Below are 45,187 nucleotides of genomic sequence, written 5' to 3'. Positions count from 1 at the left end.
GCCACGGTGGAACGCGTCACCGCTTCGGGCGAAGTGCGGGAACGCGTCCTCGGCGGAACCCTCGCCCGGCTACTGGAACTCTGATGCCGGTCTCTTCGTCGGCGCGCAGGCCCGCCGCGCGCCCGGTGCTCGGCGATCCGGCCGCGCCGAGTACCGTGACGGTGCTGCGGTCACCCGGCCGGAATGTCGTGCGCATGCCGACGGTCGCCTCCGGGCCGCACGTTGCGGCGGCCCGCGACCGGCAATATCGAACGGAGCATTTGTCATGAAGCTTGCTGTCATCCCGGGCGACGGGATCGGGCCCGAGGTCATCGCCGAGGCGCTCAAGGTGCTCGACGCGGTCGTGCCCGGCGTCGAGAAGACCGAGTACGACCTCGGTGCACGCCGCTACCACGCGACCGGCGAGATCCTCCCGGATTCGGTGCTGCCCGAACTGAAGCAGCACGACGCGATCCTGCTCGGCGCGATCGGCGATCCGTCGGTGCCCAGTGGCGTGCTCGAACGCGGCCTGTTGCTGCGCACCCGGTTCGCGCTGGACCACCACGTGAACCTGCGGCCGTCCAAGCTGTTCCCGGGCGTGACCAGCCCGCTGGCAGGCAACCCCGACATCGACTTCGTCGTCGTGCGCGAGGGCACCGAGGGCCCGTACACCGGCACCGGCGGCGCGATCCGCGTCGGCACCCCGCACGAGGTGGCGACCGAGGTCAGCACCAACACTCGCTTCGGCATCGAGCGCGTGGTGCGCTACGCCTTCGCCAAGGCGCAGGCCCGGCGCAAGCAGCTGACGCTGGTGCACAAGAACAACGTGCTCACCTTCGCCGGCTCGCTGTGGCAGCGCACGGTGGACGAGGTCGCGGCCGAGTTCCCCGATGTCACAACGGCTTACCAGCACATCGACGCCGCGACCATCCACATGGTCAACGACCCGGGCCGGTTCGACGTGATCGTCACCGACAACCTCTTCGGCGACATCATCACCGACCTGGCCGCCGCCGTGAGCGGTGGCATCGGCCTCGCCGCCAGCGGCAACATCGACGCGTCCGGCACGAACCCGAGCATGTTCGAGCCGGTGCACGGCAGCGCCCCCGACATCGCGGGCCAGTCCAAGGCCGACCCGACCGCGGCCATCCTCTCGGTCGCCCTGCTGCTCAACCACCTCGGCGCCGCCGAGGAGGCCGCGCGCATCGAGTCGGCGGTCGCGAAGGACCTCGAGTCTCGCTCCGGCACGGCGTCGACCGTGGAAATCGGCGACCGCATCGCGGCCACTCTCTGACCGTCGCACAGGCAGGTCCCGCTGCCACACTCCGGCAGCGGGACCTTTCGCGTTCAGCCGTCCGCCCCGCCAGCGCCTGTTCGGACTCGCGCGCCGGCCTGGTCGACCGATCTCCGAGGCAGTAGGGGACATTGCCGAGCGGCCCGCCTACTGCACGACCTCGGCGCGACGTGGCTTGTTGATATGCGCCGACCGACGGCGGCGCGGATCACGCGAGGTACTGGCGACTACATTCGCTGCTCGGGGTGCGGCCCCCACCGCGAGGCTCGGCTTGCCTCGCGCCCGACCGGCGCCGCCTACCGAGTTCCGGTGATCGGCGAGGACGAGACCCGTCCTGGATCGACCGTGCGGTGCGGCCTTGTCCAGAGGCGGGTGATGGCAGCGGAACCCGGGTGTACCCGCCTACCGCCAGACTCCGACGCGGCGCGCTCGACCAGCGCTGTGTCACCGAATTCAGGTGACACAGCGCCATCGAGTCGAGATCGTCCGGGCGATCTGCACGCGGAGTACGGCCCTGTGCCGCGACCCGGCAATCCTTCGACGCGCGAACCTAGGCTGGGTCGCGGGGAACCAGCGGGACCGCCGCGACGGCCGAGACCGCGGCCAAGAGGAAAGCGGCGGGGAAGCCGCTCGCGGTGATCAGGGCGCCGAACACGGGCGGAACCGCGGCCATCGCGAGGTTCTGCCCCGTGTTCTGGATGCCGAGGCCCCGGCCGCTCCAGTACGGACCCGCGATCTCGGCGACCGCGGTGAAGGCCAAGCCGTTGTCGGAGACGGTGATCACGGACGCGGCGATCAGCAGCGGAATGGCGGCCCACCACCAGTGGATCGACGCGGTCAGGGCCAGCGCGGTCATCGACAGCACGGCGGCGACGGCCACCGTGCGCAGCGGGCCCATCCGGCTGCCGACCCGATCCGACCACGCGCCCGCACCGATGCGGCCCAGCGCGCCGAGGATCTGCGTAACGGTCACCAGCGCACCCGCCGCTGCCAACGACCAGCCGACATCCCGGTGCAACCACAGCAGCGCGAACGTCCACACGGTGCCCTGCGGGACGACGAGCAGAACCGAGACCAGATGGATGCGCCACAGCATGGCGTTGTCGCGATAGGGATTGGCACGCAACGCCGGATCGGCGGCGGCGCGATCGGGACGCGGGGGGTCCACGATGCCGGCCAGACAACCCATGGCCGCCACACCCGCCATGAGCGCGGGAACGAGAATGGCCGCGGGTACACCGTGGGCGGAGGCGACGGCCGGAATCGCCAGCGCGCCGACACCGACGCCCAGCGGCTGCGCGGTCTGCCGGATGCCCATCGCCAGCCCGCGCCGCTGCGGCGGGAACCAGCCGACGATCACCCGGCCGCTCGCGCCGTTCGTGCTGGCCGCCCCGACGCCCCCGAGAAACAGCAGCGCGCCGAGGGCGATGTCGTTCGTCGTCGCCGCGGCGGCGCAGCCCGCCGCCAGCATCAGCAGCGGACCACCGACCAGCACCTTGCGTTCGCCGATCCGGTCCACCAGATAACCCCACGCGATCAGGGTGCACACCAGCCCGACGGTGGGCATGGCCACCAGCAGGCCCGCCGTCGCCAGCGGCAAGCCGCGGTCGGTCAGCGCGGGCAGCAGGAACGGGACGCCGTGGATGAAGACCGCGCTGGAGGCCTGGGCGAACACGCCGAGACCGAGCATGGACCAGCGCCGAACCTCGTCGATCTGCGTTACGGTCGCCATCGGCCTCACCTCGGAATCTCATTATTTGGGATACAATTCCCATTTTATGAACTCGCTGCTCACGGTACACCCGGCGGCTGCTCGATTCGACGGTTGCGGCTGTCGGGCTGCTCACAGCGCGCGCCGCCGCCGGATCCGGGCGGATTCCGTACCACCCGGTCGGGCGCGTTCGAGCAGGTGACGGTGGGTCGATAGACTCCGGGCATGCGTCTAGGTCGAGTTGCCAGTCCCGATGGAGTCGCTTTCGTCAGCATCGAAGGCGACGGAAGCGACAGCGTGGCCAAGGAGATCGCGGAACACCCGTTCGGCACACCGACGTTCACCGGCCGCAGCTGGCCGCTGGCCGACGTGCGGCTGCTCGCGCCGATCCTGGCCAGCAAGGTGGTCTGCGTCGGCAAGAACTACGCCGCCCACGCCGCCGAGATGGGTGGTCCCGCGCCCGCCGACCCGGTGATCTTCCTCAAGCCGAACACCGCGATCGTGGGGCCGAACGCCCCGATCATCCTGCCGCCCAGCTCATCTCAGGTCGACTACGAAGGGGAGCTGGCGATCGTCGTCGGCCGCCCCTGCAAGGACGTGCCCGCCGGCCGCGCGCTGGACGTGGTGCTGGGTTACACCGCCGCCAACGATGTGACCGCTCGCGACCAGCAGCGCCACGACGGACAGTGGACCAGGGCCAAGGGCTACGACACGTTCTGCCCGCTCGGTCCGTGGATCGAAACCTCCCTGGACCCTTCGGATCTGGAGCTCGTCACCGAGCTCGACGGTGAAGTGCGTCAGCGCAGCCGCACTTCGCTTCTGCTGCACGACATTCCGAAGCTCATCGAGTGGATCACCACCGTGATGACACTGCTGCCCGGTGACGTCATCCTCACCGGCACCCCCGAGGGCGTCGGCCCGATGCGGGAGGGCCAGCAGGTGTCGGTGACCGTCGAGGGCATCGGAACCCTCACCAATCCCGTTGCCGCCAAACGCTGATCGAAAGAGAGCCATGACTGAAGTACGGGTCCGATTCTGCCCGTCACCGACCGGAACGCCGCACGTCGGCCTGATCCGGACGGCGCTGTTCAACTGGGCCTACGCCCGCCACCTCGGTGGCGCATTCGTCTTTCGAATCGAAGACACCGATGCCGTACGGGATTCCGAGGAATCCTACCGGGCGATTATCGACGCGCTGCGCTGGCTCGGCCTCACCTGGGACGAGGGGCCGGAGGTCGGCGGCCCTTACGCGCCATATCGCCAGTCGCAACGAAAAGAACTGTACCAGGACGTTGTTCGGCGTTTGCTGGAGGCCGGTGAGGCGTACGAATCGTTCTCCACGCCGGAGGAAGTCGAGGCCCGTCATCGCGCCGCGGGACGCGATCCGAAGCTCGGTTACGACAACTACGATCGCGACCTGACGCCGGAGCGGATCGAGGCGTACCGGGCCGAGGGGCGCCCCGCCGTCGTCCGGCTGCGGATGCCCGAAGAAGACCTGTCCTGGAACGATCTGGTGCGCGGGGAGACCACCTTCAAGGCGGGCAGCGTCCCGGACTTCGCGCTCACCCGCGGCAACGGCCAGCCGCTGTACACGCTGGTCAACCCCGTCGACGACGCGCTGATGCGGATCACCCACGTACTGCGCGGCGAGGACCTGCTCTCCTCCACTCCCCGCCAGCTCGCGCTGTACGCCGCGCTGCGCCGGATCGGGGTCGCCGATTTCACTCCCGAGTTCGGCCATCTGCCGTTCGTGATGGGTCAGGGCAACAAGAAGTTGTCCAAGCGTGATCCGGAGTCGAATCTGTTCGCCCATCGCGACCGCGGGTTCATCCCCGAGGGTTTGCTGAATTATCTCGCGCTACTCGGCTGGGGCCTGTCCGAGGACCGCGACGTGTTCTCCATGGCGGAGATGGTCGAGGCCTTCGACATTTCGAAAGTGAATTCGAATCCGGCCCGATTCGACCAGAAGAAGGCGGACGCCCTCAACGCCGAGCACATCCGATTGCTGGCTCCGGGTGATTTTGCCCACCGGCTGCGGGAGTATCTCACCGGACACGGCCATATCGGCGCCGAAATCGATGAAAAGGTGTTCGCCGCGGCGGCGGAACTCGTGCAGACCAGGATTGTCGTCTTGTCCGACGCTTGGGACCTTCTGCGTTTCTTGTTCGGACCCGCGGAGGAGTTCGCGATCGACCCGGCCGCGGGGGCCAAGAATCTCGGTCCCGACGCGGCTCCGGTATTGCAGGCCGCTATTGCCGCCGTGGAGCCGTTGACCGAGTGGACCACCGAAGCGATCGAAGCGGCACTGAAAAAGGCGCTGATCGATGATCTCGGGCTGAAACCGCGCAAAGCCTTCGCTCCGGTGCGGGTCGCGATCACCGGATCGCATATCAGCCCGCCGCTGTACGAATCCCTGGAACTGCTCGGCCGCGACCTCACCTTGGACCGGCTGCGCGCGGCGCTGGACTGGAAGGAGACCGCCCAGACCGGCTCCGAAGGCTGAAAATATGGCTTTGACCAGGCGATTTGTAGTTAACCCGTAGCCGTTTGGTACTCTTCTTCTCGGCCCGGAACACGGTCTCGAGTCACCCAGACGCGAGGCTGAACGACCTGGTCATTGGGGTATGGTGTAATTGGCAACACAGCTGATTCTGGTTCAGCCATTCTAGGTTCGAGTCCTGGTACCCCAGCGGAGTGTGTTGTAAGACTTCGGTTCGCGGCCGAAATCCCTCAGCACCTGGCGATTTGGTCGCCGGGCCTCGGCCAGATAAACTAGCCGAGCCTCCTGATCGAAAGATCAACCACGGCGCTCCTCGCGACAGCGAGAAGCAGTCCTGGCCCCGTCGTCTAGCGGCCTAGGACGCCGCCCTCTCAAGGCGGTAGCGCGGGTTCGAATCCCGTCGGGGCTACACGAGGGAAAGGCCCATGCTCATGGAGCATGGGCCTTTCTCGTTTCCCAGTGTCTTGTGGGGGCAACCTCCACACCCCCGCCCGGAGGGCTTCGCCCCCGGACCCCCGGCGCGGGCTTCGCCCCGTCTGGATGGTCGTGGTCCGGTGGTGTGGTCGGTGGCGGATCCGGGTCTTGCCGGGTGGTGGATCTCTTCGGAAGCTCGGCCTGTCTTTGGTGGTACCTCGCCTGAACTACTGACTGTGCCGTATCTCACTCTCGGCCGATCGGGTTCGCGCTGAACTCCGTCGGCGCTGTCCGGCTCCGTATGAAGGGGCCACGATCCAGGTATTCGGCGGGTACCAGCTAGGTCCCGTCCCACCGTGGGAGCCCCGCCGAGTCATCGAAGGCAGCGCGGCATCCCATGCGACGTGCTCATGTGGACCGATTCGCATGCTGCGGCAGTCGGCCCGAGTCTCGATCCGGCGATGACCCGGATCGCACGGCAGAGAGCGTCGGAGCCGCCTGTGCGGACGGTCAGGATCGCCCACCGGCAGGATCGGGCAGTGCGGCGGTGGCGCCGAATTGCCCGTGCCAGGTCTTCCAGGTGCGGGACTGTTCGAGCCGTCCCGGTGAGTCCGGCAGTCCAGCCGAGCCGTTCGCGGGAGATGGGGGCAAATGAGCGGCCCGGCTGCGCCGGTGGCAGCGGACGGACGCAAATCTGCCGCCGGGTCGCGCCGGTCGCGGAGGACGGGCGCAAATCGGCCGCCGGGCCGCGCCGGTCGCGGGGGACGGACGCAAATTGGCCGCCGGGCCGTGCCGGTCGCGGGGGCGAGCGGCAAAAGAAAGGCCCTCCAGCGATCTTGCTGGAGGGCTTTCGCCGACTGTGCGGACTATCCGCTCTTGCGCCGGAATTCCCGCTTGTGGCCGACCGCGGAGTGCGCCGAGGACGCCTTCGACCGTCCGTCGAGGTGGTCGGCCGTGCGGGCGTTCTGCTGGTTCTTGCGCTCCAGTGCTTCCCGGAACTTGCGCTTCACCTCGTCGGCGCCGTTGGACTTACCCGAATCCGCCATCGCTGCTCCTCGTCGTCGCGGCCGCGCGCCGCGTCCTCGCGGGCGGCGGTGCCCGGCCGATTGCTGTCGAACACCCGACGCTAGCCCGTGCGAGGCGGTTGTGTCAGTTGGATTTCGCGCGCGTCGCGCGGCCCGATCGCGTTCGGGCCGGTCAGTCGAGTGCCTGCGCGGTGCTGCCGCCCAGCGGCATCGCCGGAAGGCCGAGCTTGCGATGATCCCAGCTGCGCGTGCGCTCCGGCACGACGCGTACGGCGACCCGCTTGTTCAGCATGGCTTCGACCATGGGGCGCAATTCCTCGTCATAGGGGCCGGTGTAGCGCTCCCATACGCTCACGCCGACGGCGAAGAGTTTCTCGGCGTCATCGATGATCTCGGCGCGGCCCTCGATCGACACGCCCCGGAGTTGGTCGTAGGTGTCGCCCGCCTCGACCATGCAGGTGACCCGAGGATCGCGGCGCAGGTTCACCGCCTTCTGCGATTTGGCCTTGGTCTCGAACCAGATCTCGCCGTCGATGAGCGCGTACCACATCGCGGTCAGGTGCGGCGTGCCCTTCGGTCCGATGGTCGCCAGCGTCGCGATCCGGCTGCGCTGCAGGAACTCGGTGATCTCGGTGTCGGACATCACGATCTGTGCCCGTTGATTGACTCCCATGGGGCAACTCTAGAGAGTCCGGACTGAAACAGGTTACAGGCGCTTGTGCAGCGCCTCGGCCGCGGCGACCAGATCCGCCGCCCACCGCGCGCCCGGCCTGCGGCCCATCCGATCGATCGGTCCCGACACCGACACGGCCGCGACCACGGCGCCGCCCGCGTCGCGCACCGGCGCGGAGACGCTGGCCACGCCTGCCGCACGCTCGGCCGCGCTCTGCGCCCACCCGCGCTTGCGCACCTCGGCCAGCGCGCGTTCGCCGAACACCGCGTCGGCCAGGATGGTGCGCTGTAGTTCCGGGTCGGCCCACGCCAGCAGTACTTTGGCCGCCGACCCCGCGGTGAGCGGCAGCCGCGCCCCGATCGGCACGGTGTCGCGCAGTCCCACGGGAGGTTCCAGCGCCGCGACGCAGACGCGGGCGTTGCCGTCGCGGCAGTACAGCTGGACGCTCTCGCCGGTGATCTCGCGCAGCCGGGGGAGGATGGCCGACGCGGCCTCGAGCAGTGGATCGTTCGCGCTGGTCGCGAGCTCGGCGAGGGCAGGGCCCGGCCGCCAGGTGCCGTTGCTGTCGCGCGCGAGCAGGCGATGCACTTCCAAGCCGACGGCGAGACGGTGTGCGGTGGCGCGGGGCAGACCGGTGCGCGCGCACAGCTCGTTGAGACCCGAGGGATGCTCGGCTACGGCGTACAGGACCGCCACTGCTTTGTCGAGGACGCCGATGCCGCTATGCTGTCTCATAGAACGATACTAGCGTCTCGGATGTTGAGAAATCCACCTCCACGGATCCTTCCTCTCGGCGTTCGGACCAGGCGCAGCTATCCCAACTTGTGCAACCGTCGCCGCGTCGGAGTCCAGATCGCGGAACGGCTGCTTCGTCCGAAAGGTGATCGACAATGGCCGAACCGCGCACGCTGGCCGAGAAGGTATGGGACCAGCACGTCGTCGCTCGCGGGGAGGGCGAGGGTGCCTCGCGCGAACCGGACCTGATCTACATCGACCTGCATCTCGTCCACGAGGTGACCAGCCCGCAGGCCTTCGACGGACTGCGTGCAGCGGGCAGGCCGGTGCGACGGCCCGATCTCACGATCGCGACCGAGGACCACAACGTTCCGACGATCGATATCGACAAGCCGATCGCCGACCCGATTTCGCGCACCCAGGTGGAGACGCTGCGGCGCAACTGCGCGGAATTCGGTGTGCGGCTGCACCCGATGGGCGACCTGGACCAGGGCATCGTGCACGTGGTCGGGCCGCAGCTTGGCCTGACCCAGCCGGGCACGACCGTGGTCTGCGGCGACAGCCACACCTCGACGCACGGCGCGTTCGGGGCGCTGGCGATGGGCATCGGCACCTCCGAGGTGGAGCATGTGCTTGCCACCCAGACCCTCTCGCTGCGTCCGTTCAAGACGATGGCGATCACGGTGGACGGCGTCATGCCGCCCGGCGTGACGAGCAAGGACCTGATCCTGGCCGTCATCGCGAAGATCGGCACCGGCGGCGGCCAGGGCTACGTCCTGGAGTACCGCGGCGAGGCCATCCGGGCCATGTCGATGGAGGCCCGAATGACGATCTGCAACATGTCCATCGAAGCGGGCGCGCGGGCAGGCATGATCGCGCCGGACGAGACCACCTACGAATTCCTCAAAGGACGGCCGCACGCGCCGCAGGGAGCCGATTGGGACGCCGCGGTGGCCGCCTGGGAGGCGCTGAAGACCGACGAGGGCGCTGTTTTCGACGCCGAGGTGCACATCGACGCCTCCGAGCTGACTCCGTTCGTCACCTGGGGCACCAACCCGGGTCAAGGCGCCCCGCTGGGTGAGGCGGTGCCCGACCCCGCCGCCATTGCCGACGAGGTGGCTCGCGAGTCCGCGGAGAAAGCTCTGCGTTACATGGACTTGGAGCCGGGTACTCCGCTTCGACAAGTGCCGATCGACACCGTATTCGTCGGCTCGTGCACCAACGGACGCATTGAAGATTTGCGTGCGGTGGCCGGGATTTTGAAGGGACGTCATGTCGCCGATGGCGTGCGAATGCTGGTTGTACCGGGCTCGATGCGGGTTCGCGCACAGGCGGAAAAAGAAGGACTCGGGGAGATTTTCACTGCGGCGGGCGCCGAATGGCGGCAAGCCGGCTGCTCAATGTGCCTGGGAATGAATCCGGACCAGCTCGAGCCCGGCCAGCGTTGCGCGTCCACCTCGAACCGCAACTTCGAGGGCAGGCAGGGCAAAGGCGGCCGTACGCACCTCGTTTCTCCCCTCGTAGCGGCCGCGACGGCGGTCCGTGGAACTCTGTCATCGCCTGCGGATCTGGACTGACCGGCCCCGATTCCCTCAATCAAACCCAGGAGATTCGTTATGGAAGCCTTCACTGTGCACAAGGGCATCGGGGTGCCGCTGCGCCGCTCCAATGTCGATACCGATCAGATCATCCCGGCGGTCTACCTCAAGCGGGTGACGCGGACCGGATTCGAGGACGGGTTGTTCGCCGCATGGCGCACCGATCCCGACTTCATTCTGAACATCGCGCCTTACAACAGGGGTAGTGTCTTGGTGGCGGGTCCGGATTTCGGTACGGGATCGTCGCGTGAGCACGCCGTTTGGGCGCTGTCGGACTACGGCTTTCGGGTGGTCATCTCATCCCGGTTCGCCGACATCTTCCGCGGCAATGCGGGCAAGGGCGGTCTGGTCGCCGCTCAGATGTCACAGAACGATGTCGAAATGCTCTGGAAGTTGCTCGAGGAACAGCCCGGCTTGGAATTGGTTGTGGACCTCGAGGCGCGCACGGTGACGGCCGGAACCGTCGTGTTGCCGTTCGATATTGATGACTACACCAGGTGGCGTCTGCTGGAAGGATTGGATGACATCGGCCTGACGCTGCGCCGGGAGGACGCGATCGCCCGGTTCGAAAAGGCAAGGCCAACATGGAAACCCACTACCCTGCCAGCACATATTTCGCAGACGTAATCACCCCCGCCGGTTAGCTGGACACCCTAAGTTGCGGTAGCTGGACGTGTGCTAAACCACATGAATTTTGGCGTGGCACATAGACTCTTGCCCAAAGTGGGTTTACCGTGGTACCTAGTCGGTCCGACGACGGGCCATTAGTCTGCGGAGGATTCAATGAACAAGGCGGAACTGATCGACGTTCTGACCGAAAAGTTGGGTACGGACAGGCGCACGGCCACCGCGGCAGTCGAGCATGTGGTCGACACCATCGTGCGCGCGGTGCACAAGGGTCAGAGCGTCACTATCACCGGATTCGGTGTGTTCGAACAGCGTAAGCGTGCGGCTCGCGTCGCACGGAACCCGCGTACCGGCGAAACGGTGAAGGTCAAGCCCACTTCGGTGCCCGCGTTCCGTCCCGGCGCTCAGTTCAAGGCGGTGATCGCGGGTAAGCAGAAACTGGCCGCGACCGGGCCCGCCGTCAAGCGCGGGGTGAATGCGCCGGTGTCGGCGAAGAAGGCGGCGGCGAAGAAGACGGCGGCCAAGAAGACCGCCGCCAAGAAGTCGACGCCGACCAAGGCGCCCGCCAAGACGACGGCCCGCAAGGCCGCCGCCAAGGCTCCGGCGAAGACCACCGCGCGCAAGACGACCGCTACGAAGACCGCTGCGAAGAAGGCGCCCGCGAAGAAGACCGCGGTCGCGAAGAAGGCTCCGGCCAAGAAGACGGCCACCAAGGCCACGGCGGCCAAGAAGACCACCACCGCTGCCGCCAAGAAGACCACCGCGAAGAAGACCGCGGCCAAGAAGGCCTCGACTCGCGGAACCCGCTGATCTCGAGCCACCGCCGGATCGGCGCTGAATGCGTGGCCCCACGACTGGGCCCATTCGCCTCAACGTCGAGACGGCCCCGGGAGACACCCGGGGCCGTTTTCGGCTGTCCGCCTACCGAGACCTCACGGCCGTGGCCGCCACTCGGCGCCCGCCGACCCGCGCGGTGACGCGGGACCTGCCGGTCTAATCCGACCGCACCACGTAGGCTGACAGCGATCGATCCAGATGGTCGGCGGCCACCAAGCGATGGCCGACGAACGACAGCACCCACACACTGCCCTTGCGATTGCGCGCCGACGGCAGCGCGATTCCATCGCGTTCGGCCAGCCATCCCAGCAGATCGGGGATCACCTTGCCCTGACTGCAGACGACACGAACGGCTTTGTCCGACACCAGGGCTCGAAAACGTTTCCGGGCGGCGTCCGGGTTTTCGGCGTACCCGGTCTCGGAAAGCAATGGCTCCTTGATGATTTCGACACCGAGTTTCTCCGCCAACGGCGCCACGGACTGCACGCAACGCAGTGGTGGAGCCGAATAGACCTCAGATGCGCCGAACGCCAAGAGGTTCGGCGTGAGCGCCTGTGCCTGCGCCTCGCCCTCGCGGTCGAGTGGACGCTGCTCGTCGGGACCGTTGAAGCGGTCCCTGCGGCCTGCTTTGGCATGCCGCACCAACAGCAGAGTGTCGGTGCGCGCGGGCAGTCGGGTGAAGGCGCGCACCACCTGCCGGTCCATCGGATACGACAGCTGGTCCATCACCCGATCCAGCGGATGCCAGCTGAGCACGTCCACCTCGGAGTTGACGGTGAACTCCCCGCCCACCTGTTCGGCGGCCCAATAGTCGACCCGCTTCAGCTTGCGGTGGCCGGGGATCGGGTAGGTCACGTGGCCGAGGTAGCGGCCGAGCCTGCTCTCCAGCCCGGTTTCCTCCCGGACTTCGCGGACCGCGGCCAGCACCGGGGTTTCGCCCGGATCGAGTTTGCCCTTCGGCAGCGACCAGTCCTCGTACTTGGGGCGGTGGACGAGCGCGATCTCGATCGCACCCGAGGACGACTCGCGCCACAGCACCGCTCCGGCGGCGTGGATATTGGCGGTGACGCGGGGATCCCAGATCGGGCCCCCCTCCTGTTCGAACCCCATTTTGGCGTTCACTGCTGATCTGGCCTCCGCAGCCGCATCAAGAATTCCTGATGGTCTCTGATCTTGTCCCCGTCGCCGGAGACGCCCGGCGACGCTTGCCACGTGCCGTCCGGCTGCAGCACCCAGCAGCGCGTGGTCGGCGACAGAGCCGAGTCGAAGACCACGCCGAGTTGTTCGGTCAACCGCGGATCCTTCACCTGCGCCATCACCTCGACCCGGCGATCGAGGTTGCGGTGCATCATGTCGGCGCTACCGATCCAGTACTCGTCCTGCGCCTGGAAGTGCAGGATGCGGGAATGCTCCAGGAACCGGCCGAGGATCGAGCGGACCTCGATGTTCTCGCTCATTCCTGGCACACCGGGGCGCAGGCCGCAGATGCTGCGCACCACGATCTGTACCGGCACGCCCGCCTGGGAGGCCCGGTACAGCGCGTCGATGACCTCCTCGTCGACGATGGCGTTGGCCTTCAGCCGGATTCGGGCGTCCTTACCCTGCCCCGCCAGATCGGTCTCGCGCTGGATGCGCTCGATGATGCCGGAGCGCACGCTGTGCGGGGCGACGAGCAGATTGCGGTAGTTCTCTTTCCGCGAGTAACCGGTCAGCGAATTGAACAGGTCGGTCAGGTCGGCGCCGATTTCGGGTGCGGCGGTGAGCAATCCGACGTCCTCGTAGAGGCGCGCGGTCTTCGGGTTGTAATTGCCGGTGCCGATGTGGCAGTAGCGCCGGATGGTGGCGCCCTCGCGGCGCACCACCAGGCAGGTCTTGCAGTGGGTCTTCAGGCCGATGAGGCCGTACACCACGTGCACGCCGGCCTGTTCCAGCGCGCGGGCCCATTTGATGTTGGCCTGCTCGTCGAAGCGCGCCTTGATCTCGACCAGGGCGACCACCTGCTTGCCCGCCTCGGCGGCGTCGATCAGCGCGTTGACGATCGGGGAGTCACCGGAGGTGCGGTAGAGCGTCTGCTTGATGGCGAGCACCTGCGGGTCGGCGGCAGCCTGTTCGATGAACCGCTGCACGCTGGTGGAGAACGAGTCGTACGGATGGTGGACCAGCACGTCACCCTCGCGCAGCGCGGCGAAGACGTTGCGCGGCGTCTCGCGCTCGCCGAACGCGGGCGGGGTCGCGGGAACGTACGGCGGGTCCTTCAGATTCGGCCGGTCGACGCCGTACACCTGCCACAGGCAGGACAGGTCGAGCAGGCCGGGCACCTGGATGACGTCGCCGGGGTCGACGTCCAACTCGCGTAGGAGCAGATCGAGCATGTGCTCGGTCATGTCGTCGGACACCTCTAGTCGCACCGGCGAACCGAACCGCCGCCGGGCCAGTTCCCGCTCCAGCGCCTGGAGCAGGTCCTCGTCGCGATCCTCGTCGACTTCGAAGTCCGCGTTGCGGGTGATCCGGAACGAGTGGTGCTCGACCACGTCCATGCCGGGGAACAGCAGATCCAGGTGCGCGGCGATGAGCGCTTCCATCGGCAGGAAAGCGGCGATCGGGGAGCCGGATTCGGTGCGGCGCACGCGGACGAACCGGTCGACATTGTCAGGGACCTTGACGCGAGCGAAGTGCTCGCCGCCGGTCGCGGAATCCTTCACCGTCACCGCGAGGTTGAGGCTCAGCCCGCTGATGTAGGGGAAGGGATGCGCCGGGTCGACCGCGAGCGGGGTGAGGACCGGGAAGACCTGATCCTGGAAGTAACCCGAAAGGCGCCCGCGTTCGTCCTCGTCCAGGTCGCTCCAGTCGATGATCGCGATGCCCTCGGCGGTCAGCGCGGGCAGCACGCTGTCGAGGAAGACGCGGGCATGCCGCACCGCGATCTCCTGGGTGCGCGCGGCGATCAGTTCCAACTGCTCGCCGGGGGAGCGGCCGTCGGCCGAGCGCACCAGCAGGCCGGTCTCGGCGCGGCGTTTCAGCCCGGCCACCCGCACCATGTAGAACTCGTCGAGATTGGACGCGAAGATCGCCAGGAACTTCGCACGCTCCAGCAACGGCAGCGACTCGTCCTCGGCGAGGGCGAGCACGCGGGCGTTGAAGTCCAGCCAGCTCAATTCGCGATTGAGGTAGCGATCGCGTGGCAACCGCGCCGCCGACGAGTCGGCGGACAGGGGTGTCGCCGCCGGGGGTGGCGTGGGAAGCAACGGCTGCTGCTTGACGGTTTCCGTATCGCTCACGCCACCGATCATCCCCTACCGGAGAGGTCGTGTGCATCCCGCGACCGTGATCGTCATGTGTCTCACGCCACCATGGCGACCGGCTAGCACACGTGTGGAACGTGTTCGTGAACGCCGCCCGGCCAGCCGATGTCGTGCAGGACAGCACGCGTCGCGTTTCCGGCCCCGAGTGCCACCGCGCGGTCCAGGTCGGCGGGGGTGTCGACGTCCAAGCGCAGGCCCGGCCAGTCCCCGGTGAGATCGACCGCGCCCGCGTCGATATGGCTGCGGGCCGACCCGGGGCCGAAACGGGGATCGAGCGCGGCGACCGGGTCGCGAACCACGAGCGCGGCGGTGCCGCTGCCCTCGTGATCGATCACGATCGAGCGCAACCCGCGCGGGGCGGCGGCGAGCATGTCCGACAGTTCTTCCGGGCGCAACGCGGGCAGATCCGCCTGCAAAGCGAGCAGATCGATCGGGCCGTGCGCGCCGCGCAGCGCGGCGGCGGTGGCGGCGAGCGCGGTGTTGAGCCCGTCGGCGTGCGGCGGACGCGGTTCCGGATGGACTTCCGCGCCCAACGTGCGGGCCAGGTCCGCGACGGCGGGGTCGGGCGTGACCACGGTGACCGATACGACCTCGCCGACCGCCGCGGTGGCGGTCACGGTGTCGGCGAGCATGGCCAACACCAGCCGGGCCCGGTGCTCCGGGCGCAGCCGGTCGGCCAGTCGGCTCTTGGCCTGATCGAGGCTCTTGACCGCGATCACGGCATGCACGGCGTGCGGGCGCATGCGAGCAATCCTTCCATGGCATATTGAGCTGATGACGAGGGCGGCAGTGCTGGGCGCGGGATCGTGGGGCACCGCGTTCGCGAAGGTGTTGGCGGAAGCGGGAACCGAGGTCACGATCTGGGCCCGGCGGCCCGAGGTCGCCGCGACGCTGGCCTCCGAACATCGCAATCCCGATTACCTGTCGGATATTCCGCTGCCACCGGTCGCGGCCACCCACGACCCGGCGGTGGCGCTGGACGGAGCGGACATCGTCGTGCTGGCGGTGCCGTCGCAGTCGCTGCGGGCCAACCTCGCGGAGTGGAAGGGGTTGATCCCGGGCGACGCCACGCTGCTGAGTCTGGCGAAAGGCATCGAGACCGGGACGCTGCTGCGGATGAGCCAGGTGATCGAGGAGGTCACCGGGGCCGATCCGAGCCGGATCGCGGTGCTGTCCGGACCGAACCTGGCGCGCGAGATCGCGGTGGGCCAGCCTGCCGCGACCGTGGTCGCCTGCTCGGACAACGATCGCGCGGTGGCGGTGCAGCACGCCTGCGCGACCGGATACTTCCGTCCCTACACCAACACCGACGTGGTCGGCTGCGAGATCGGTGGCGCGTGCAAGAACGTCATCGCGCTCGCCTGCGGCATCGCGTCGGGAATGGGGCTCGGCGACAACTCGATCGCCAGCCTGATCACCCGGGGTCTCGCCGAGATCATCCGGCTCGGGGTGGCCCTCGGCGCGGAGCCGGTGACGCTCGCGGGTCTGGCCGGCGTCGGAGACCTGGTCGCCACCTGTACCTCCCCGTTGTCGCGCAACCGGTCGTTCGGGCACGTGCTCGGCGCGGGCGGATCCATGGAGGCCGCCCAGTCGGCCACTCATGGCCAGGTCGCCGAGGGTGTGAAGTCCTGCACATCGGTGCGCGCGCTGGCCGAGCGGCACGGCGTCGAGATGCCGCTGACCACCGCGGTGCATCAGGTCTGTCACGAAGGGCTCTCCGTGCGCGAAGCCGTCGGCAACCTGCTCGGGCGGCGGATGAAGCCCGAGTGAGCCCGCTCCGCCCCGGGCGGGAGTGTCCGGGACGGTCAGCGGTGGGGGTGCGTATCGAAACGGGTACGGTTCGGGGCATGACGAACCGGATCAGGGTGGCTGTGGTGTTCGGCGGGCGCAGTAACGAGCACGCCGTGTCCTGCGTATCGGCCGGTAGCGTGCTTCGTCACCTGGATCAGGAGAAGTACGAGGTCGTGCCGATCGGCATCACTACGGAAGGCCGCTGGGTGCTCGGCGGTTCGGAGGTGGCCGCGCTCGGCATCCACGATCGCGCACTGCCGTCGGTGGACGCCACCGGCACGGCATTGACCCTGGCCGCGGACCCGAGCCGCCCCGGGGCGCTGATCGCGCTCGACGATCCCAGCGCGGCGCTCGGCTCGGTCGATGTGGTGTTCCCGATCCTGCACGGACCGTTCGGCGAGGACGGCACCTTGCAAGGGATGCTGGAACTCGCCGGAATTCCCTACGTCGGCCCCGGCGTGCTGGCCAGCGCCGCGGGCATGGACAAGGAATTCACCAAGAAACTGCTCGCGGCGGAGGGGCTGCCGATCGGCACGCAGGTGGTGTTGCGGCCCGGCGCCGAGACGGTCACCGAGGAAGACCGGCTGCGCCTGGGCCTGCCCGTGTTCGTCAAACCGGCCCGCGGCGGCTCGTCGATCGGCATCACCCGAGTCACCGACTGGAACGAGCTGGACGCGGCCATCGCCGCGGCGCGCGCGCACGATCCGAAGATGATCGTCGAAGCGGGCATCGTCGGGCGCGAGGTGGAGTGCGGGGTCCTGGAATACCCGGACGGCCGGGTCGCGGCGAGCGTGGTGGCGGAGATCCGGATGCCGGAGACCGGCGTCACCGTCGACGGACCCGCCTTCTATGACTTCGATACGAAGTACCTCGACGACGTCTGCGAATTCGACGTTCCCGCGAAACTGGACGACGAGGTGTCCGACCAGATCCGGGAATTGGCCGTGCGCGCCTTCCGGGCTCTCGACTGCCAGGGACTGGCGCGGGTCGATTTCTTCGTCACCGAGCAGGGGCCGGTGATCAACGAGATCAACACGATGCCGGGATTCACCGCCATCTCCATGTATCCGCGCATGTGGGAGGCCACCGGCATCGACTATGCCGCACTCGTCTCCACGCTGATCGAGACCGCGCTCGTTCGCGGTACCGGGTTGCGTTAGGGCCTGCCGTCGTCGGGTGCGCCCCAGGTGATCGGCGCGCGACTACTCGGAGTCAGTTGGGCAGCGGTCCCGGGTCGATCGGCTGGGCCGGGAGGTTGGCGGTGATGGTGTCGGAGACTTCTTGCAGCGGTGTCGGACCGGAGCCGTCGGGGACGGTGAGGGCGACGTAGGTCCCACGGTCGACGGCGAACCACGTGCTCGCCTTGGCGGCCTGGTCACGGACCTCGAACCACTGCACGCCGTTCACGATCTGCAGCGGCGAGGCGCGGTTGAATTCCAGCGGTCGATCCAGCCCGCAGCGCAGCACGATCGCGTCGCCGCCGTCGGCGCGCTGCCATGCGCGGGTGGCGGGCGGAGCGGGCTCGACCAGCGTCGATTTCGTGAAATCACCCAGGTCCGCGGGCAAGGCGGGCAGCAAGGCCGCGCAGGCCGGGCCCTCCGCAGCCGGAGCCGGGACAGGGCCGAGCACCAGCGGTTCGCGCTCGACGGGCGCGCGGTGCGCGAGTACGGCGGCGACGAGCACCGCGACGACCAGCACGACCGGAAGCGCCACGGCGGTCGCGATGAGCGCGGGCGGGTACTGGTGTGCCGGGGACGACGCGGGGCGGCTGTCCGGCTCGCCGGTATCGGTATCCGCTTTCGCGCTGTCCTCGCTCTTCGACAGGGAAGGAGTGGTCCGCGCGTCCGAGTCGGCGGCTTGTGGGCGATCGGCCGCATTGTCCGTCGCCGCGGGCTCCTTCGGGGCGCTCCCGGGATCCGTGGCATCGGTGCGTTCGTGCTCGGGCTCCGCCGAATCACGGTCCGACGAATCCGCCGCCATGCTCACCGATCCTTTCTTCTCCGCGCGTCGTCGCTGCCGCGCCGCAAGGCCGTTGGTACTCGAGTGCCCCCGAAAGGGTACCGTCGGGCTCATTCCAGCAAGCAGCGCGCCGGAAAGGATCGGTCATCAGCGCCAGCAGTGCCCCGAGGACAGTGCGTGAACTGGGCGAGTTCGCGCTGATCGAGCGCATCAACGCGGGTCGCGTCCAGGCGCCGGGTGTGCTGCTCGGCCCGGGTGACGACGCGGCGCTGGTCGCGGCGCCGGACGGCCGTTTCGTGGTCACCACCGACATGCTCGTGCAGGACCGGCACTTCCGGCTGGACTGGTCCAGCCCCGAGGACGTCGGCCGCAAGGCGATCGCGCAGAACGCCGCCGACGTGGTCGCCATGGGGGCGACGCCGACCGCGTTCGTCGTCGCGCTCGGCTGCCCGGCCGACACCCCGCTCGAGGTGATCGACGGACTCGCGGACGGCATGTGGGCCGAGGCCGCCAGGGCGGGCGCGTCCATCGCGGGCGGCGATCTGGTTCGCAGCCGCGAACTGGTCGTCTCCGTCACCGCCTTCGGTGATCCGGGCCGCGGCGCGCCGGTCACTCGAGCGGGCGCCCGCGTGGGCGATGTCGTCGCGGTGGCGGGCCGCCTCGGCTGGTCGGCCGCGGGACTGGCCGCCTTCACCGCCGGAGCGACCGGACCGGAGGTCGCGGAAGCGCTTGCCGCCCATCGCGTTCCGCAGCCGCCGTACGCGCTCGTGTTGGACGCGCTTGGGCGCGGGCGGCGCGGAGGATCGAATCCGTCTGAGGCGCAGCCCGTCTCGTCCCGAACCGATACCACATCCGAGGTAACTGCCGGAGATGCCGCGACCGCACGCCTCGATTCGGGAGCGCCTGGCTCCTCCGGGACCTCGGCTACCGAGTCGTCCGCACCGGTCACGCTCGACGAGGACTTCGGGACCGGAGCGCCCGGCATCGGCCTGCACGCGCTGACCGACGTGTCCGACGGACTGCTCGCGGATCTGGGGCACATCGCGTCGGCCTCGGGCGTGGCCATCGATCTGGATTCGGCGGCCCTGCGCGACCCCGCGCTGGAACCGATCGCCGCACGGCTGGATGCCGATGCGGCGCAATGGATCCTGACCGGCGGAGAGGACCATGCCTTCGCGGGCACCTGGGCGCCGGACGGGGCGCTTCCCCCTGGATGGGTCGCGATCGGGCGGGTTCTGGCCGGTCGCGGGCTTACCGTCGACGGTGTGGCGCAGACCGGCGACGGCGGGTGGGAATCGTTCCGTGGGGCGGACTCGTCATCCGACGGCCGACCACGCTAAGTTGTGCGGTCATGGGCGCGAAACCACTGTCGGAAATCATGGATCCGGGATGGGCAAAGGCACTCGAGCCGGTGGCGGATCGGATTACCGCCATGGGCGATTTCCTTCGTGCCGAGAACGCGGAAGGCCGTGGCTACCTACCGTCCGGTGACAACGTTCTGCGAGCCTTCCAGCGTCCGTTCGACGCGGTGCGCGTGCTGGTCGTCGGCCAGGATCCGTATCCGACGCCCGGTCACCCGATGGGGCTGAGTTTCTCTGTGGCGCCGGATGTTTCGCCGATCCCGCGCAGCCTGTCCAATATCTTCGCCGAATACAGCAAGGATCTCGGTCACCCGACGCCGTCCTGTGGCGATCTGAGCCCGTGGTCGGACCAGGGTGTGCTGATGTTGAACCGAGTGCTCACCGTGTCGCCCGGCAAGCCTGCCTCGCACCGCGGCAAGGGGTGGGAGGCGGTCACCGAGCAGGCGATCCGCGCCTTGGTCGCCAGGGACGAGCCGTTGGTCGCGATCCTGTGGGGCCGCGACGCGGCGACGCTCAAGCCGTTGCTGACCGAGTCCGAGGTGCCCTACATCGAGTCCGCGCATCCGTCGCCGCTGTCGGCGTCTCGTGGGTTCTTCGGTTCCCGCCCCTTCTCGCGAGTGAACGAACTACTCGACGAACTGGGGGCCGAACCGGTTGACTGGCGCCTGCCCTGAGTCGGGCGTCTGTGTGTGATCGACCGAGTTAACGAGTGAGGAGCTGTTCCATGCACAACAACACCGTCCGCGGGGCGCTGCGCGGCACCACCGCGACCCTGGCCTTCTGTGCCGCTCTCAGCAGCGGCGCAGCCGTCGCGAGTGCGGCTCCGCTGCGACTCGAGCCCGCCACGGAGTCCACGACGGCTCCGGTAGCCGAGGAATACACCTCCAGCGGCTCGTCCACCATCTCCGCGTCGGTGAACGCCAAGGTCGCGTGCCTGTTCTTCGTGGGCAATCTCGGCTGCTGAACCCTCGAAACGCCGGGTTCGCGCCAGCGCGTCCCGGCGTTTGTGCGATCCTACGGATCGTGAGTAATGCGAACTATCTTCTCGAACCGTCCCGGCTACGGCTGCGCGGTTCGGGCGGAATCGAGCTGGCCGCCGATCAGTTCGGCCCGGTCGACGGCCCGCTCGTCGTCTTCCTGCACGGTGGCGGGCAAACCCGCCATTCGTGGAAGAAGACCGGCGCCCGGCTCGGCGCGTCGGGAATGCGGGTGGTCACGGTGGACGCCCGCGGCCACGGCGACAGCGAGTGGGCGCCGGATCGCGACTATCGGCGCCAGACCATGGTGGACGACCTGCTGCTTGTGCTCGAACAGCTGGGCGAGCCCGCGGTGGTCGTCGGGGCCAGCATGGGGGGAATCACCGGTCTGCTCGCCACAGCGCGGCCCGGCGGGGAGGCGATCAGCGCCTTGGTGCTCGTCGACATCGTGACCCGGCCCGAGCCGGAAGGCGTCGCCCGGGTGATCGACTTCCTCGGCAAGCATCGCGACGGCTTCGACAGCCTCGAACAGGCCGCCGACGCGGTCGCCGAATACCTGCCGCACCGCCCGCGGCCGAAGAGCCCCGAGGGACTGCTGCGCAATCTGCGTGAGCGCGACGGCCGCTGGTACTGGCACTGGGATCCGGACATGCTCAGTGATCGAGTCGAGGACCCGTCCGCGATGATCGAGCCGATGGAGGACGCGGCGCGGGCGCTGCGCATCCCGGTGCTGCTGGTGCGCGGCATGCGCTCGGACGTGGTGAGCGCCGAAGGAGCCGAAGCGTTCCAGCGGCTGGTGCCGCACGCCCAGCTGGTGGAGATCGGCGGCGCGGCGCACACCGCGGCCGGTGACGACAACGACTCGTTCACCGACGCGGTGGCGAAATTCGTGCTCTCCACCCGCGAGTGATTCAGGCGAGTCCGGCGTAGTCGGGTTTGCGCTTCGCTACGAACGCGTCGACGCCCTCGCGCCCGGCGGCGGAGCCCGCGGCAGCGGCGATCCCGTCGCGCTCGCTGTCGAGCTGATCGCTCAGCGTCGCGGTGCCCGACTGCCGCAACAGCGATTTGATGCTCGCGTGGGTAGAACGCGGTCCCGTGGCCAGGGTGCGCGCCAGGCGCTGCGCCTCCGCGGCGATCTCGCCGTCGGGAACCAGCCTGCTCAGTACGCCGAGGCGCACTGCCTCGTCGGCGTCGAGGACGGCGTCGGTGAGCAAGATTTCGCGCGCCCGCCCCTGCCCCACGATGCGCGGCAGCGTCCAGGACATGCCCCCGTCGGGGCTCAGTCCGATGCCGGGATAGGCCGGGCGCAGTTTGGTGCCGGGCCCGCCGAGGGCTATATCGGCCAGGCAGACCAGGCTCATGCCCGCGCCCGCAGCCCAGCCCTGCACCGCGGCGACCACCGGCACAGTGGTCGCGTCCAGCGCGCGGACGAACTCGTGCAGATCGGTGGCCAGACCGTGGATGTGCGCGGAGCGGTCCTGCGCCGCGGCGAAGCCGCGCACGTCGCCACCCGCGCAGAAGTTCGCGCCGGTGCCGCGCAGCAGCACCGCGCCCACCTCGGACCCGAGCGAACCCAGTGCGGCGGTGCCCGCGTTGATGCCGGCGAAGTCCATGGACGTGCCGTTGGCGGAGGTGGCGATGGTGATCTGGAGGACGCCGTCGACGGTCGTCACGTAGCCGGTCTGCTCGCTGGTGGTCATGATCTGCACCTTAACGGGCGCGGCCGAACAGTCCCCGCTAGTCCGCGTGCAACCGGGACGAGGACGGAAGTACCTCTAGGGGCCGTCTTCCGACACCGACTCGGCGTGCATCGTCGGCGTGCGCACCATGCGCACCTCGATCGCGGCGGTGAACGGTTCGACCTTGCGCGTGCCGTCGAGCACGAACCCATGCCGCCGGTAGAACGCCTGGGCGCGCGCATTCTGCTCGAACACCCACAGCGAGCACGGAGCCGCCGGGTCGAGCGCGGCGCGGATCAGATCGTCGGCGACCCCGCTGCCGTGCCAGGAGGAACGCGCGTAGAGCGCGTGCAGTTCGATCGGGGTCACCGCGTCGGAGTAGTCGGGCGGGCCCGCACTGGAGAATCCGATCACCACGTCATCGACGATCGCGACGTGCGTGCGGCCCGGATAGCGCACCCGGTCGCGCTCCCACTGCTCGGCCCGTCGTCCGATATCGAAGGCGTCGAGCACGTGTGCGGGCACCAGCCCCCGGTACGCCTCGCGCCAGCAGGCGATGTGGCATTCGGCGAGGCTGTAGACGTACTCGGCCGGTCAGCGGCTGGACCCGCCACGGACGCTCGGTCACGGCGGCCATGCGCGGCCCGCACTCATGACAACGCCCCGGACCACCCGATACGGGTGCCGGGGCGTGTACCGACGATGCCGGTCAGCCGGAGGGCGGATCAGCCGCGGGCGACCTTGCCCGCCTTCAGGCAAGAGGTGCACACGTTCATCCGGCGGGTGTTTCCCGGGGCGACCTGCGCGCGAACGGTCTGGATGTTCGGGTTCCAACGACGGTTGGTGCGCCGGTGCGAGTGCGAGACCGACTTCCCGAAGCCGGGGCCCTTGGCGCAGACGTCGCAGACGGCAGCCATAGTCGCGAACTCCTTCATGTCAATGGTGGGGACCGCCGCTTTCGCGGTGCGGCGCATCCTCGTGCAATGTCAAGTGCCCCGTCGGCGGAGAGCCGACCAGCGCAGACCGGTGGCGGCCGCGCGAGGCAACCCTGCAAGGGTAGCTGTGCTGCCTTCGATCCACCAAACCGGTCCCCGTGAACGAGTGCCGGATCGGTCGCCGGGCATATCCATTCTAATGACGCGGTCTTACCGGTCGCATGTCGGGACCGCCCGCTAACCTGGCGGGCGGTGGTGGTGCGCAGGTGGCGGAAGGGAGTGAGGTGACGGTTTCCGGAGCGCGAGACGTGATGGACGGCACGGCATTGTTGCGCTGGGGCCGTACCTGTCTCGCCGGCCTGGAGCATCGGCGCGAGGAGATCAACGCGCTCAATGTGTTCCCTGTCCCGGACGCGGATACCGGCACCAATCTGCTGGCCACGATGCGTGCCGCGGTGGAGGCGGGGGAGGCGGCCGCGCGGTCGGACGGGAGCGCCGCCCGCGCCGTCGCCGTCGCGATGGCGCACGGCGCGACGGTCGGCGCCCGCGGCAATTCCGGGATCATCCTGTCCCAGGTACTGCGCGGCGTCGCGGACACCGTGCACGGCGGTCCGTTCACGGCCGACAGCCTGCGCGCCGCGCTGGCCAGGGCCTCCGAACTGGTCCGCGAGGCACTGAGCGTGCCGATCGAAGGGACGATCCTCACCGTGCTGGACTGCGCGACCGCGGCGGCCGCGGCATGCCCCGACCAGGAATTGGCGGATGTGGCACTCGCGGCGGCCGACGGCGCGGCCAAAGCGCTCGGCGACACCCCGTTCCAATTGGGCGTGCTGCGTCGGGCCGGTGTCGTCGACGCGGGAGCCCGAGGGTTGGTCGTGCTGCTGGACAGCTTGGTCGCCGTGACCCGAGGCGAGGCGCCGGCGCGGCCGGAGTACCCGCGGCCCGCGGCGGCCGACCGTTCGGCGCCCGCCCGCGAGGCCGAACCGCAGTACGAGGTGATGTATTTGCTGGCCGACTCCGACGAGCGGAAAGTGGCCGCGTTGCGCGCCCGTCTCGGCGAACTCGGCGACTCGGTCGTCGTCGTCGGCGATGGAAGCGGCTCCTGGTCGGCGCACGTGCACTGCGCCGATGCTGGTGCGGCGGTGGAAGCGGGCGTGGCCGCGGGCATGCTCAGCCGGATCCGCGTCGAGAACGTCGCTTTCGCTTCGCACGGGGACATATCCGACGTGTCGAGCGGCCTCGGCGCGGCTGATCGCGCCACGCGCGCGAATCCCGGCGAACTGTCCGATGGCGATGCGTCCCGGACCGGGCCCGCCCGAGTCGAAGGCATCGCGGGATCGGCTCCGCCCGCCGATTCGACCCAGGTGGTGGCCGGTGCGCTCGGCCCGAGCGTAGCTCCGGCCGATCGCGGGATTCTGGCGGTGGTCGCGGGTGCGGGCGCGGCGACACTGTTCGAGGACGCGGGCGCCGTGGTGCTGGCAGGCGAGCCCGTCACCGCGGCCGCTCTGCTGGCCGCGATCCGGCGTATGCCGAACCGAGAGGTACTGGTGCTGCCCAACGGCGCGCTGCCGGCGCATGAGTTGGTCGCCGTCGGTGTCGCCGCGCGTGACGCCCACCGGGACGTGCTGCTGTTGCCGAGCGGGTCGATGGTGCAGGGACTGGCGGCCTTGGCCGTGCACGACCGCGGGCGGATCGCGGTGGACGACGCTTTCGCCATGTCCGAGGCGGCCGCCACCACGCGCTGGGGGTCGCTGCGCGCGGCGACCGAGCGCGCGCTCACCATGGTCGGCACCTGCGAACCGGGCGATGGACTCGGTCTGGCCGGGCACGACGTCGTCGTGATCGAGCGCGATGTGCGCGCCGCCGGGCGGACGCTGCTGGACCGGCTGCTCGCCTTCGGCGGCGAGCTGGTCACCCTGCTGATGGGCGCGGCGGCGCCGGAGGGCCTCGGCGACGAACTGGCGGCGCATATCGCGCAGAACTTTCCCGGCGTCGAGGTGATCGTGTATTCCGGTGGGCAGCAGGGCGATTCGGTGCAGATCGGAGTGGAGTAGGCATGGCGGCACTGAGTGATCGGCTCGACCACATCCTCGGCGCGAAGGCAGCGGACTCGCTCGCGGACGCTTTCGACATGCGGACCGTCGAGGATCTGCTGCGGCACTACCCCCTGCGATACGCGACGCAGGGGCAGCCGCTCACCGAGGAAGCGCCGGAAGACGGTTCGCACATCACCGTCATCGGCCGGATCACGAAGGCCGAGCTGCGGCCGATGCGCAACCGCCGCGGTTCGCTGCTGAAGGTGGTGCTCGACACCGGCTCCGGGCGCGGCGTGGACGTCACCTTCTTCAACGGCGACAAGGTGAAGTACGTGGTCCGCGAAGGGCTGCGCGCGATGATGTCGGGCACGGTGAACTACTGGCGTCCCGGCCAGTGGAACCTCAGCCATCCCGGCTACTTGATCCTGCCGGAAACCGAGGGCGATGACGACTCGGTCGGCGCGCTGACCAGGGTGCGCGGCGGCGGAGACCTGCGCGGCCTCGCGGAGAGCGCGAAAGGCGCGGGGGGAGTGGACACCTCGTTCATGGAACGCGAGTTCATCCCGGTCTACCCGGCGACCGCGAAGGTGCAGAGCTGGGACGTGCTCGCCTGCGTGCGTCAGGTGCTCGACCAGCTCGATCCCCTCGACGATCCCGTACCGGAAGACGTGCGCGCCGAACGCGCGCTGCCGAACCTGTCCGACGCGCTGCGCCTGATCCACCTGCCCGAACGCAAGGACGACATCGATCGAGCCAAGGACCGGCTGCGTTTCGACGAGGCGCTGGCCTTGCAATTGGTCCTTGCCGAGCGCAGGCACGAGGTGTCCGGGCGCCGGGCGCGCGCTTGTGCTCCCCGGCCGGACGGTATCGCCGCGGCGTTCGAGCAGCGACTTCCGTTCGAACTCACCGCGGGGCAGCAGCAGGTCGTCGCGGAGATCTCCGCCGACCTGGCCCGCGAGCAGCCGATGCACCGGTTGCTGCAAGGCGAGGTGGGCTCCGGCAAGACGATCGTCGCCCTGCACGCCATGCTGCAGGTGGTGGACGCGGGACTGCAGTGCGCGCTGCTCGCCCCGACGGAGGTGCTCGCCGCGCAGCACTATCGGTCGCTGCGCGCCATGCTCGGTGACCTGGGTGCCGCGGGCGAGCTGGGCGCGGCCGACCACGCCACCCGAGTGGTGCTGGTGACCGGGTCGATGTCGGCGTCGGCCAAGAAGGCCGCGTTGCTGGAAGCGGTGACCGGTGAGGCGGGCATCGTGATCGGCACGCACGCGCTGATCCAGGACAACGTCGAGTTCTTCGACCTCGGCATGGTGGTGGTCGACGAGCAGCATCGCTTCGGTGTCGAGCAGCGGGATGCCCTGCGCGCCAAGGCGAAAGCGGGCGCCAGTCCGCATCTGCTGGTGATGACCGCGACCCCGATTCCGCGCACCATCGCCATGACCACGCTCGGCGATCTGGAGACCTCCACGCTGACCGAACTGCCGAGAGGCCGCTCGCCGATCGTCTCCAGGGTGGTGCCGCGCAGGCAGCACCCGAACTGGGTGGATCGCGCCTGGGAGCGGATCGTGGAGGAGGTCGCCGCCGGACGCCAGGCGTACGTGGTGTGTTCGCGCATCGGCGACGACGAGGAGGCCGCGGGCAAATCCCGCCGCGGGCGGGCGAAGAACGGCGACGGCGAGAAGGACGGCCCGACCACCCAGGCCGTGCTGGACGTGTTCGAGACGCTGCGCGCGGGCCCGCTGTCCGGCGTGCGGGTCGGCTTGCTGCACGGCAGACTGCCCGCCGACGAAAAAGACCAGGTGATGCGGGCGTTCAACGACGGATCGGTGGACGTTCTGGTGTGCACCACCGTGGTCGAGGTCGGCGTGGACGTGCCCAACGCGACGGTGATGGTGATCGTCGACGCCGATCGGTTCGGCGTCAGCCAATTGCATCAGCTGCGCGGCCGGATCGGGCGGGGCGAGCACCCCGGTTTGTGCCTGCTGATCACGGATGCCGCGCCGGGCGGGTCGGCCATGGCGCGTCTGGACGCGGTCGCCGCCACCACCGACGGCTTCGAACTCGCGGTGCTCGATCTGCGGACCCGGCGCGAGGGCGACGTGCTGGGCGCCGCCCAATCCGGCACCGCCCGCTCGCTGCGCCTGCTGTCACTGCTGGACGATCTCGAGGTGATCACCGCGGCGCAGGAATTCGCCCGCGCGGTGGTGGCGTCCGACCCGGGGCTGCGCGGGCATCCCGGGCTGGCGGGGATGATGCACGCGGCGGTGGACTCCGAGCGGCTGGAGTACCTGGCCAAGTCTTGACCGCACCGGCGGTGTGGATGGTAGACGTCGGACTCCGGGCTCGGAGGCCACGTCGCCGTTCGCGCACAGTGGCGGGCGGCCGAGAAGATCGGTGCTGAACGGCGACCCGGCCGCGCTGATCTCCTCGGCGGCCGCGCCGTGCACGGTGGTCGTGCTCGAGATCGACGCAGCGACTCCGGGCGGTCCGCGCCGCGCCGACCCGCACGAGCTCGCCGGAAGGGGAGTCGTCAGCGCCCGAGCCGCGGGTAGGGCAGGTCGGTGCTGGTGTGTTCGGCGACCGCCAACGGGCTGCCTATGTGCGGGAAGGCGCGCTGCGGACACGCGGGACGCTCGCACACTTTGCAGCCCGCGCCGATCGGAACCGAGGCCGCCGGGTCGTCCAGCTGCAACCCGGCCGAGTACACCAAGCGGTCGGCGTATTCGATATCGCAGCCGAGGCCGACGGCGAAGTTCTTCGCCGCGGTGCCGAACCCGTGTGGCGCGATCGCCGCGGTGCGCGCGATCCATAGATATCGGCGGCCGTCGGGCATCTCGGCCACTTGGGTCAGGATCCGGCCGGGATGGGAGAAGGCCTCGTGCACCACCCAGAGCGGGCAACTGCCACCGACCCGGGAGAAGTGGAAAGCGGTGGCGGACTGACGTTTGGAGATGTTGCCCGCCCGGTCGGTGCGGACGAAGAAGAACGGAACGCCACGCTGGCCCTGCCGTTGCAGGGTGCTGAGCCGATGGCAGACGGTCTCGAACCCGACCTCGAAACGCAGGCCGAGCAGGTCGATGTCGTAGCGGAGTTCCTCGGCCGAGCGCAGGAACCGGCTGTAGGGCAGCACCAGCGCGCCAGCGAAGTAATTGGCCAGCCCGATCCGCGCCAGCGTGCGGGATTCGCCGCTGAGCGACGGGCTCTCGGCCAGCACGGCATCCAGCTCGGCCCCGTACAGCAGGAGGCCGAGCGTGGTGGCGATCTGAAAGGCGCGCTGGCCCGGCCGCAATCGGCGAGCGAGCGTGAGCGTGCGGGTCTCGGTGTCGTAGTGGCGTTTGGGGACGGTGGGGTCGGCGCCGTCGCCGCGCACCAGAACGGTGACGCCGGCGCGTTCCTCGGCGATGCGGGCGAGCTGGCGATCGAGCGAGCCGATGGTCAGCCCGGAATTCTCGAACAGTTGCTCGGCGGCGACGTCGAGTTGCGGAATGTGATTGTGGTGGTCGTAGAAGAAGTCGCGTACGTCCTCGTAGGGCATGGGCACGCCGGGCGCGCCCGCGGGCGCGGACACCCGCGCGGACAGCAGGTCGAGCTGATCGGTGGCGGCGCGTAGGCGGCGATGCATGGCGACGACGATCCTGGCGACTTCCGGTTGGCGGGTCGCCAGCTCCTCCACCTCGGTCAGCGGCGCTGTGTGCCCGCCCGCGGCGTCGACCAGCACTTCGTGTAGATCCGATACGAGCCGCGCGTCGGAATCGGCGGCGAAGAACTGGACGTCCAGGTCGAAGGTGGAATTCAATTTCAGCAGTACGGGAATGGTGAGTGGGCGCTGGTCGCGCTCGAGCTGATTGAGGTAGCTCGGCGACAGATCCAGCGATTTCGCCAGAGCCGCCTGAGTCATCCTCCGCTCTTCACGCAACCGCCGAAGCCGGGCGCCCGCATACATCTTGCGCACGTGCACGATGGTAGCTGCGATTATTCGCAATCATCGCAATAACGCGCGCTATTACCCATAAAGATGTGCTTTTGCGAGGTGTCCAGCAATGTATTCGATCTGCGTAGCGTGCGAAGAGAGGTTTGCCACCGTGTCGTCGCGAACGCGTGAAATTCGCCGTTGCCCGCGGCCTGGAGCGAACCCGATGCGGAAGTCCCTGGCGCCCTTCCGTGCCGAGCAATTGCTTGGTTGAATCGAGGGGTCCGTTTCCCCCGGTGCCAGGAAGTGAGCAGACGAATGCCCGATCCCGACGAGCTCGTGCGTGCGATGTGCCGAAGCTGGTCCGACCCCGATCCGGATCGGATCAGCGCGTACTTCGCCGAGGACGCCGTCTACTACAACATTCCGATGGAGCCCATCGTCGGCCGCGCCGCCATTCGCGACTTCATCGCGGGTTTCCTGACCACCTTCGACGCCATCGATTTCGACATCCACCACCAGATCGCCTCCGGCAACGTGGTGATGAACGAGCGCACCGACACCCTCCGCTCCGCTGGACGTGAGACTCCGCTCCCGGTCATGGGTTTCTTCGAAGTCGCCGACGGCGCCATCACCACGTGGCGTGACTACTTCGACATGGCCGCCATCAACCGCGCCTTCGGACTGTAAGGGCCTCAGCCGAACAGATCGTTCTCGGATTCGGCTGTGGCGGCCTTGCGCGTCCAGGATTCGAGCCGGTCGAGATCGGTGCACCCGGTGATCTCGGCTCGGGTCTTCTGCCCGACGACGATCCCGCGCGCTTCCAGTACAAGGAGAAGGGCCCGCACCGCTTCTTCGGTCCGCCCCTCGGTCCGTCCCTCGTCGCGTCCTTGCGCCACGTACTTGCGGGCGAAGTCGCTCTGGTACTCGTACTTGAAGGTCGACGTCATGAGTTCCTCCAGTCGCCCGCTCGTCATCGGTGCTCTGCAATCCGGCGAGAAGTGCCTCGAACACACGATCGGCCTCCGGTCCGTCCGCGTGTGCGAGCGTGGAGAGGACGGCTCGTTCCGGTAGCGCCCGAGCTTCGTCGAGATCGGTGACTGCCAATGAAAGCTACATGGGCGCAATGACATTCGGATTTGTGAAGTGAACTTTCGTATCGTATGGAACCGAACCGAGCATCGCTGCGTCGAAAGTAGGCAAGAGGGGAAGACGGTGTCGTAGTCGACTAGTGAGGAGGGGTAGCCGATGGAGCGTTGTTCCGGGTGTCATACGGCGTGGCGACGAGGAATGCGGGCGCGGGCGCGGGAGTTGCCGGTCACGCGGCGGGAAGAACCGTGTGACCGGTACACCCTACGGCGGCGGCAGCCGCCTCGGCCGGAGCCCGAATCCGGCTGAGGCCGAGGTTGATCCGGTGCCCCCCTCGGCAGGTGAAGGGGGCGCCGGATCAACGATCTACGGGTGGGGTTACCGCACGGCCGCCGCTGCCGCGACCATGTTGCGGAGCGAGGCTTCCACCTCGGTGCGTCCCCTGGTCTTCAATCCGCAGTCGGGATTCACCCATAGACGTTCGACCGGAACGGCTTTCAACGCCGCGCGCAGCGATGTGATGATCTCGTCCACGCTGGGCACCCGCGGGGAGTGGATGTCGTACACGCCGGGGCCGACGCCGAGGTCGAATCCCGCCGCGTTGAGATCATCGAGCACCTCCATGCGTGAGCGCGCCGCCTCGATGGACGTGACATCGGCGTCCAGCCCGGCGATCGCGTCGATCACCTCGCCGAACTCGGAGTAGCACAGATGCGTGTGGATCTGCGTCGCGTCGGACACCCCGGAGGTCGCGAGCCGGAACGATCGCACCGACCATTCCAGGTACCCGGGCTGATCGGCCGCGCGTAGCGGAAGCAGTTCCCGCAAGGCGGGCTCGTCGACCTGGATGATCCGGATGCCCGCCGACTCCAGATCCACGGTCTCCTCCCGGATCGCCAGCGCCACCTGGCGGGCGGACTCGCCCAACGGCTGGTCGTCGCGGACGAACGACCACGCCAGAATGGTCACCGGGCCGGTCAGCATGCCCTTCACCGGCTTGTCGGTGAGCGACTGCGCGTAGCCGATCCACTCGACGGTCATCGGCTCCCGCCGCGCGACGTCCCCGAACAGGATCGGCGGCCGCACGCAGCGCGTCCCGTAGGACTGCACCCACCCGTGCTCGGTCGCCGCGAACCCGTCGAGTTGCTCGGCGAAGTACTGCACCATGTCGTTGCGTTCCGGCTCGCCGTGCACCAGCACGTCCAACCCCAGCTCCTCCTGGAGCGCGATGACGTCCGCGATCTCCTCGCGCATCCGGCGTACGTACTCCGCCCGATCGATCTCGCCCTTGCGCAGCGCGGCGCGCGCCAGCCGGATGGCCGAGGTCTGTGGGTAGGAACCGATCGTCGTGGTCGGCAGCGCGGGCAACCGCAGACGATCCCGTTGCAGTTCCCGGCGTTGTTCGGCGGGCGCGCGGCGGTCGGCGTCGGGCCCGAGCGCGGCGAGCGCGGCTCGCACGCGCGGATCGTTCAGCCGCGGATCCGACCACCGCGACGCCAGCGCCGCCCGCACCTCGGCCAACTCGGCGGCGATCGCCTCCGTGCCCTGGCTCAGCCCGGTGGCGAGCAGGCGCACCTCGGCCACCTTCTCCGCACCGAACGCCAGCCAGGACCGCAGCCGCTCGTCCAACCCGGTTTCCGCGGCCAGCGTGTACGGCACGTGCAGCAGCGAGCAGGAACTCGAAACCGCCACGTGCGCAACGGATCCCAGCAACGTACCGAGGGTGGCCACCGCGCGGTCCAGATCGGTGCGCCACACATTGCGGCCGTCGACGATCCCCGCGACGAGCAGTTTGCCGGCCAGCGCGGGCACGGCGGCCACCGCGGCGACGTCGGCGCCGGCCGTGAAATCGAGGGAGACCCCCTCTATTCCGGTGCTCGCCAGCGCCGTCAGAGCGGCATCCGGTTGCCCGAAGTAGGTCGCGACGAGGATCGCGGGGCGCTCGGCGGCGTCGGCGAGTTCCTCGTAGGTGACCTGCACCAGGTCGATTTCCTCCGCCGTGAGGTCGGTGACCAGCACCGGCTCATCGATCTGCACCCATCCGGCGCCGGCGAGGGCGAGCCTGCGCAGCAGTTCCCGATACAGCGGCAGCAGCTCGATCAGCCGGGCGAGCGCCGAGCCACCGGTCGCCTTCGCCAGTTTGAGGAAGGTGATCGGCCCGAGCACCACCGGCCGCGCGGGCACGCCCAGCTCGAGTGCTTCCCGCAGTTGCGCGAGCAGCTTCTCCGGGTGCAGCGAGAAGGCGGTCTCCGGCCCGATTTCCGGCACCAGGTAGTGGTAGTTGGTGTCGAACCACTTGGTCATCTCCAAGGGCTCGACCGTGTCGGTGCCGCGCGCGGCGGCGAAATACCGTTCCAGCGGGTCCGTGATCCCGGCGACCCGGGGCGGCAGTGCGCCCAGCAACTCGGCGGTGTCGAGCATCTGGTCGTAGTAGGAGAACGTGCCGACCGGAACGGAGTCCAGGCCCGCGGCCCGTAGTTCGGCGAATTGGGCCTGCCGGAGGTCGCGCGCAACGGCGTGCAATTGGTCGGCGTCGATCTTGCCCGCCCAATAGGCTTCGGTGGCCCGCTTCAGTTCGCGCCGCGGCCCCACTCGTGGAAGCCCGAGAACCGTCGCGGTGAACGGCTTTTGCTGTGCAACAGTCACGATGTATCTCCATTGCTGAGGACGAAAACCATCGCCATACGGGCAGGCGGAGAACCCGGTGACATGCCGGTGATGTTCCCGGCGGAGGAGCCCGACACGTCAGCTGGTGATCCGCACGCCCAGTCCACGAGGCGGTGGCCGCCGGGTACGGCGTACCCGGCACGGCTGGCAGGTCTTCGGACTCGCGGGCACCGGCCGTGCGGGCCGGCATACGCCGGAGTGCTCCCGATGGCCGACCTACTGGCCGTCGCTTCCCAAGTCGCCGAACCTTCCGGATCGCTGAACTCAGTGCCTGGTGACGGCGGTCGTTCCTGCATACCGCTGCGGGACAGTCCCGGATTCCCACCGGGTTCCCTCTCACCCGCCGTGACGTCGCCGTACGGGCGGGCTCGACTCCGTGGCGCGACGTCGGGGCTCCATCTCGTCGTGCTGCGGTGAACCAGCTGCCCACTCAGCATAGGACGCGGCCGAGCGAGCACACCGCGAGGCATCTCACACCGGCATTTGCCCGCACTGCTCATTCGTACCGATTCCGCACCTGCCTTCCGTTCCGGCTACCGGCCGGGCCGCCCATGCGGACCCGGATCTGCTCTCGACCGGCTACCAGACCGGGTCACCCGGGATTCACCTTTCCGAACTCGTCGTATGCGTGGTTCGCCTGGTCCGAGGTCGCGAACTCGTGCCAGGCGAGCGCGGCTCGATGCCGGGCCCGGCCCCCGGGGCGGCTGCTCGGCGGCCTCCGCCGCTGGACCCCCGAAACGAACCCCGGCCTCGCGACAGCACACCGATTGCTGTCGCACCGCCCATGTGTCGGCGCTGTGAACGCAACTTCGCAACGGTGCTAGTCGGTCTTGTGAAAAGGTTTGCGAAGGGGGATTCCGTGTCGGTGCGGTTCACGCGGCCGGGTACCTTGGGTCAATGTTCTCGAAAGTCTTGGTTGCCAACCGTGGCGAGATCGCCATCCGCGCCTTCCGTGCGGCCTACGAACTCGGCATCGGGACGGTCGCCGTGTTCCCCTACGAGGACCGTAATTCGGTCCATCGGTTGAAGGCGGCGGAGTCGTACCAGATCGGCGAGCCCGGCCATCCGGTGCGGGCCTACCTGTCGATCGAGGCGATCATCGAGGCGGCCAAGTCGGCGGGCGCGGACGCGATCTACCCGGGATACGGGTTCTTGTCGGAGAACCCGGATCTGGCGGCGGCGTGCGCCCGCGAGGGCATCACCTTCATCGGGCCATCGGCCGAGGTGCTCGAACTGGCGGGTAACAAGGCGCGGGCGATCGAGGCGGCCAAGGCTGCGGGACTGCCGGTGTTGCGTTCGAGCGCACCGTCGTCGGACGTGGAGGAGTTGCTGGCCGCGGCGCGGGAGCTGGAATACCCCATCTTCGTGAAGGCGGTGGCCGGCGGCGGCGGGCGCGGGATGCGCCGGGTCGCCGCGCCCGAACAGCTGCGCGAGTCGATCGAGGCGGCGTCGCGGGAGGCGGAGTCGGCGTTCGGCGACCCGACGGTGTTCCTGGAACAGGCGGTGGTGAACCCCCGCCACATCGAGGTGCAGATCCTGGCTGATCAGCACGGGAACGTGATGCACCTGTTCGAGCGGGACTGCTCGGTGCAGCGCCGCCATCAGAAGGTGATCGAGCTGGCGCCCGCACCCAATCTGGACCCCGCACTGCGAGAACGGATCTGCGCCGACGCGGTCGCCTTCGCCCGGCAGATCGGCTACTCGTGCGCGGGCACCGTGGAGTTCCTGCTCGATGAGCGTGGCAACCACGTCTTCATCGAGATGAACCCGCGCATCCAGGTGGAGCACACGGTGACCGAGGAGATCACCGACGTGGACCTGGTGCAGTCGCAGCTGCGCATCGCGGCGGGGGAGACGCTCGAGCAACTCGGTCTCAGCCAGGACGCCGTGACCATCCGGGGCGCGGCCTTGCAATGCCGGATCACCACCGAGGACCCGGCCAACGGATTCCGTCCCGACACCGGCCGGATCACCGCCTACCGCACACCCGGCGGCGCGGGCATCCGCCTGGACGGCGGTGCGAACCTGGGCGCCGAGATCGGCGCCTACTTCGACTCCATGCTGGTCAAGCTCACCTGCCGGGGCCGTGACTTCGGTACGGCGGTGGCGCGGGCGAGCCGGGCGCTGGCCGAGTTCCGGATTCGCGGCGTCGCCACGAACATTCCCTTCCTGCTGGCGGTGCTGGACGATCCGGACTTCAAGGCGGGCCGGGTCACCACCTCGTTCATCGACGAGCGTCCGCAGCTGCTGACCCTGCGCCGGTCCGCGGACCGCGGCACCAAGATCCTCGACTACCTGGCCGACGTCACGGTGAACAAGCCGCACGGCGATCGGCCGACCACGGTGTACCCGCACGACAAGTTGCCCGCGATCGATCTGAGCGTGCCGCCGCCGGACGGCTCGCGGCAGCGGCTGCTGCGGCTGGGTCCGGAGGGTTTCGCGCGGGCGTTGCGTGAGCAGAAGGCGGTCGGCGTCACCGACACCACCTTCCGCGACGCGCACCAATCGCTGCTGGCCACCCGGGTGCGCACCAACGGTCTGCTGGGCGTGGCGGGGCATGTGGCGCGATTGACTCCGGAGTTGCTGTCGATCGAGGCGTGGGGCGGAGCGACCTACGACGTGGGGCTGCGGTTCCTGTACGAGGACCCGTGGGAGCGGCTGGCGGCCTTGCGTGAGGCGATCCCCAACATCTGCTTGCAGATGCTGCTGCGCGGCCGCAACACCGTCGGCTACACCCCGTATCCGGAGGCGGTGACCCGCGCGTTCGTCTCGGAGGCGACCGCCACGGGTATCGACATCTTCCGTATCTTCGACGCGCTCAACAATGTCGACCAGATGCGTCCGGCCATCGATGCGGTCCGCGAGACCGGTACCGCGATCGCGGAGGTCGCGATCAGCTACACCGGGGATCTGTCGAATCCGGACGAGTCGCTCTACACCCTGGACTACTACCTGAAGCTGGCCGAGCAGATCGTCGACGCGGGCGCGCACGTGCTCGCGATCAAGGACATGGCGGGTCTGCTGCGCGCCCCGGCCGCGACCACGCTGGTCACCGCGTTGCGCAGCAATTTCGATCTGCCGGTGCACGTGCACACCCACGACACCCCGGGCGGGCAGCTGGCCACTTATCTTGCCGCGTGGCAGGCCGGCGCCGACGCCGTGGACGGGGCGAGCGCCGCGATGGCGGGCACCACCAGCCAGCCCGCGCTCTCGGCGATCGTCGCCGCGGCGGCGCACAGCGAGTACGACACCGGGTTGAGCCTGCAGAACGTGTGCGATCTGGAACCGTACTGGGAGGCGCTGCGGAAGGTGTACGCGCCGTTCGAGTCCGGGCTGCCCGCACCCACCGGTCGCGTCTACACCCACGAGATCCCCGGCGGGCAGTTGTCGAACCTGCGTCAGCAGGCCATCGCGCTCGGGCTGGGCGACAGGTTCGAGGAGGTGGAGGCGAAGTACGCCGCCGCCGACCGGCTGCTCGGCCGCTTGGTGAAGGTCACCCCGTCCTCGAAGGTCGTCGGTGACCTGGCGCTGGCGCTGGTCGGCACCGGTGTCGAGGTCGAGGATTTCGCCTCCGACCCGGGCCGCTACGACATCCCGGATTCGGTGATCGGTTTCCTGCGCGGGGAACTCGGCACACCGGCCGGCGGCTGGCCCGAACCGTTCCGCACCAAGGCTCTGGCCGGGCGCGGCGCGGCCAAGCCCGAGACGCCGTTGACGCCCGCGGACGAGAAGGGCCTGTCCGGCAGCTCCGAGGAGCGCCGGGCGACGTTGAACCGGTTGCTGTTCCCCGGCCCCACCGCCGAATTCCTCGCCCACCGGGAGAAGTACGGCGATACCTCCGGGTTGTCGGCCAACCAGTTCTTCTACGGGCTGCGCCGCGGCGAGGAACACCGGGTGCAGTTGGAGAAGGGCGTCACCCTGCTCATCGGTCTGGAAGCGATCTCCGAGCCCGACGAGCGCGGTATGCGCACGGTGATGTGCATCCTCAACGGGCAGCTGCGGCCGGTCTCGGTGCGGGACCGGTCGATCGCCAGCGAGATCCCCGCGGCGGAGAAAGCCGACAAGGCCAACCCCGGCCACGTCGCGGCGCCGTTCGCCGGTGTCGTCACTCTCGCGGTATCCGAAGGCGATTCGGTCGCGGCGGGCGACACCATCGGCACCATCGAGGCCATGAAGATGGAAGCCGCGATCACCGCGCCACGCGCGGGCATCGTCGGCCGCGTCGCCATCGGCTCCGTGCAGCAGGTCGAAGGCGGTGACCTGCTCATCGAACTGGCGGTGCGGGAGTCGTCCGCCGGATGACGAGGATCGTCGCGGGCGCGGCGGGCGGGCGGCGCCTCCGGGTGCCCCCGTCCGGCACCCGCCCGACCTCCGATCGCGTCCGGGAGGCGCTGTTCAGCGCGTTGGACGCCCGGTTGGACTTCGCGGGCGCGCGCGTCCTCGACTTGTACGCGGGTTCCGGCGCGCTCGGGCTGGAGGCGCTGTCGCGCGGCGCCGAGCACGCGTTGCTCGTCGAATCCGACCGGAAGGCGGCGGCCGTGGTTCGCGGCAATATCGCCGACCTCGGGCTGCCCGGCGCCGAATTGCGGGTCGCGACGGTGGCCAGTGTGCTGCAACTGGGCGGGGCGGGCGGCTTCGACGTGGTCTTCTCGGACCCGCCGTACGCGGTGGACAACGCCGCGGTGCTGGCCGACCTGAGCGCGCTGGCCGAGCGCGGTTGGCTGCGTCCAGGGGCGGTGGTCGTGCTGGAGCGTTCGGCGCGTTCGCCCGAAATAGCCTGGCCCGCAGACTTCGTCCCGGCCAAGTCGCGCCGGTACGGCGAAACCCGCATCGAGCTGGCGGAGTTCGATCCGGACGAATAGCGCGCGTGCGGCCACTCGTGCCCGGCCGCGTGCGTCCTGCTAGCGTCGCCTCATGGCAGGAGCACTGTGCCCCGGGTCGTTCGACCCCGTGACCTACGGACACCTCGACGTCTTCACCCGGGCGGCGGCCCAATTCGACGAGGTCGTCATCACCGTCATGATCAACCCGAAGAAGCAGGGCATGTTCACCGTCGACGAGCGCATCGAGATGCTGCGCGAGTCGACCGCGCACCTGGGCAACGTCCGGGCGGAGTCGTGGCAGGGGCTGCTGGTGGACTTCGCCCGCGAGCAGGGCATCACCGCCATCGTGAAGGGTCTGCGCGACGCGGGCGACTTCGGCTATGAACTGCAGATGGCGCAGATGAACAAGAAGCTCTCCGGCGTGGACACCTTTTTCATAGCCACCAACCCGTCGTTCAGCTTCCTGTCCAGCTCACTGGTCAAGGAGGTCGCCGCCTACGGCGGCGACGTCGCCGACATGCTGCCCCCCTCGGTACACAAGCGCCTCCTCGACCGCCTGGCCGAACGCAAAAGCTGACAAACGCAACCGCGAATCCGCCTAGAACACCAAACCGCGTAGGGCCAGGAAGCGCATGCCGCCGACCGCGGCGGTGATCGCCAGGATCGCGACGGCCTGGGCGGCGTCTCCGAGTCCGGGAGCCCACAGACCCAGGGCGGCCAGCCCCGCGGTGGTGACGCCGAGTCCGACCAACGCGAGCCCGCCGCCTTCCCATTGCGCGGTGAACCAGCCGACCCGTTCCGCGGCGTGGAAGGTGAGCTGACGGTGCAGCTCGTTGGCGATCACGGTGCTGACGATCGAGCCGGCGACGTTGGCGATCAGCGGTCCGACGCCATGCATGGCGAAGAACAACAGGACGTACGCGATATTGCTGGAGCCGCCGACCAGCGCGAAACGGATCAGCTGGGCGAAGGCGCGATCGCCGCGCAGGTACCGGGTGAGCCGGCCGAACCCGGTCGCCACCGAGGTCCTCGGCAGTGCCGGATAGGGGCCGACCCACGGCACGAAGAAGCTGGTGGCGCTCACTCCTCCGGGTCGCGGCAGTTCCAGTAGGGTCATCGTCTTTCCGATCGAACACAAGCCCTCGGCAGGGACAACGGCGAGAGTGCTCGCGTGCTTCCCCCGTCGACTCTTGGCAGGTTCCGTTCGTAGCGCATATTCGGCAATCGCTGACGTGTCGGCGCCTGTCAACATTCGACGGCGGGTTGTCCTTACCTCCGGTTTCCTTGTCCGCGATCCGGGGAACGCGGTAGCTGCTGAAGATCTTGGTCGACCTTCCAAGAAAATGTAACACGAAGCGGAGAGGAGATCTCCACTTGATTTTGTGGCGTGCGAGACACTGGCACGACACACCGGAAAGGGACTCGGCACGAGCCGTGACGAGGGGCACACTGGGCGTCGGCGGAGATTTCGCCGTGAGTCCGCAGGAGGGTAGTGAGCATGTATCGCGTTTTCGAAGCGCTCGATGAACTGGTCGCCATCGTCGAAGAGGCGCGCGGCATCCCCCCGACCCGCAGTTGCATCGTGCCGCGCGGCGACGTGCTGGAATTACTCGACGACGTCCGCGACGCGCTGCCCGGCGAACTCGACGACGCCCAGGACGTGCTCGACCATCGCGACAAGATCGTCTCCGATGCCAGGACCGCGGCCGAGACCGCCGTGACCGGGGCGAACGAGCAGGCCGAGCGCACCATCGGCGCGGCGCGTGAGGAAGCCGACCGCATCCTCGCCGACGCCAAGGCGCATGCCGATCGGATGGTCGCCGAGGCGAGCGCGCACGCCGATCACCTGGTGGCCTCCGCTCAGGAGGCGGCCGACCGGGTGGTGGCCGACGGCAACGCCGAATACGAGGCGGTGACCGGCCGGGCACGGGTCGAGTCGGAGCGGATGATCGATGCGGGCAAGGCCGCCTACGACCGCTCCGTCGCCGACGGGCTCGCCGAGCAGGAGCGGCTGGTCACGCAGACCGAGGTGGTGCGGGCGGCGCACGCGGAATCGGCCAGGGTGATCGACGCCGCGCACGCCGAGGCGGATCGCCTGCGCGAGGAATGCGACCACTATGTCGACTCCCGGCTCGCCGATTTCGAGGAGACGCTGACCAGCACGCTGCGCACGGTGGGGCGGGGGCGTCATCAACTGCGCAGCGGGGCGGGCGCACCCGACTACGCCACGGAATTCCGCAGGTAGCGGCCCCGGGCGCGATGGGCCGAGTTTGGGCGTGGACCGCGTGATCGCGTATTGTTGAGTGGTTGCCCGTATCCCCTCGATCGTGAGTGAGTCCGTGATGTCCGCCGGTTCCGGTTCCGCGTCGCGTCCCCGATCGGCCAAGCGCCGGTCGCCGGACGCCGCTTTCGTGCTGGACACCCGCAGCCTCGGCCGCAGGCCGGGGACCATGCGCGAACTGCGCCGCACCGTCACCACCGAGCAGCGGATCGGTCTGGATCTGATCGGCGTTCCCGTGGGCGCGCGGTTGGAGTTCGATCTGCAGCTGCAGGCGGTGTCCGAGGGAGTGCTGGTCACCGGGACGGTCGAGGCGCCGATCGAAGGCGAGTGCTCGCGCTGCCTGGAGCCGTTCACCGACGCGGTCACCCTGCGGCTCACCGAGCTGTTCGCCTATCCGGACAGCACCACCGAGCAGACCACCGAGGACGACGAGATCTATCGCATGGACGACGACCTCATCGATCTGGAACCGGTGGTGATCGACGCCGTCGGGCTGGAGTTGCCGCTGCAACCGCTGTGCACCCCGGATTGCGCGGGACTGTGCCCGGAATGCGGCGTACGGATGGCGATTGCGGGATCCGACCACCGGCATGAGATACTTGACCCTCGCTGGGCCGGACTGGCTGGATTCGCCTCCGAATCGCCCGGCAGCGGCAGCCCCGACGAGGGTGCGGCCGACCGAGACCACTGAGCAAGACCGATCAGCCGAACCGGCAGAGCAATTCAGACAGAGGAGAAGTAGTCGTGGCCGTTCCCAAGCGCCGGATGTCCCGTTCCAACACCAGGTCGCGGCGCAGCCAGTGGAAGGCCACCGCGCCGACCCTGATCACCTGCCCGAACCGCGCCTGCGGCGAGAAGACCCTGCCGCACATCGCCTGCCCGTCCTGCGGCACCTACAAGGGCCGCCAGGTCACGGCGGCGGTCTGATCGTCCGATCTGTCGTAGCGACGTGACCGACGAACCCGACTCGTCCGGTGAACACGCGAGCCTGCTCGCCGCGTTGGGCGTCGACGTGCAGCCGGATCTGCTGCGTCTCGCACTGACTCATCGGTCGTACGCGTACGAGAACGGCGGTCTGCCGACGAACGAGCGTCTCGAGTTCCTCGGCGACTCCGTGCTCGGGCTGAGCATCACCGAACGGCTGTATCACGAGCACCCCTCGAAGTCCGAGGGTGAGCTGGCCAAACTGCGCGCGAGCGTGGTGAACATGCGCGCGCTGGCGGAGGTCGCCCGCGGGCTCGGCGAGGGCGGGCTCGGTGCCCACCTGCTGCTCGGTAAGGGCGAGGAGCTCACCGGCGGCCGCGACAAGGAGAGCATCCTCGCCGACGGCATGGAGTCGTTGCTCGGCGCCGTGCATCTGGAGCACGGCATCGAGGTGGCTCGCGCCGTGGTGCTGCGGCTGTTCGCCGAGCTGCTCGAGCGCGGACCGCGGATGGGCGCGGGCCTGGACTGGAAGACGAGCCTGCAGGAACTCACCGCCGAGCGTGGTCTCGGCGTGCCCAGCTACGAGATCACCTCGACCGGGCCGGACCACGACAAGGAGTTCACCGCCACCACGGTGATCGGCGGCCGGGCCTACGGGCAGGGTGTCGGACGGTCGAAGAAGGAAGCCGAGCAGAAGGCCGCGGGGACCGCCTACGAGGCGCTGACCGCCGAAACCTGACGTGCCCGAACTTCCCGAGGTCGAGGTCGTGCGGCGCGGGCTCGCCGAGCACGTGGTGGGCCGGATGATCGAATCGGTGGCGATCACCCATCCTCGCTCGGTGCGCCGCCATCTCGAAGGCGCCGCCGATCTCGCCGCACGACTGACCGGCCTGAAGGTCGAGTCGGCCGAGCGGCGCGGCAAATTCCTCTGGCTCACCTTCGATGATCCGGAGACGGCGCTCGTCGTGCATCTCGGCATGAGCGGTCAGATGCTGGTCCAGCCCGCGGAAGCGCCGCTGGAGAAGCACGCCCACATCCGCGCCACCTTCGGCGACGGCACCCAGCTGCGCTTCGTCGACCAGCGCACCTTCGGTGGCTGGGCGCTCGCGCCGCTGGTCGAGGTGGACGGCACCCTGGTGCCAGAGCCGGTCGCGCACATCGCTCGCGATCCGCTGGATCCGCGTTTCGACGCCGAATCCGTGGTCGCCGTCATCCGGGGCAAGCAGAGTGAGATCAAGCGCGTGCTGCTAGACCAAGGCGTGGTCTCCGGCATCGGCAACATCTACGCCGACGAGGCGCTGTGGCGGGCCGAGCTCCACGGGGGACGGACCGCCTCCGGGCTGTCCAGACCCGCGGTGCGCGGGTTGCTCGCCGAAGTCGGCGTCGTGATGGGCGAAGCGCTCGCCGCGGGCGGTACGTCGTTCGACGCACTCTATGTGAACGTCAATGGCCAGTCGGGCTACTTCGAACGCTCCCTGGCCGTATACGGTCGGGAGCACGAGCCGTGTCGCCGGTGTGGTGCGCCGATCATCCGCGAGCGGTTCATGAACCGCTCGTCCTACTCCTGCCCGCGCTGCCAGCCGAAGCCTCGTCGTCGTTAGCGCGGGCGAGCTACCGTTTTCTCAGGGCGGTTCGGAATGTCAGCCGACCGTGAGGAAGGGAAGCATGCGCAAGCTCACCTATTACGTCGCGTCGACGATTGACGGTTTCATCGCCACCGAGGACGGCTCGGTCGACTTCTTCCCGGTCGGCGGCGACCACGGTCCCTCGATCAACGCGCAGTATCCCGAGACGCTGCCGACCAAGGTGCGCGAGGCGATCGGGTTGGAGGAGCGCAACCGCTACTTCGACACGGTGCTGATGGGACGCAAGACGCACGACTTCGGCGTCCGCACCGGCACCTCCACTCCCTACGCGCATCTGCGGCAATTCGTCGTCTCGACCACCCTGCCCGAGAGTCCCGACGCGGCCGTGGAGCTGATCTCGGAGAACCCGATCGAGAAGGTTCGCGCACTCAAGCGGGAGAGCGGGCTGGGTATCTGGTTGTGCGGCGGCGGGGAACTGGCGCAGGCGCTGCTGCCGGAGATCGACCAGATCTTCCTCAAGCTCTACCCGATCGTGCTCGGCAGCGGCCGTGCGCTGTTCGGCGCCGGGTCGCGGCTGCCGGAACCGGCCAAGTTCCGGGTGATCACCAGCACGGTGTTCGAGGACGGGGTGGCCTTCGTCAAATACAGCCGGGTGCACTGACCCGGTGCCCGGTCAGGAATCGAGCGGGATGCCGGACGCCGCCGCGGCTCCCGGTCCGGAGGCGGCGCTGCGGGAGATCGGCTTCTGGCTGGAGCGCTCCCGGGCGGAGACCTACCGGGTGAAGGCCTACCGGCGCGCCGCCGACGTCGTCGCGGAGTTGTCCGCCGACGAGCGCGAGGCGCGCCGGGCGGCAGGCACTTGGACCGAGCTGGCCGGCATCGGGCCCAAGACCGCCGCCGTCATCGAGCAGGCGTACGCGGGCGTGGTGCCGCGGTACCTGGTCGAGTTGCGGGCGGCCGCGCAGCCGATCGGGGCGCCGGGCAAGCCGTTGCGCGAGCGACTGCGCGGCGATCTGCACACCCACTCGAACTGGTCCGACGGCGGCAGCCCGATCGAGGAGATGATGCGGGTCGCGGCCGCGCTCGGGCACGAGTATTGCGCCCTGACCGACCATTCCCCGCGCCTGACCGTGGCCAACGGCCTGTCCGCCGACCGGTTGCGCAGGCAGCTGGACGTGGTGGCCGAGCTCAACGACCGGATGGCGCCGTTCCGCATCCTGACCGGCATCGAGGTGGACATCCTCGACGATGGCACCCTCGATCAGCAGGCCGATCTGCTCGCCCGGTTGGACGTCGTCGTGGCCAGCGTGCATTCGCGTCTGCGCGACGACAGCGCGACCATGACCAAGCGCATGGCGTACGCGGTCGCCGATCCCAACGTCGACGTGCTCGGTCACTGCACCGGTCGCCTGGTCACGGGGGGACGCGGCACCAGGCCGGAGTCGACGTTCGACGCCGAGGTGGTGTTCGAGGCGTGCCGCACCTACGGCACCGCCGTGGAGATCAACAGCAGGCCCGAACGACTGGATCCGCCTTCGCGATTACTGCGCCTGGCCGCCGAGATGGGTTGTCACTTCTCGATCGACACCGACGCGCACGCACCCGGCCAGCTCGACTGGCAGGGGTACGGTTGCGAGCGCGCGCTCGCGAACGGCGTCGCGGCGGAACGGGTGATCAACACCTGGCCGCTGGCGGATCTGCTGGCGTGGACTCGCGCGCAAGCGTGACCGCGGGGTTAACTATTGCCGAACAATACGACTTCGCCTGTGCCCGAAGGCTATTGCGGCACAGAATAAGGGTCACACGAATCGCTGGGGGTGGGATCAACTGGTGGGCGACTTTCCGCTCGAAATCGTACTCGCGCTCATCGGTATCGCGGTGCCCATCGGCGCGTTCCTGTGGGAGTTCGTCTTCGCCGGCCGCAGGCGCCTGGGCTATCGGGTGCAGATGGACACGCCGGTCACCGGTGAGATCGAGTCGGTGTTCCCCGGTGTGCTCCCGCAACTGCGCCCCTCGCTCGACGGCGCCAGTCCGGACCTGAAGGACATCTCGGTCGTTCTGGTGCGCGTCGAGAACAGCGGTATCACGACCATCGACAGCCACGACTACAAAGCGCCGGAAGCCGCGCGGATCGGCCTGCATCTGCGTTTTCCGCAGCGCCGCGTGATCGGCATGGCGGTGAACGAACTCAGCGATCCCGCGTTGGCCGACAACCTTGACCCCGATTCCGGCATCGCGGTGCGCGAGGACACCGGCGGGCACATCGGTGTGATCGACCTGCCGAAGGTGCCGCTCGCCCCCGGCGATCACTACAAGATTCTGGCGATCCTGCAGCGTTCGGAGGGCGTGGGCGAATACCCGCCGCCGACGTTGCGCGGCGGCATCAAAGGCGGGCGGATCACCGAGACCCGCAGCCGCACCGGCGTTTCCCTGATGATGGTCGCGCTCACGGTCTTCTTGGTGCTGGTGATCGT

42 protein-coding genes, 2 tRNA genes and 1 riboswitch (1 of these 45 running past the window's edge) are annotated in these 45,187 nt (G+C 68.9%); of the genes, 29 read left to right on the top strand and 15 right to left on the bottom strand.

All coding sequences use genetic code 11. The features are described from left to right. Nucleotides 1-83 precede the first annotated feature (83 nt). Together ACWEO7_RS15150 and ACWEO7_RS15145 are read left to right on the top strand one after the other, a co-directional pair. Nucleotides 84-269: a hypothetical protein gene (locus tag ACWEO7_RS15150; RefSeq protein WP_452423774.1), complete on the top strand. Its 186-nt coding sequence runs from the start codon at nt 84-86 to the stop codon at nt 267-269. Continuing rightward, a complete protein-coding gene (locus ACWEO7_RS15145) occupies nt 266-1,273 on the top strand; it encodes a 3-isopropylmalate dehydrogenase (RefSeq protein ID WP_452423773.1) in 1,008 nt (335 codons plus the stop codon). The genes ACWEO7_RS15150 and ACWEO7_RS15145 overlap by 4 nt, the downstream gene beginning before the upstream one ends. A 550-nt stretch (nt 1,274-1,823) precedes the next feature. Here the strand turns inward: ACWEO7_RS15145 and ACWEO7_RS15140 are convergent. Further along, nucleotides 1,824-3,005, bottom strand: coding sequence for an MFS transporter (locus ACWEO7_RS15140; protein WP_452423772.1), 1,182 nt, complete (start codon nt 3,003-3,005; stop codon nt 1,824-1,826). A 204-nt stretch (nt 3,006-3,209) separates the two neighbouring features. On the opposite strand from ACWEO7_RS15140, the gene ACWEO7_RS15135 reads away from it, so the two are divergent. The 4 genes from ACWEO7_RS15135 to ACWEO7_RS15120 all read left to right on the top strand — a co-directional run bounded on the left by ACWEO7_RS15135 (nt 3,210) and on the right by ACWEO7_RS15120 (nt 5,893). Then, nucleotides 3,210-3,983, top strand: a complete 774-nt coding sequence (locus ACWEO7_RS15135; RefSeq protein WP_452423770.1) for a fumarylacetoacetate hydrolase family protein — start codon at nt 3,210-3,212, stop codon at nt 3,981-3,983. Between the two features lie 13 nt (nt 3,984-3,996). Then, nucleotides 3,997-5,487, top strand: a complete 1,491-nt coding sequence (gene gltX / locus ACWEO7_RS15130) for a glutamate--tRNA ligase (protein WP_452423768.1) — start codon at nt 3,997-3,999, stop codon at nt 5,485-5,487. Nucleotides 5,488-5,602: 115 nt separating this feature from the next. Next, a tRNA-Gln gene (locus tag ACWEO7_RS15125) sits at nt 5,603-5,674 on the top strand. Nucleotides 5,675-5,820: 146 nt separating this feature from the next. After that, nucleotides 5,821-5,893: transfer RNA gene (locus ACWEO7_RS15120), tRNA-Glu, on the top strand. 871 nt (nt 5,894-6,764) lie between these two features. Here the strand turns inward: ACWEO7_RS15120 and ACWEO7_RS15115 are convergent. From ACWEO7_RS15115 to ACWEO7_RS15105, 3 genes are all read right to left on the bottom strand, one after another. Continuing rightward, a complete protein-coding gene (locus ACWEO7_RS15115; RefSeq protein WP_452423766.1) occupies nt 6,765-6,944 on the bottom strand; it encodes a DUF5302 domain-containing protein in 180 nt (59 codons plus the stop codon). A gap of 151 nt (nt 6,945-7,095) precedes the next feature. Beyond that, entirely contained in the window at nt 7,096-7,596 is a 501-nt protein-coding gene (locus tag ACWEO7_RS15110) for a PPOX class F420-dependent oxidoreductase (RefSeq protein ID WP_452423765.1), read from the bottom strand. 33 nt (nt 7,597-7,629) lie between these two features. Then, nucleotides 7,630-8,331, bottom strand: coding sequence for an IclR family transcriptional regulator (locus ACWEO7_RS15105; protein WP_355069799.1), 702 nt, complete (start codon nt 8,329-8,331; stop codon nt 7,630-7,632). Nucleotides 8,332-8,486: 155 nt separating this feature from the next. Here ACWEO7_RS15105 and leuC point away from each other — a divergent pair, with 155 nt between their 5' ends. The 3 genes from leuC to ACWEO7_RS15090 all read left to right on the top strand — a co-directional run bounded on the left by leuC (nt 8,487) and on the right by ACWEO7_RS15090 (nt 11,366). Next, nucleotides 8,487-9,908, top strand: a complete 1,422-nt coding sequence (gene leuC / locus ACWEO7_RS15100) for a 3-isopropylmalate dehydratase large subunit (protein ID WP_355069800.1) — start codon at nt 8,487-8,489, stop codon at nt 9,906-9,908. Between the two features lie 39 nt (nt 9,909-9,947). Beyond that, the gene (gene leuD / locus ACWEO7_RS15095; protein ID WP_356961237.1) at nt 9,948-10,556 is read left to right on the top strand and encodes a 3-isopropylmalate dehydratase small subunit; all 609 of its coding nucleotides are present in this window, start codon (nt 9,948-9,950) and stop codon (nt 10,554-10,556) included. A gap of 156 nt (nt 10,557-10,712) precedes the next feature. Then, entirely contained in the window at nt 10,713-11,366 is a 654-nt protein-coding gene (locus tag ACWEO7_RS15090; protein WP_039799597.1) for an HU family DNA-binding protein, read from the top strand. A gap of 183 nt (nt 11,367-11,549) precedes the next feature. Here the strand turns inward: ACWEO7_RS15090 and ACWEO7_RS15085 are convergent, their stop codons facing one another. The 3 genes from ACWEO7_RS15085 to cofC form a co-directional block, all read right to left on the bottom strand. Next, nucleotides 11,550-12,503 carry an NUDIX hydrolase gene (locus tag ACWEO7_RS15085; RefSeq protein ID WP_452423763.1) on the bottom strand — a complete coding sequence of 318 codons (954 nt, stop codon included), beginning with the start codon at nt 12,501-12,503 and terminating at the stop codon, nt 11,550-11,552. A gap of 8 nt (nt 12,504-12,511) precedes the next feature. Next, a complete protein-coding gene (locus ACWEO7_RS15080; RefSeq protein ID WP_450024967.1) occupies nt 12,512-14,683 on the bottom strand; it encodes an RNA degradosome polyphosphate kinase in 2,172 nt (723 codons plus the stop codon). 71 nt (nt 14,684-14,754) lie between these two features. Next, nucleotides 14,755-15,438 carry a 2-phospho-L-lactate guanylyltransferase gene (gene cofC, locus ACWEO7_RS15075; RefSeq protein WP_452423761.1) on the bottom strand — a complete coding sequence of 228 codons (684 nt, stop codon included), beginning with the start codon at nt 15,436-15,438 and terminating at the stop codon, nt 14,755-14,757. 31 nt (nt 15,439-15,469) lie between these two features. Between cofC and ACWEO7_RS15070 the strand changes: the two genes are divergently transcribed. Both ACWEO7_RS15070 and ACWEO7_RS15065 read left to right on the top strand, forming a co-directional pair. Beyond that, nucleotides 15,470-16,465, top strand: coding sequence for an NAD(P)H-dependent glycerol-3-phosphate dehydrogenase (locus ACWEO7_RS15070; protein WP_450024971.1), 996 nt, complete (start codon nt 15,470-15,472; stop codon nt 16,463-16,465). Between the two features lie 77 nt (nt 16,466-16,542). After that, complete coding sequence (locus ACWEO7_RS15065) at nt 16,543-17,646, top strand: D-alanine--D-alanine ligase family protein (RefSeq protein WP_452423760.1); 1,104 nt, start codon at nt 16,543-16,545, stop codon at nt 17,644-17,646. Between the two features lie 52 nt (nt 17,647-17,698). Here the strand turns inward: ACWEO7_RS15065 and ACWEO7_RS15060 are convergent, their stop codons facing one another. Further along, entirely contained in the window at nt 17,699-18,466 is a 768-nt protein-coding gene (locus tag ACWEO7_RS15060; RefSeq protein ID WP_452423758.1) for a DUF3515 domain-containing protein, read from the bottom strand. 152 nt (nt 18,467-18,618) lie between these two features. On the opposite strand from ACWEO7_RS15060, the gene thiL reads away from it, so the two are divergent. Genes thiL through ACWEO7_RS15040 form a run of 4 tightly spaced genes read left to right on the top strand, consistent with a single transcriptional unit; the run spans nt 18,619 to nt 21,693 of the window. After that, nucleotides 18,619-19,785, top strand: coding sequence for a thiamine-phosphate kinase (thiL, locus tag ACWEO7_RS15055; RefSeq protein WP_452423756.1), 1,167 nt, complete (start codon nt 18,619-18,621; stop codon nt 19,783-19,785). An 11-nt stretch (nt 19,786-19,796) separates the two neighbouring features. Beyond that, nucleotides 19,797-20,480: a uracil-DNA glycosylase gene (locus ACWEO7_RS15050; protein ID WP_452423755.1), complete on the top strand. Its 684-nt coding sequence runs from the start codon at nt 19,797-19,799 to the stop codon at nt 20,478-20,480. Nucleotides 20,481-20,530: 50 nt separating this feature from the next. Continuing rightward, nucleotides 20,531-20,770 carry a hypothetical protein gene (locus ACWEO7_RS15045; RefSeq protein WP_450024977.1) on the top strand — a complete coding sequence of 80 codons (240 nt, stop codon included), beginning with the start codon at nt 20,531-20,533 and terminating at the stop codon, nt 20,768-20,770. 59 nt (nt 20,771-20,829) lie between these two features. After that, nucleotides 20,830-21,693 carry an alpha/beta fold hydrolase gene (locus ACWEO7_RS15040; protein ID WP_039799587.1) on the top strand — a complete coding sequence of 288 codons (864 nt, stop codon included), beginning with the start codon at nt 20,830-20,832 and terminating at the stop codon, nt 21,691-21,693. A 1-nt stretch (nt 21,694) separates the two neighbouring features. Here ACWEO7_RS15040 and ACWEO7_RS15035 read toward each other — a convergent pair whose 3' ends face one another. The 3 genes from ACWEO7_RS15035 to rpmB form a co-directional block, all read right to left on the bottom strand. Then, the gene (locus ACWEO7_RS15035; RefSeq protein ID WP_452423754.1) at nt 21,695-22,483 is read right to left on the bottom strand and encodes an enoyl-CoA hydratase/isomerase family protein; all 789 of its coding nucleotides are present in this window, start codon (nt 22,481-22,483) and stop codon (nt 21,695-21,697) included. A 75-nt stretch (nt 22,484-22,558) separates the two neighbouring features. Next, nucleotides 22,559-22,987 (bottom strand): N-acetyltransferase family protein, encoded by a 429-nt coding sequence (locus ACWEO7_RS15030; protein WP_452423752.1) that lies wholly within the window; start codon nt 22,985-22,987, stop codon nt 22,559-22,561. A gap of 200 nt (nt 22,988-23,187) precedes the next feature. Next, on the bottom strand, nt 23,188-23,379 hold the full coding sequence (gene rpmB / locus ACWEO7_RS15025) for a 50S ribosomal protein L28 (RefSeq protein WP_039799620.1): 192 nt from the start codon (nt 23,377-23,379) through the stop codon (nt 23,188-23,190). Nucleotides 23,380-23,708: 329 nt separating this feature from the next. Here rpmB and ACWEO7_RS15020 point away from each other — a divergent pair, with 329 nt between their 5' ends. Next, nucleotides 23,709-25,451: a DAK2 domain-containing protein gene (locus ACWEO7_RS15020; RefSeq protein WP_452423785.1), complete on the top strand. Its 1,743-nt coding sequence runs from the start codon at nt 23,709-23,711 to the stop codon at nt 25,449-25,451. Between the two features lie 2 nt (nt 25,452-25,453). Continuing rightward, nucleotides 25,454-27,736, top strand: coding sequence for an ATP-dependent DNA helicase RecG (gene recG / locus ACWEO7_RS15015; RefSeq protein ID WP_452423750.1), 2,283 nt, complete (start codon nt 25,454-25,456; stop codon nt 27,734-27,736). A 227-nt stretch (nt 27,737-27,963) separates the two neighbouring features. Here the strand turns inward: recG and ACWEO7_RS15010 are convergent, their stop codons facing one another. After that, a complete protein-coding gene (locus ACWEO7_RS15010) occupies nt 27,964-29,385 on the bottom strand; it encodes a short-chain fatty acyl-CoA regulator family protein (protein WP_452423749.1) in 1,422 nt (473 codons plus the stop codon). A 276-nt stretch (nt 29,386-29,661) separates the two neighbouring features. On the opposite strand from ACWEO7_RS15010, the gene ACWEO7_RS15005 reads away from it, so the two are divergent. Next, entirely contained in the window at nt 29,662-30,033 is a 372-nt protein-coding gene (locus ACWEO7_RS15005) for a nuclear transport factor 2 family protein (protein ID WP_452423747.1), read from the top strand. 5 nt (nt 30,034-30,038) lie between these two features. Here the strand turns inward: ACWEO7_RS15005 and ACWEO7_RS15000 are convergent, their stop codons facing one another. Next, the gene (locus ACWEO7_RS15000) at nt 30,039-30,293 is read right to left on the bottom strand and encodes a hypothetical protein (protein ID WP_364427298.1); all 255 of its coding nucleotides are present in this window, start codon (nt 30,291-30,293) and stop codon (nt 30,039-30,041) included. A gap of 517 nt (nt 30,294-30,810) precedes the next feature. Next, nucleotides 30,811-33,081, bottom strand: a complete 2,271-nt coding sequence (gene metE, locus ACWEO7_RS14995) for a 5-methyltetrahydropteroyltriglutamate--homocysteine S-methyltransferase (RefSeq protein WP_452423783.1) — start codon at nt 33,079-33,081, stop codon at nt 30,811-30,813. 147 nt (nt 33,082-33,228) lie between these two features. Beyond that, nucleotides 33,229-33,458, bottom strand: a riboswitch (cobalamin riboswitch). A gap of 538 nt (nt 33,459-33,996) precedes the next feature. Between metE and ACWEO7_RS14990 the strand changes: the two genes are divergently transcribed. From ACWEO7_RS14990 to coaD, 3 genes are read left to right on the top strand one after another with little or no spacing between them, the layout of a single operon-like run. Further along, nucleotides 33,997-37,401, top strand: a complete 3,405-nt coding sequence (locus ACWEO7_RS14990; RefSeq protein ID WP_452423745.1) for a pyruvate carboxylase — start codon at nt 33,997-33,999, stop codon at nt 37,399-37,401. Continuing rightward, nucleotides 37,398-37,961, top strand: coding sequence for a 16S rRNA (guanine(966)-N(2))-methyltransferase RsmD (rsmD, locus tag ACWEO7_RS14985; RefSeq protein ID WP_452423743.1), 564 nt, complete (start codon nt 37,398-37,400; stop codon nt 37,959-37,961). Before ACWEO7_RS14990 ends, rsmD begins: the two co-directional genes overlap by 4 nt. A 52-nt stretch (nt 37,962-38,013) precedes the next feature. Beyond that, nucleotides 38,014-38,499, top strand: a complete 486-nt coding sequence (gene coaD / locus ACWEO7_RS14980; RefSeq protein ID WP_452423742.1) for a pantetheine-phosphate adenylyltransferase — start codon at nt 38,014-38,016, stop codon at nt 38,497-38,499. A 21-nt stretch (nt 38,500-38,520) separates the two neighbouring features. On the opposite strand, the gene ACWEO7_RS14975 is transcribed toward coaD, so the two are convergent. Then, entirely contained in the window at nt 38,521-39,039 is a 519-nt protein-coding gene (locus tag ACWEO7_RS14975; RefSeq protein ID WP_452423740.1) for a GtrA family protein, read from the bottom strand. 381 nt (nt 39,040-39,420) lie between these two features. Between ACWEO7_RS14975 and ACWEO7_RS14970 the strand changes: the two genes are divergently transcribed. The 8 genes from ACWEO7_RS14970 to ACWEO7_RS14935 form a co-directional block, all read left to right on the top strand. After that, nucleotides 39,421-40,167, top strand: a complete 747-nt coding sequence (locus tag ACWEO7_RS14970; protein ID WP_450019495.1) for a DivIVA domain-containing protein — start codon at nt 39,421-39,423, stop codon at nt 40,165-40,167. 97 nt (nt 40,168-40,264) lie between these two features. After that, nucleotides 40,265-40,894, top strand: coding sequence for a YceD family protein (locus ACWEO7_RS14965; protein WP_452423782.1), 630 nt, complete (start codon nt 40,265-40,267; stop codon nt 40,892-40,894). 53 nt (nt 40,895-40,947) lie between these two features. Further along, nucleotides 40,948-41,130, top strand: a complete 183-nt coding sequence (gene rpmF, locus ACWEO7_RS14960) for a 50S ribosomal protein L32 (protein WP_014987105.1) — start codon at nt 40,948-40,950, stop codon at nt 41,128-41,130. Between the two features lie 22 nt (nt 41,131-41,152). Next, nucleotides 41,153-41,866 carry a ribonuclease III gene (gene rnc / locus ACWEO7_RS14955; protein WP_452423739.1) on the top strand — a complete coding sequence of 238 codons (714 nt, stop codon included), beginning with the start codon at nt 41,153-41,155 and terminating at the stop codon, nt 41,864-41,866. Between the two features lies 1 nt (nt 41,867). Beyond that, complete coding sequence (gene mutM / locus ACWEO7_RS14950; RefSeq protein ID WP_452423737.1) at nt 41,868-42,728, top strand: bifunctional DNA-formamidopyrimidine glycosylase/DNA-(apurinic or apyrimidinic site) lyase; 861 nt, start codon at nt 41,868-41,870, stop codon at nt 42,726-42,728. 64 nt (nt 42,729-42,792) lie between these two features. Then, nucleotides 42,793-43,374, top strand: a complete 582-nt coding sequence (locus ACWEO7_RS14945) for a dihydrofolate reductase family protein (protein WP_355069839.1) — start codon at nt 42,793-42,795, stop codon at nt 43,372-43,374. A gap of 28 nt (nt 43,375-43,402) precedes the next feature. Next, nucleotides 43,403-44,440: a PHP domain-containing protein gene (locus ACWEO7_RS14940; protein WP_452423781.1), complete on the top strand. Its 1,038-nt coding sequence runs from the start codon at nt 43,403-43,405 to the stop codon at nt 44,438-44,440. Nucleotides 44,441-44,543: 103 nt separating this feature from the next. After that, nucleotides 44,544-45,187, top strand: partial view of a PstS family phosphate ABC transporter substrate-binding protein gene (locus ACWEO7_RS14935; RefSeq protein WP_452423735.1) — the beginning only. The gene runs 883 nt beyond the window's last position; the window shows 644 of its 1,527 coding nt (coding positions 1-644); it begins with the start codon at nt 44,544-44,546; the stop codon falls past the right edge of the window.

Source organism: Nocardia sp. NPDC004260 (assembly GCF_053603155.1).
Note: the sequence above shows the minus strand (reverse complement) of the source record. Positions and strands in the feature narration are given on the sequence as shown.

Excerpts from the sequence above, each read along its gene's own strand:
- ACWEO7_RS15150 (WP_452423774.1), top strand. The coding sequence starts at position 84 with ATGCCGGTCTCTTCGTCGGCGCGCAGGCCCGCCGCGCGCCCGGTGCTC.
- ACWEO7_RS15145 (WP_452423773.1), top strand. The coding sequence starts at position 266 with ATGAAGCTTGCTGTCATCCCGGGCGACGGGATCGGGCCCGAGGTCATC.
- ACWEO7_RS15140 (WP_452423772.1), bottom strand. The coding sequence starts at position 3,005 with ATGGCGACCGTAACGCAGATCGACGAGGTTCGGCGCTGGTCCATGCTC.
- ACWEO7_RS15135 (WP_452423770.1), top strand. The coding sequence starts at position 3,210 with ATGCGTCTAGGTCGAGTTGCCAGTCCCGATGGAGTCGCTTTCGTCAGC.
- gltX (WP_452423768.1), top strand. The coding sequence starts at position 3,997 with ATGACTGAAGTACGGGTCCGATTCTGCCCGTCACCGACCGGAACGCCG.
- ACWEO7_RS15115 (WP_452423766.1), bottom strand. The coding sequence starts at position 6,944 with ATGGCGGATTCGGGTAAGTCCAACGGCGCCGACGAGGTGAAGCGCAAG.
- ACWEO7_RS15110 (WP_452423765.1), bottom strand. The coding sequence starts at position 7,596 with ATGGGAGTCAATCAACGGGCACAGATCGTGATGTCCGACACCGAGATC.
- ACWEO7_RS15105 (WP_355069799.1), bottom strand. The coding sequence starts at position 8,331 with ATGAGACAGCATAGCGGCATCGGCGTCCTCGACAAAGCAGTGGCGGTC.
- leuC (WP_355069800.1), top strand. The coding sequence starts at position 8,487 with ATGGCCGAACCGCGCACGCTGGCCGAGAAGGTATGGGACCAGCACGTC.
- leuD (WP_356961237.1), top strand. The coding sequence starts at position 9,948 with ATGGAAGCCTTCACTGTGCACAAGGGCATCGGGGTGCCGCTGCGCCGC.
- ACWEO7_RS15090 (WP_039799597.1), top strand. The coding sequence starts at position 10,713 with ATGAACAAGGCGGAACTGATCGACGTTCTGACCGAAAAGTTGGGTACG.
- ACWEO7_RS15085 (WP_452423763.1), bottom strand. The coding sequence starts at position 12,503 with ATGGGGTTCGAACAGGAGGGGGGCCCGATCTGGGATCCCCGCGTCACC.
- ACWEO7_RS15080 (WP_450024967.1), bottom strand. The coding sequence starts at position 14,683 with ATGATCGGTGGCGTGAGCGATACGGAAACCGTCAAGCAGCAGCCGTTG.
- cofC (WP_452423761.1), bottom strand. The coding sequence starts at position 15,438 with ATGCGCCCGCACGCCGTGCATGCCGTGATCGCGGTCAAGAGCCTCGAT.
- ACWEO7_RS15070 (WP_450024971.1), top strand. The coding sequence starts at position 15,470 with ATGACGAGGGCGGCAGTGCTGGGCGCGGGATCGTGGGGCACCGCGTTC.
- ACWEO7_RS15065 (WP_452423760.1), top strand. The coding sequence starts at position 16,543 with ATGACGAACCGGATCAGGGTGGCTGTGGTGTTCGGCGGGCGCAGTAAC.
- ACWEO7_RS15060 (WP_452423758.1), bottom strand. The coding sequence starts at position 18,466 with ATGGCGGCGGATTCGTCGGACCGTGATTCGGCGGAGCCCGAGCACGAA.
- ACWEO7_RS15050 (WP_452423755.1), top strand. The coding sequence starts at position 19,797 with ATGGGCGCGAAACCACTGTCGGAAATCATGGATCCGGGATGGGCAAAG.
- ACWEO7_RS15045 (WP_450024977.1), top strand. The coding sequence starts at position 20,531 with ATGCACAACAACACCGTCCGCGGGGCGCTGCGCGGCACCACCGCGACC.
- ACWEO7_RS15035 (WP_452423754.1), bottom strand. The coding sequence starts at position 22,483 with ATGACCACCAGCGAGCAGACCGGCTACGTGACGACCGTCGACGGCGTC.
- rpmB (WP_039799620.1), bottom strand. The coding sequence starts at position 23,379 with ATGGCTGCCGTCTGCGACGTCTGCGCCAAGGGCCCCGGCTTCGGGAAG.
- ACWEO7_RS15020 (WP_452423785.1), top strand. The coding sequence starts at position 23,709 with ATGGACGGCACGGCATTGTTGCGCTGGGGCCGTACCTGTCTCGCCGGC.
- recG (WP_452423750.1), top strand. The coding sequence starts at position 25,454 with ATGGCGGCACTGAGTGATCGGCTCGACCACATCCTCGGCGCGAAGGCA.
- ACWEO7_RS15005 (WP_452423747.1), top strand. The coding sequence starts at position 29,662 with ATGCCCGATCCCGACGAGCTCGTGCGTGCGATGTGCCGAAGCTGGTCC.
- ACWEO7_RS15000 (WP_364427298.1), bottom strand. The coding sequence starts at position 30,293 with ATGACGTCGACCTTCAAGTACGAGTACCAGAGCGACTTCGCCCGCAAG.
- ACWEO7_RS14990 (WP_452423745.1), top strand. The coding sequence starts at position 33,997 with ATGTTCTCGAAAGTCTTGGTTGCCAACCGTGGCGAGATCGCCATCCGC.
- rsmD (WP_452423743.1), top strand. The coding sequence starts at position 37,398 with ATGACGAGGATCGTCGCGGGCGCGGCGGGCGGGCGGCGCCTCCGGGTG.
- coaD (WP_452423742.1), top strand. The coding sequence starts at position 38,014 with ATGGCAGGAGCACTGTGCCCCGGGTCGTTCGACCCCGTGACCTACGGA.
- ACWEO7_RS14975 (WP_452423740.1), bottom strand. The coding sequence starts at position 39,039 with ATGACCCTACTGGAACTGCCGCGACCCGGAGGAGTGAGCGCCACCAGC.
- ACWEO7_RS14970 (WP_450019495.1), top strand. The coding sequence starts at position 39,421 with ATGTATCGCGTTTTCGAAGCGCTCGATGAACTGGTCGCCATCGTCGAA.
- ACWEO7_RS14965 (WP_452423782.1), top strand. The coding sequence starts at position 40,265 with ATGTCCGCCGGTTCCGGTTCCGCGTCGCGTCCCCGATCGGCCAAGCGC.
- ACWEO7_RS14945 (WP_355069839.1), top strand. The coding sequence starts at position 42,793 with ATGCGCAAGCTCACCTATTACGTCGCGTCGACGATTGACGGTTTCATC.
- ACWEO7_RS14940 (WP_452423781.1), top strand. The coding sequence starts at position 43,403 with ATGCCGGACGCCGCCGCGGCTCCCGGTCCGGAGGCGGCGCTGCGGGAG.